Below are 55,925 nucleotides of genomic sequence, written 5' to 3'. Positions count from 1 at the left end.
CGGCCACCACCCGTGCATATTTGCCATATCTGTTATTGGGATCAGACAGGATCGAGCCGATGCGCAGCGCGTCAAACACCGTCGTGATGCCCACGCTCGCCAACTCTGCGTCATGGGCCACAATCGCCGCCTGATGCGGCCAGTCCACCTTGGGCCTCGGGCGCATGTGACGCTCGAGATTGTCAGTGTGCAGTTCAATCAGCCCCGGCGCAACAAAATCGCCCTCGCAATCCTCTGCACAAGCAGGCACCGTCGCGCCCTGGTCCATCTCTACAATCATCCCATCGCGCACCACAACAGAGCCGGTCACGGTCTCCGTCGGCAAAACAAGGGTGGCATTTGCAAGGATCATCTCTTGTGTCATGTGGGTGTCACGCATTTTTGGCATTCGCTGTCAAAAGGTTGAAAGAGGCAACATGCAGTTCAAACGATACGGCATTTATTACACGCCAGAGCCCGGCGCCCTGGCAGATTTTGGCGCCCAATGGCTGGGCTGGGATCCGGTGACGGGCGAACGCCGCGCGCATCCAGAGATCACGAGCCTTCCGCGCCCCGTGGAAGAACTCACCGCCACCCCGCGCAAATACGGGCTGCACGGCACCATCAAACCGCCCTTCTTTTTGGCGGAAGGCCAAAGCCCAGACGCCCTGCAAGAGGCGCTGGCCGCGCTCTGCGCAACACTGGCCCCGGTCACGCTGCCCGGCTTGACCCTGTCCCGCCTCGGCAGCTTCCTGGCGCTGAAAATCGACGGGGATCAAACCCCGCTTGCCGCACTGGCCGCGCGCGCGGTCAAAGAGCTCGACATGTTTCGCCGCCCACCCTCTGAGGCCGAACTGGCGCGCCGCCGTCAGGCCAATCTGTCGTCCGCGCAGGAAGCCCTTCTGGCGCAATGGGGATACCCTTACGTGATGGAGGAGTTTCGCTTCCACATCACGCTCACCGGCCGCCTTGGCAAAGATGCCGAGCAAACCCAGGCCGCGCTTCTGCCCCACATCACACCGCTTTTGCCACAGCCCTTTGTGGTGAGCAGCCTGACCCTGGTGGGCGAAGACGACAGCCAGATGTTTCACGAAATCCAACGCTACGCCCTCACCGGCTGAAGCGCCTCAAGCGCGGCGGCCACCGTGGCTGCCAGCGCGCCATCATTGGCAACTTCCACGACATCTGCCCCCGTCGGGCGCGACACGCCTGCACGTGCCAGACGGCCGGCAATTTCTGCCTCCGTCTCTCGCCCGCGTGCAGCTAGGCGTTGCGCCAGCGTCTGCACATCTGCACTCAACGAGAGCACGGCAAAATCCTCAAACGCCGCCCGCGCCTGATCCAGCACGCCACGCGACAGGTTCACCAGTACAATCCGCGCGCCCGCCTGCTGCAGCGCCTCACGCGGTACGCCATACCGCAGCCCATGTGCGGGCCACCAAAGCGCAAAAGCATCCTGCGCCACCAGCGCATCAAACTCCGCATCTGTGGCACCGATCGAGTTCTCGCCACCCGCACCTGCTGCCCGCGTGATCACCCGACGGGCCAAGACCACATCAGCACGCGCCGCCGCCATCGCCTCCATCACCGTGTCCTTGCCCACGCCAGAGGGGCCAACAACCCCCACTACCCGCACAGGATCCGACACAGGCAACAAGGTTTCAGCCATCACGCCGCCCCCTGCAGGCCAGGGGTAAAGTCGGAGACATCAATCTCGCGGTCACAGACCTGATCACGCGCCGCCTCATCGTGGAAAATCCCGACAATCGCCGCGCCACGTGCCTTGGCCTCTTCAATCAGCCCCAGCACCGTGGCGCGGTTTGTGGCATCCAGTGAGGCTGTCGGCTCATCCAAAAGCATCGCCGGATAGGTATGGGCAAAGCCGCGCGCTATGTTTACCCGCTGCTGCTCCCCACCAGAGAAGGACGTCGGGCTCAGCTGCCACAACCGCTCCGGGATGCGCAGCTGGGTCAGCAAATCCCGCGCGCGGTCCCGCGCCGCCTCGGCCTCAACACCCACAGCCAGTAATGGCTCCGCCACCACATCCAGCGTCGGCACCCGTGGCACCACCCGCAGAAACTGGCTGACATAGCCCAGCACCTCACGCCGCAGCGCCAGGATCTCGCGCGGCTCGGCCTGCACCACATCCACGCCATCCACCAGGATAGACCCACCTGCGGCAAGGTAGTTGCCGTAAATCATACGCATCAGGGTGGATTTACCCGCACCAGATGCCCCGGTCAGCGCCACACATTCCCCGCGCGCCACACTCAGGTTGGCCCCATCCATCACCGGGATCACCGCGCTGCCCTGATTGTGCAGGGTAAACGTCTTGCTCAGATCTCTAATCTCAATCATCTGATTTCTCATTCCCAAATATCCTCGGGGGTTTGGGGGCAGACAGCCCCCAACCTGTCAAACTTGCAAAACCGAACTCACAAGCAGCTGCGTATAGGCATGCTGCGGATCATCCAGCACCTGATCTGTCAGCCCGGTCTCCACCACATGGCCGTCCTTCATCACCATCAGCCGATCCGCGAGCAAACGCACCACCGCCAGATCATGGGTCACGATGATGGCGCTCAGCCCCATTTCACGCACCAACCCGCGCAAAAGATCCAAGAGACGCGCCTGCACAGAGACATCAAGGCCACCCGTTGGTTCATCCATGAACACCAGCCGCGGCCCGGTCACCAGATTGCGCGCAATCTGCAGGCGCTGCTGCATCCCGCCGGAAAACTGCGTCGGGCGGTCATCCACGCGACTCTCGTTGATCTCCACACGACCCAGCCAGTCAATCGCCTCTGCGCGGATGTTGCCATAGTGGCGTGCGCCCACGGCCATCAGCCGCTCACCCACATTGCCGCCTGCGCTCACATTCATGCGCAACCCATCCCGGGCATGCTGATGCACAAAAGCCCAGTCCGTGCGGCTCAGCATACGACGTTCCGGCTCACTCATGGTGACCGTATCCCGCATCGCACCATCGCGCATCTCAAACAGCACCTCGCCCGTCTCCGGGCTCAGATGACCGGCAAGGCAGTTGAGCAACGTGGACTTGCCAGAACCACTCTCCCCAACAATTCCCATGACCTCTCCGGGGTAGAGATCAAAGTTCACATTCTGACAGCCAATGCGGTTGCCATAATATTTGCTGATATTCTCAACTTTCAGAAGCGGCGTCATGCGGCGGTCTCCTCAAGGGCTGCGGCCTGCGCGCCCACGTGCCCGGCGGCACGGCGGCTGGCGCAATAATCGGTGTCAGAACAGACAAACATCCGGTTGCCCGCATCATCCATGATCACCTCATCCAGATAGCTGTCCTCAGCACCACACATGTCACAGGCGTGGTCGGCCTTGCTGGCCTCAAAAGGGAAATCCTCAAAATCAAGGCTCACCACTTGGCAATAGGGCGGCAGCGCATAAATCCGCTGCTCACGGCCCGCGCCAAAGAGCTGGATCGCCGCCATTTCCATCTTCGGATTGTCAAACTTCGGGATCGGGCTCGGATCCATCACATAACGGCCCTCCACCTTCACCGGATAGGCATAAGAAGTGGCAATCGCGCCGTGTTTGGCAATGTCCTCATAGAGTTTCACATGCATGAGGCCATATTCCTCAAGGCTGTGCATCTTACGGGTTTCCACCTCAGACGGCTCCAGAAAGCGCAACGGCTCCGGGATCGGCACCTGATAAACCAGGATCTGATCCTCACGCAGCGCCTCTTCAGGAATGCGGTGGCGGGTCTGAATGACACTCGCCTGCGCGGTTTCCTCTGTGGTGGCCACAGCGGCGGTCTTCTCAAAGAACTTGCGGATCGAGACCGCATTGGTCGTATCATCCGCGCCTTGGTCGATCACCTTCAGCGTATCATCCGGCGTCAGCGTGGCGGCAGAGACCTGCACGCCCCCCGTGCCCCAGCCATAAGGCATCGGCATTTCACGACTGGCAAACGGCACCTGATAGCCCGGAATCGCCAGCCCCTTCAGGATGGCCCGGCGGATCATCCGCTTGGTCTGCTCATCCAGATAGGCAAAGTTGTAGTCGCTCATAGCAAGCCCCTCTGTTCCAGTGCCGTGCGCAGCGCCTCGGCTCCGGTGAAATGGATTGCGTCCCAACCGGCGGCCTTCGCGCCATCTACATTCTTGGGACTGTCATCAATGAAAACGCACTCTTCTGGTGCCACACCGGCACGCGTGCACAGCATTTCGAAAATGCGTGGATCAGGTTTGATCATGCCCTCTTCGCCAGACACCACCAAAGTGCCAAAGACCTCACCAAGGCGGGGATGACTTTTCAGCCCTTCTGGCCAGGTTTCCGCCGACCAGTTGGTGATCGCATGCACCGGCACGCCTTTGGCCTTCAGCGCGTCAAGAACATCCCATGTCCCTGCCACGGCCCCTTCCACCGTCTTGGCGTAATTGGGCACATAGTCCGCCAGCCGCCGCTGATCTTCAGGGTCCTCCAGCTCCTGCGCCATATCGGCAAACCGCTCGCCATTGTCGCCCCGCAGGTTGAGCGCAAAGAAGTCGATCCGCGCCATAAAGGCCTGTGTCTCGGCTTCTGTCGTAAACTCATCCGCCCAGGCCAGATGCGGCTGCCAGTCCACCAGCACGCCGCCAATGTCAAAGACCACAACCGAGGGGCTCATTCCGCCGCCTCCTGAACTGGCGCCACATTTTCCATCGCCTCACGGCGCAGCTTGCGGATCAGCTCCAGCTCAGACTGGAAATCCACGTAATGGGGCAGTTTGATGTGTTCCAAGAACCCCGTCGCCTGAATGTTGTCGGAGTGATAGAGCACAAACTCTTCATCCTGCGCAGGCGCGCCGAGGTTGTCTTCGCCCAGCTCCTGCCAACGCAGCGCACGGTCTACGAGCGCCATGGAAATCGACTTGCGCTCAGACTGGCCAAACACCAGCCCATAGCCACGTGTGAACTGCGGCGGCTCGGTTTTGGAGCCCTGAAACTGGTTCACCGTCTCACATTCGGTCAGCTCAATCTCGCCAATCTCAATGGCAAACCCCAGCTCCGGGATCTCCATCTCCACCGCAACCTTGCCGATGCGCAGCTCCCCCACAAAGGCGTGGTTGCGCGCATAGCCCCGCTGCGTGGAATAGGCCATCGACAGCACAAACCCCTCATCACCCCGCGTCAGCGCCTGCAGGCGCAGCGGACGGTTTGCGGGCAGCTCCAGCGGCTCGCGGGTCAGATCGCCGGGCGTTTCCTCCGAGCTGACCTCTGTCTGGATCAGCCCCTCTTTGTTGAGAAACTCGGTGATATGCGGCGTCGGTTCCGCCCGCGCTTCACCACGCTCAACCACAGGCACCTCGCCCTCTGCCGCCAGCGCAAAATCCAATAGGCGGTGGGTGTAGTCAAACGTCGGCCCCAAGACCTGCCCACCCGGCGCATCCTTGAAGGTTGCGGAAACCCGGCGATCACAGGCCATCTCTTCGGTCTGCACCGGCAGGGATGCGCCAAAACGTGGCAAGGTGGTGCGGTAGGCGCGAATGAGGAAAATCGCCTCAATCATATCTCCGCGCGCCTGCTTGATCGCCAGCGCCGCAAGGTCAGGATCATAGAGCGAGCCCTCCGCCATCACGCGGTTCACCGCAAGGCTCAGCTGCTCGCGGATCTGCGCAACGGACAATTCCGCCACAGTCTGATCACCGCGCCGCTCTTCGGCCAGCCACGCATGCGCATTGTCAATCGCGCGCTCGCCGCCTTTCACTGCAACATACATCAGGCCGCCTCCACTTTCGTTGTTCTTGGCAACGCGGAGACCTGATCCCCGCAGCTGAAGAAGAAATCGAGCCCCAGCGGGAACAGCAGCGCATTCATCTGAAACGCCTCTGTTTCCGGCAGCGCCATCTCAGCCGTCTCTTTGATGCCCGGCCCCCGCAATGTTGCGCCTTCCTGTGCAAGCGCCTCACGCTCCACAATCAGCGTGGCAGAGCGATCCGGATATTCCGGCGTGCCAATCGCAAAGCGCGTGAGCGGCGCAAGGCTCTCCCAATCGCCCACAGCAAACATCGCGCTTTCTGCACCGACAATCGGAGCACCCACATGAAAAGCAATCCAATCCCGCACCGCTTGGCAATCAAAGTCCCCTGCCAGATGCAGCGGGGTGTCCGGATCACACAATGTCAGGATCAGCGTACCTGCCGCCGTCGATAGCGGCGCGGGTGGCGCAGCACCCGCCAGCTTTTCAACGGTGCCGGGCCGCGCCATCACATTCATCGCCGCGCGAAACGCATGCGCCGCATCGACCGGCGCATCGGCAAATCCGCCTTTCAGAACATCTGCGTTCATCAGTCCTCTCCCCGCACCATGGTGAAGAAATCCACCTTTGTCGCCGCCGCCTTTTCCGCACGTGCGGTCTTGGCATCTGCAAGCTCATCGCCCAGCGGCTTCAGGATCGCGGCTTCCACCGCCTCCGCCTCTGGCCCCTGCATCATGGCATCCACCAGTGCGGCAATCTCCGCCTTCTGCTTGTCACGGCCCTGCACATAGCCATGGCCCACCGCGCCGCTCTCCAGCTGCAAAGCGCAGCGGGTCAGCGTCATCTCTCCGAGATTGAAAGGCGCGCCCGTGCCGCCAAGGCGCCCACGCACCATGGTCGCGCCAATTTCTGGCGCACGCAGCCAGTGAAATGCAGGCGCGGCGCCATGCTCTTGCCAAAGCGCCAAAAGCCGGTCTGCAGGCGCTTTGGCGAGCAGCGACATCCAGGCGCGTCTTTGATTTTCTGCGGTCATCTAGACACCTTGTCGATTTGTCTATTTTCCTATACAACTAGACAAATCCTAGCGACACATCGCGAGTCGCGCAATCCATCCCCCCATGAAGTTTTCATGACAGAGACCGCAACATGAGCGCCAAACGCACCCCGATCTGGCAATCCATCGCCAGCACCCTGACCGAAGACATCGCAGAGGGCCGCTATGGTCCGGGCGACAAGCTACCCACCGAGGCCGAGCTCTCTGGCCGCTTTGGCGTCAACCGCCACACCGTGCGCCACGCGTTAAAATCGCTGGCGGACAACGGCTTGGTGCACGCGCGGCGCGGCGCCGGCGTCTTTGTCGCGCAGGTGCCCACCGACTATGCCATCGGCAAACGCGTGCGATTTCACCGCAACCTCGAACAGGCTGGTCGCTTGCCGGGCAAAGAAGTGCTGCACCTTGAAACCCGCAGCGCAGATGCGGCAGAGGCAAGCGCCCTCGCGCTGCCTGAAGGCGCAGACGTCCATGTCTATGACGGCCTGTCCCTCGCAGACGGCAACCCAATTGCACTCTTTAAAAGCGTTTTCCCCGCCGCACGTTTCCCCGATCTAGCAGCACAGCTCGAACGCCTGCGGTCTGTCACCGCCGCGCTCAAGGAAAATGGCGTCACAGATTACACCCGCGCCTCCACCCGCCTGACAGCCCGACGCGCCAGCGCCACCGAAGCCTTGCACATGCGCATCGCAGAGGGAGATCCCGTCCTGCGCACCAAAGCCATCAACATCGATCCCGAAGGCACGCCGGTGGAATATGGCATCACCTGGTTTGCCGGTGACCGCGTCACCCTCACGCTGACCGAATAACCTGCCTGATCTGTTGCCACTGATAGCAGAAAAACGCGCAAACGTGGTTTTTGTGCAGATTTCATCCCCCAACGTCACGCAGCCGACACATAACAGGCCTAGAGAGAGCAAAAACACCTACAAGAGCATTCTTATGTCCAGTTCTCCTCTCTCTTTGCGCCTGACGGGCGCACAAGTCCTTCGTGACGGCGCTTTGCAGGACACCGCTCTGGCGTTTTCCGAAGGTCACATTGTCGATCATGCGCTGCCCGAAGTTGACCTGTCCGGCTATCTGTTGATGCCCGGCATCATCGACCTGCACGGCGATGCGTTTGAACGCCACATCGCGCCACGCCCCAGCGCGCCTTTCCCTGTCGCCATGGGCCTGCGCGGCACCGATCGCGATGCGGCCGCAAACGGCGTGACCACGGCGTGGCTCGCGCAAAGCTGGAGTTGGGAAGGCGGCCACCGTGGCCCAGATGCGGCGGAAAATCTGCTGGCGGCACTGGACGCCTACCGCCCGCACGCCCAGACCGACCTGCGCATTCAGATCCGTTGCGAAACCCATACGGTGCACACCCGTGATCGCCTGATTGCAGCGGTGGAAAAGCACAACGTCGATTATGTGGTGTTCAACAACCACCTCGAAGAAGCGCTCTATCTGTCACGCGTCAATCCAGAAGCGCTGGCCCATTGGGCAAAGGGGGCCGGGCGCACCCCACAAGAGCATCTGGCGCTGGTCCATGCTGCCTTTGACGAAAGTCCGCAGGTGCCGCGTCACCTCTGCGCGCTGGCCGAAGCCTTTGACCGGATCGGTGTACGCTACGGCAGTCACGACGATCCTGATGGCGACACGCGGGAGCGGTATTCCGTGCTTGGCGCGCGGGTGTGTGAGTTCCCAACCGCGCGCAGCGCGGCAGCCGTGGCCAAAGCGGTTGGCGATCACGTGGTGATGGGCGCGCCCAACATCGTGCGCGGCGGCAGTCAGGCTGGCAACATTCAGGCCGCGCGCCTTGTGGCCGATGATCTCTGTGATGCACTGGTGTCTGATTACCACTACCCGGCCCTGTCCAAGGCGGCCTTCCGCATGGTGGACGACGGCTTGCGCGATCTGCCCTCCGCATGGGCGATGATCTCCACCAATGCCGCCAAAATCATGGACATGACCGATCGCGGCACGCTCGCGCCGGGCCAGCGCGCCGATATCGTCATTGTCCACCCGGACACCCACGCGATTGAAGGCACCATCGCGGGCGGGCGCATCAGCCATCTGTCCGGCGACGTGGCCCATCGCTTCTTTGACGCGGCCTCCGAAACAAAACTGGCGGCGGAATAACCCGCCACCACCCGAAAGCCAAAGCGCGCCACTGGCGCGCTTTGTTGCACTGGGGTTCAGCCCCCGTATTTCTCCAGAAACGCTTCTGCTTTCAGCGCCCGGAAATCCGTCAGCGCCGCGCGCAGGCGGCTGTGTTCCCAGTCCCACCACGCCAGCGTCATCAATCGCTCAGACACATTCTCGCTGAACCGTCGCCGCAACGGTGTCGCGGGCATCCCGGCCACAATCATGTAAGGCGGCACATCTTTGGTCACCACCGCACCACTCGCCACCACGCAGCCATGGCCCAGTGTCACCTCCGGCTTGATCATCGCGCCATGGCCAATCCATGTGTCATGGCCGATGGTCGCCACCCGGCTCTGGCGATGGGCAAAAAACGCCGCATCCGGTTCTGCATCGTCAAAATAGTCGTCTGAGCGATAGAGGAAATGGTGCAACGAGGCATTTTCCATCGGGTGATCTGTTGCGCCAATCCGGCTGAAAGCGGCGATATTGGCAAACTTGCCGATCCTGGCGTTCGCGACCTCCGCCATGCGGTCACAATAGGAATAATCGTCAAAATGCGCTGAAATGATCCGGCTGCCCTGCCCAATTTCCACATAACGCCCAAAGGTTGCGTCATGCAGAATGCAGTCAGGATGGATCAGCGGCGTCTCTGCTGAGAGCTTGGCCATATGCGGCTCCTGTGTCTTTTAAAGGTATTATGCCTCCGGCGGGGATATTTTTGGCAAGAGGAAAACCACCACGCTTCCTCTTGCGCCAAATATCCTCGCCGAAGGCACATTCTGTGGCGCGGATCAGTGTCCGCTCTCGTCGCCGTTGATCAGTTTGCGGCGCAGCCAGCCAGAGAACCAGTCCATCACCATGACCATCAACACGATCAGCACGATGTAATAGGTCACCTCTTCCCAGTCTTTCTGGGTGATCATCGCCTGTGTCAGCAAAAGCCCGATGCCGCCCCCAGTGATCGCACCGATGATGGTGGCGCTGCGGGTGTTGGATTCCAGGAAATACAGCACCTGGCTCATCAGGATCGGCGTCACCTGCGGGATCACCCCAAAGCGATAGCGCTGCACCGGCTTGGCCCCGGTGGACTGAATACCCTCGATCTGCTTCTGATCTACGTTTTCCAACGCTTCGGAGAACATTTTACCAAACGACCCTGTGTCGGTGATCAGGATCGCCAGCGCGCCTGTAAGAGGCCCCGGCCCAAAAGCGCGCGCCAGAACAATTGTCCAGATCAGCGCATCCACACCGCGGAAAAAATCAAAGAAACGGCGCGTGATCTGGCGCACAAACACCAGCGGGGTAAAGTTCTTCGCCGCAAGAAACGCCAATGGCAACGCCACAAGGGCCGCCCCCATGGTGCCAAGGAAAGCCATCAGGATGGTTTCAAAGATCGCCCAGGCCACATCTTGGTGACGCCACATCTTGTTGGTCCAGAAATCCTGCCAGATCGCAGAGGCTTCACCGCCCAGCGCGCGCGCCATCACCTCGCCTACAGGCATCCCGTGATAGGGGCTGTCGAGCGTGAAGAAGAACAGCTCCCAGCCGGTGAAATAGCGGAACACCTCAGTGCGGTTGCGCGTCACCGTCAGACGTCCTGCATCCGTGGTGATGGTCATCCGGTTTTTAGAGGCGTTGATCCACTCAGGGGTCTCCCCCTCCGGCAGCACCGCCTGCACGCCTTTCGCGCGGCTCGGCTGCGCCGTGATCAGGCCATAGCCCGGCACTTCATAGCTGACAAAATTGTCCGCGCCATAAGTCACCACATGACCATCACCCAGATCAATCACCGTGTCGGTGTCCCCCAGGGTGACCCACTCAGGAGTGGTGCCCTCAGGATAGGTGCCTTTGCGTTCCCCTTCGATGGCCACAGACACTTCGCCAGAGCGGTTGTCACGCGCCACATGGGTTTTGTAGCTGTAGCTGTCCGCCACCAGCGCGCGGGCATTGTCCGCCTCAAAGCGCTGTGCCAGACCGGGAATGTCAAAGATGAAGAAGATATAGGTCAGATAGGCAATCACCAGCGCAGGCAGCCCAAAGCTCACAAGCTTCTTTCTGGCAAAATGGCGATCCGCCTGAACCTTCAGGAAATCGGTTTCATTGGCTGCAATACTCATGCCGAGGCCTTCTCAAGTTTTTGCTCAGATTTGCCGTGCGTCAGGCGCTCGCGCACCAGCGAGGACAGCTGATCCACCACCACAATGGTAACAAACAGCAGAATGAAGATCGCGGCAGCCTCATCATATTGGCCTTTGCCCCAGCTCATCGCGTTGCGCAGCTCATAGCCAATACCGCCGGCACCCACGAAGCCGAGGATGGCAGAGGCGCGGATGTTCACCTCAAACCGCAGCAGGGCGTAGCTGAAGTAGTTGGGCGCCACCTGCGGGATCACCCCAAGCCACATGCGCTGGGTCCAGCTCGCGCCCACCGACTGCAACCCTTCCACAGGCTTGAGAGACGCGTTTTCATTGACCTCGGAGAACAGCTTGCCCATCGCACCCGCGGTGTGGAAAGCAATCGCCACCATCGCAGGCACCGGCCCGCCGCCCATGACAAAGATCAGAACCAGCGCAATCACGATTTCAGGCATCGCGCGCATGATGTCCATGATCCGGCGAAACAGCGGAATGAGACGCGGCCACTTGGCCATGCCACGTGTCGACAGCAGCGACAGCACCATGCCCAGCATTGTACCAATCAGGGTGGAGGCCGCCGCGATATTGATTGTTTCAATCAGCGAGGGCAGGAATTTCAGCAGATGCGCAGGCAAATCAGCGGCCTTTTCAAAAGCCTCGCCCAGCACCTCTTTGGGGAAATCAAACAGACGGTGCAGACCGTCCCAAAACCCACCGGCATTGCGGTCATCCGCAATCATGAAACCCGTGGTCATCAAGGCGATGAAAACGATGAGGATGATGCCATCCATCATCCGCTTGCGTCGCACCTGCGCCATGTAGTCCGCGCGCACATGGCCCGCGTCACGGCGGTCCGTGCCGCTACCGGTCAAATCTGTCATGGGAGCCCCTTAGTCAGGAAACAGGCCCCGCGCGCATCTGCACAGGGCCTGCTCAATGTGGTGAAGTCGTCTTAGTTGGACTTCAGTTTGCGCGCTTCGATGATCACTTCGTAAGCGTCATGGCCGATTGGCTGCACACCTTTGGCTTCGCCAGACAGCACGCCATAGGCGCAGTCAGGGTCGATGGATGGCAGGGAAGCCATCAGCGCGGTGAACTTCACTTTTACGTCTTCTGGCAGCGCTTTGCGCAGCACGATTGGGCCTTCTGGGATCGGCTTGGACTGCCAGATTTTGACCATCTCGTTCATGTCTACAAGACCTGCGTCAACCGCACGGCGCAGCGCGCCAGAGTTGTAGCCGTCTTCCCACTCACCCAGACCGTCGGCCCAAGTCACACCGCCGTCCACGTCACCGTTGTTCACCGCAACAATGGTCTGCTCATGGCCACCGGTGAATTTCACTTCACCGAAGTAGTCGCCAGAGGTCATGGTAGAACCGGTGGCTTCAGGGATCTCGATGGACGGGATCAGGAAGCCTGAGGTGGAGTTCGGGTCACCAAAGCCGAAGGTCTTGCCCTTCATGTCTTCCAGCGAGGCGATGCCGCTGTCTTTGCGGGCAAACCCGATGGAGTAGTAGCCATAGCCACCGTCCACATTCACTTTCACCAGGATCGGCTCAACCGCTTCTGGGTCAGACAGGTAAGTCTTTGCATAACCAGACGCGCCCAGCCACGCCATGTCGATGGTGCCGCCCAGCAGGCCCTGGATCACGCCGTTGTAGTCCGCAGGGGCGAACAATTTGGTTGGCACACCCAGAACTTCTTCGGTTTTGGCGCGCAGGCATTCGTTGTTGTTCAGACGGTCCTGGGCGTTTTCGCCACCCAGCAGACCAATGCGGAATTCGCTGATTTCTTCAGCAAACGCAGGGGCTGTCAGGGCAGTGGTCGCCAGAACGGCAGCAATCAGTTTTTTCATCGTTTCTCTCCAGTTGATAAAAAACCCCACGCTTATGTGACGTGGGGTGTGATGAAACTCAGGCTAATTCGGGGGTCTTGCGGCCGACTTCTGCGTCGGTGCGGTCCAGCGTCTCGATCTCGGTCGAGGTGGCCGCTTCGCTAAAGGTGGCATCCGCGCCGTAAATGTCGCGCGCCACACCGGTGGTCAGCTGCGCGGGCGTGCCGTCAAACACGATACGCCCGTCACGCATACCGATCACCCGGTCACAATAGCGCCGCGCGGTGTCCAGCGTGTGCAGGTTGGCGATCACCATGCGGCCGTCTTCTTCGTGGATCTGGCGCAGCGATTGCATCACCACCTGCGCGTTCATTGGGTCAAGCGAAGCAATCGGCTCATCGGCCAGAATGATCTTCGGGTCCTGCATCAGAGCACGGGCAATCGCCACGCGCTGCTGCTGACCACCAGACAGCGCTTCGGCGCGCTTGGCCGCGTGTTCTGCAATGCCGAGACGATCCAGAATATCAATCGCGCGATGGATGTCCTCATTGGGGAACAGATTGAACATCGTCGCCAGTGCGCTGCGGCGATTGAGCGTGCCATGCAGCACATTGCTCACCACATCCATACGCGGCACGAGGTTGAACTGCTGAAAGATCATCGCGCATTCGCTCTGCCAGCGGCGCTTGTCTCCGTTTTTCAGCGCGGTCACATCGGTGCCGTCAAAGATGATCTGCCCGCTGGTTTCCTCAGTCAGACGATTCAACATCCGCAGCAGAGTGGACTTACCGGCGCCTGACCGCCCGATGATCCCGATCATCGCAGGCTTTTCGACAACGAAATTGGCCGCGTCGACAGCCACGTTTGGACCAAAGGCTTTGGTCAGTTTGTTCACTTGTAGCACGGCTTATCCCCACCATTTGATGGGCGCTGCCTACAGGCCGAATCCAAAGCTTAATTGTCAGAACGGTGAAGTTTCTGTAACGGCGCTCCGCGCAATTTTACGGTTTTGTAACCCCGCAAAAATTTTTGAGCCGCGTAAACCACCCAAGGATTGCGCCAAACACCTGCGTTTTCAGGGCGATGAACCCGCAAGCCCACCGCCGTTAGGGTCTCCGCATTCCCGCGCTGAAAAAAGTCACATAAGAATGCCGATTTCTCTCTTGACCCCACCTCAGGAACACCCTAAATCGCACCTCACTTACGGCGGTATAGCTCAGTTGGTTAGAGCAGCGGAATCATAATCCGCGTGTCCGGGGTTCAAGTCCCTGTACCGCCACCAAGAATTCCAGAAGCCCGGATGGATCGCCATCCGGGCTTCGCTTTTTTGGGTCCGTGAGTGGAAGTCTGCGTCCCCAATAGGTGCGGCTGGGCCGGCCCTACGCAGCCACCTCTTCCGCAACGATCTCTGCAAACTGGGTAAAGAACTTCGCCGACAGTTTCTTCGCCGTGCCTTGAATGAGTCGGCTGCCCAACTGCGCGATCTTGCCGCCGACTTCTGCTTTGGCTTCATAGGTCAGAACGGTCTCATCACCGTCTTCCGTCAAGGTCACTTCGGCCCCGCCTTTGGCAAATCCCGCCGCGCCGCCTTTGCCTTCCCCTTTCAAGGTAAACCCGTCTGGCGCGCCGCTTGTGTCTAAAAACACTTCGCCCGCAAACTTCGCTTTCACAGGGCCGATCTTCAGCACAACTTTCGCCTCCAGGTGCTCCGGCGTGTGCTGCTCCAGCTCTTCACAACCCGGAATGCACTGTTTCAGCACCTCAGGGTCATTCAGGGCCCGGTACACCACGTCACGTGGGGCCGCGATGCGGATTTCGTCTTTCAGTTCCATCTGGTCTCTGCCTTTCCTCGTCTCATCAGAATTTCAATCTCAACAACATTTGGGAAACACCCGAAGCGCCTCTTCGGCCGCTTCCTCCGGTGTCAGATCTTTGCGCGGTGCCCAAAAGGCCCGCCATTTCTCACGCAAGCTTTTCATCGCTGCCCTCCCCCAGATCCGCTTTATCCGCCCGACGCCACTGAATGATCTCCGCCAAAATCGACAGCGCGATCTCATGGGGGTCCACAGCCCCGATATCGAGCCCCGCCGGGCTTTTCAGTCGCGCAACTTTGGCCTCCTCCAAACCAGCCGCAATCAGCTTGTCACAGAGCACCGCTGCCTTCTTGCGGCTCGCCACCATCGACACCCGCCGCGCTGGCGTCTCCAGCGCCGAGCGCAGCGCATCACTGTCCCGTTGCCCTTGGGAGGCCACCAGCACAAAATCACGCGCCTCAATCTGGCCCACACCTTCATCCCCACGACACACGCGAAACCCTGCCAGCGTGGCATGGGCCGCCACCGCCTGCGCAATTGGTGTGTCGCCAAAAATCACCAGCCGCTGCGCCTGCTGATAGGGCTCAATCAACACATCCACCGTGCCGCCCGACGGGCAACCGCTCTTGAAGGTCTGCACCCCATCCGGATCCAGCAAGGACACCACTTTGTCAGAGGGTTTCACCCGGATCATCCGTGGCGTTGCGGCCACCAGCGCGTCTACTGCGGCTTCTTTCACCGCGCGTTTCACGCAAGCCCCCCCCAGATGGCCAATGATCTCGCCGTGCTCCGTCACCGCGGCCTTCGCCCCTGCTTTGGCAGAGGTCACATCAGCGGTGCGCACCACAGTCGCGACGCAAAACGGCGCTCCTTCTTCACGCAAGCGCGCCACCGTATCAAATATGTCAAACGCCTCCATGCGCTCCTCCCTCAAAGCCACGCCGTTTCATAGGCGGGCAAACTCCCGCTCAAGCGCGCCGAGCGCCTCAAGCGTATTCGCCGGCAGATGTGCATCCAGATAGGGCAGCGCCGCCTGCATGCTTGCCGCCACTGGCGCATAATCCCGCCAGCCTTTCAGCGGGTTCAGCCAAACAATCCGCCGCGCCTTTTTCCTCAGCTTTGCCAAAGCCGCGCCCAGCGCCTCCGGATCAGAGGTGCAATAGCCATCCGACAGAATGATCACGACCGTCCGCCCATTCAGCGCCCGCGCGCCATAACCGTTCAGGAAACGCTCCAGTGATCCGGAAATATCCGTCCCCCCACCAAAGCCTTCCGCCATCAACGACAGCCGAGAGGCCGCCCGCAGCGTGTCATGATCGCGCATCGCATCCGTCACCCGCATCAGCCGGGTGTGAAACAGATAGGCATCGGTGCGCGTCTCACTGCTCACCAGCCCTTTGAGAAAGGCCAGAAACACCCGCGCATACACGGTCATCGACCCGCTCACATCACACAGCGCCACAATCTGCATCGGTCTTGGTGGCCGCGCCCGCCGATGCAGCTCCATCGGCTCGCCACCCCGTGCCAGCGAGGCTCGCTGAATGCGCCGCATGTCGAGCTGCTGGCCGCGCAGCGCCTGCTTGCGCCGCCGTGAGCGCCGATCCCGTATCACGCGCGCAATCCGCACCGCCGCCGCTTCGGCACGTCGCAGGCTGTCCTCATCCATCAACTCCCGCAGATCCCGCCGTGTCAGGTTGTCCGTCTCAGTCGCGATCAGCCGCCCATCGGTGCCTTCTGCCTCACCGTCCCCGCCATCAGGGGCCAAAGCCTCTTCAGCACTCTCTACGCCACCTTCAGCACTCTCGCCAAAATGCGTCTGCCACAACAAGGGCCGCGCCGCCTGCACCTTCACATGATCGCTTTTGGCTGTACCTTGCTTCTGTTTGCCTGCGTTGAACCAATAAGCATCAAACAGGTCGTCAAACTTGCGCCAGCTCTCAGCATCCCCAGACAACAGCACACAAAGCGCTTCACGCGCCTGCGCCACATCCGTCGCCTCCACCGCCGCCAAAGCGGCCAGCGCATCGCCGGTTTCCGCCACCCCCACAGCCACACCATTCATACGCAAATGTGCCATGAACCCCGCCATGCGGTCGGCCAAACCTTCGGCACGGGATGGAAACCGCGTCACCTGCATCAGGCGACCTTCCCGATCAGCCGATCCATCACCTCTCGTGGAGCCGCATCATAATCTGCCGCGGTCTTGAGCAGACACACCAATGTTGCTTGCACCGCCTCCGGACTCTGAGCCAGATCATTCACCCCAAGCCCGGCCAGCGCCGCCGCCCAGTCCAGCATCTCCGCCACACCCGGCGCCTTCTCAAGCTCTTCACGGCGCAGATCCTGCACCACACCCACGATCTGACGCGCCAACAGGCCTTCCATCTCCGGCATACGCGTGCGCAGAATCGCCAGCTCGGTCTCCCGATCCGGATATTCCACATAGGCATAAAGACACCGCCGCCGCAGCGCGTCTGACAGCTCCCGCGTGCCATTGGCGGTCAAAATCACCATCGGGCGTGTGACAGCCTCAACGGTTCCCACCTCCGGAATGGTGATCTGAAAATCAGACAGCACTTCCAAAAGGTAAGCTTCAAATTCCTCATCCGCCCGATCGATCTCATCAATCAGCAGTACCGGCGGCTGCGCCTGTGTGATCGCCTCCAGCAGCGGGCGTTTCAGCAGATAGTCTTCGCCAAACAGCGCCGCCTCCGCCATGCCGCCCTGCGCCTCAGATGCGCGGATCGCCAGCAATTGCCGCTGATAGTTCCACTCGTAAATCGCGTGGCTGGCGTCCAACCCCTCATAACACTGCAACCGGATCAGTTTGGTATCATGCACCGCCGCCATCGCCTTGGCGACCTCGGTCTTGCCAACCCCCGCAGGTCCCTCAAGCAACAAGGGCCGTCCCAATGTCTCCGCCAGATGCAGCGCCATCGCAAGGCGCGCATCCGCCACATAGCCCTCTTCCGCCAAGGCAGATTGCACATCGTTCACGCTCATCGCGCGCCCCTCACCTTCTCATTCTCAAAATATCCCCGCCGGAGGCCCCCGCCCGCAACGCGGGCAGAGGCTTTCGCAAGTCACCCATGCAAGCCCAATTCATTGGCGGTCTTCCAGATCCGCCAGTGATCATGCGGCATATTGGTCTGGGTCAGACCAAACGCGCGGAACGCATCATGCACCGCATTGGAGAAACAGGGCACACCACCCACATGCGGGCTCTCGCCCACACCCTTCGCCCCAATCGGATGATGCGGGCTTGGGGTCACGGTGTAATCCGTCTCATAGTTGGGCACTTCCCATGATGTGGGCAGGAAGAAATCCATCAACGTGCCGGTCTTCACATTGCCCATCTCATCATAGGCAATCTCCTGTCCCAACGCCACGGCCAGCGCTTCAGTCAGGCCGCCATGGATCTGCCCTTCGATGATCATCGGATTGATCCGCGTGCCACAGTCATCCAGCGCATAGAAGCGGCGGATCTCCGGCACACCCGTGTCCACATCAATGTCCATGACACAGACATAGGCGCCAAACGGATAGGTCATATTGGGCGGATCATAATAGCTGACCGCCTCAAGCCCCGGCTCAATCCCCGGAATGGCCTGATTGTAGGCAGCAAAGGCGATCTCTTTCATCGTCTTAAACCGCTCCGGCGCGCCTTTGACCACAAATCGATCCACGTCAAATTCGACGTCATCGTCATGCACCTCCAAGAGGTACGCCGCAATCATCTGTGCCTTGGCACGGATCTTGCGCCCCGCCATCGCCGTGGCCGCCCCCGCCACCGGGGTAGAGCGTGACCCATAGGTGCCAAGCCCATAAGGCGCCGTATCCGTGTCACCTTCCTCTATGGTAATGCTGTCTGCAGGCAGGCCGATCTCGGTTGCAAGGATCTGCGCAAATGTGGTCGCATGCCCCTGCCCCTGACTGATCGTGCCCAGCCGCGCAATCGCAGAGCCTGTCGGGTGAATGCGGATCTCACAGCTGTCAAACATGCCCAGCCCAAGGATGTCACAGTTCTTCACAGGCCCCGCCCCGACAATCTCGGTAAAGAAGGTCAGGCCAATACCCATCAGGCTGCGGGTCTTGCCGGCTTTGAAATCCTCAATCCGCTGCGCCTGTTCCGCACGCAGGCCCTGATAATCCACAGCCTCCATCGCCTTGTCCCAGGCCGTGTGGTAATCCCCGCTGTCATACTCCCAGCCCAGCGCGGACTGATAAGGGAACTGCTCTTTCTTGATAAAGTTGATCCGGCGCAGCTCGGCGGCATCCATATTCAACTTGATCGCCAGCACCTCAATCATCCGCTCGATGAAGTAGACCGCCTCCGTCACACGGAAGGAACAGCGATAGCTCACCCCACCCGGCGCTTTGTTGGTGTAAACCCCATCCACCGCCAGATAGGCTGTCGGAATGTCATAAGAGCCGGTGCAGATGTTCATGAACCCGGCCGGGAATTTGGTCGGATCGGCGCAGGCGTCAAAGCCGCCGTGATCTGCGGTCACATGACAATGCAGCCCGGTGATCTTGCCGTCTTTGGTGGCGGAAATCTTGCCGCTCATCCAATAGTCCCGCGCGAAAGCCGTGGTCATCAGATTTTCCATGCGGTCTTCGACCCATTTCACTGGCCGTCCGGTGACAATCGAGGCCACAACCGAGCAGACATAGCCCGAATACGCGCCCACTTTGTTGCCAAAGCCGCCGCCGATATCGGGGCTGATCACCCGGATGTTGTGCTCCTCAATGCCGGAAATCAGCGACACCACGGTGCGGATCGCATGGGGTGCCTGAAACGTGCCCCAAAGTGTGAGCTTGCCGGTCACCTTATCCATGCTGGCCACAGAGCCGCAGGTTTCCAGCGGGCATGGATGCGTGCGGTGGTAATACATGGTCTCTTCCGCGACCACTTCAGCCTCCGCCATCACCGCGTCGGTTGCTGCCTCATCGCCCTGTTCCCAGGTGAAGATGTGGTTGGGATGATTGCGCGGCCCATGCGCGCCATCAGTGGCCTTCCCGTTTTCATCGACAGTGTCTTCGCGCAACACCACATCGGATTTCAGCGCCTCAAACGGATCCACGATGACTGGAAGCTCTTCATATTCGACTTCCACCAGTTCCACCGCATCGGCCGCCGCGTAGCGATCTTCCGCCACCACAAAGGCCACCTCCTGGCCCTGAAACAGCACTTTACCATCGGCCAGCACCATCTGCTTGTCGCCAGCCAGCGTCGGCATCCAATGCAGGCCCAGCGGCTCCAGATCCGCCGCGGTGATCACAGCCACCACGCCGGGCACTTTCATGGCCTCTTCTGCGTTGATGTTCACCACCCGCGCATGGGCATAGGGCGAGCGCACAAAATCGCCAAACAGCATGCCATCAAGCTTGATATCATCCACATAGTTGCCGCGCCCTTGGGTAAAGCGCACGTCTTCCACGCGCTTGCGGGCACAGCCCATGCCTTTCAGATTGGCGGCGCGTTCTTCGGGGGTCGGTGTCATGTCATTCATTCTGCCGCCTCCTTCTGAGCGTTCAGCGTGTCCGCCGCAGCGGCAATCGACTTCACAATGTTCTGGTACCCGGTGCAGCGGCAGATATTGCCCGCCATGCCAAAGCGGATCTCTTCCTCGGTTGGGTTCGGATTTTCTTGCAACAGGCGGTGCGCACGGGTGATCATCCCCGGCGTGCAGAAACCGCATTGCAGCCCGTGATGCTCACGGAACATCTCCTGCAGCACACCAAGGCTGCCGTCCTCATTCACCAGACCTTCCACCGTGGTCAAATCTTTGCCCTGCGCTTGGGCCACAAACACAGTGCAGCTTTTCACGGACTTGCCGTCCAGGTCCACCGTGCAGGCTCCACAATGAGAGGTCTCACAGCCGATATGCGGCCCGGTGATGTTCAGGTTTTCACGCAGAAAATGGATCAAAAGCGTGCGCGGCTCTGCAAGCCCCTCCACCTCTTTGCCATTCACGGTCATCTTTACATGCATCTTAGACATGACGTCCCCCCTCAGCTTGCACGGCTCTGCGCGCGGTCAATCGCGCGGCGCAGGATCACGCCCGCCACATGTTTCTTGAATTCAATCGGGCCGCGGTTGTCCGCCACCGGATCAATCGCGCCCATCATCGCGCTGACACAGCCGTCAACGTCACCCGCCGCCAGCGCCACGCCAGCCGCCTCAGACCAGATCGGCGTATCCGCAAGGTTGGTCATCGCCACCGACGCTGTACCGCCGCCAATCATCACAGCCGCCGCCGCAGTCGCATAATCGCCAATCTTGCGCTTCTGCTTTTCATAGGCATAACCGGTGCCGCTTGCGGGCACAGGAATGGTGATCCGTGTGAGGATCTCCTCATCGTCGCGCGCGGTGAAATAGGCCGCCTCATAGAATTCGCGCGCCGCAACCGTGCGGACCCCATCTGGCCCGCTTAGCTCAAAATACGCATTCAGGCACTGCATCAGCCCCGGCATGTCATTGCCCGGATCGCCATTGGCCACATTGCCGCCCACCGTGCCCATATAGCGCACCTGCGGATCAGCAATCAAAAGCGCCGCCTCTTTGATCAGGGGCACGGAGTTGGACAGCCCCTCATGGGTGATCAACTCATGCTGCGTCACCATCGCCCCGATCGTCACCGCATCGCTGCCAATCTCAATGCCCTTCAAGGCATCAATATCTTGAAGATCGATCAGATGGCCCATATCGGCCATACGCAGTTTCATCATCGGGATCAGGCTATGCCCGCCCGCGATCACCCGCGCCTCATCTCCATGTTCCTGTAAAATCGACACTGCGCCGGCAATGTCAGACGGCCGGTGGTATTCGAACCCCGCTGGTATCATCTGGCTTGTCCTCCCTCACCCGCACAACGCAGGTTTCAGGCACCAGTCCGCCAGCCATCTCCCACCGAGGCGAGCCTTTAAAAACAGGCCACGTCGTTCGTTGCACGAAATGCGAATAGGCTGCACGAGTTGCGAAATGCGATAAGAGTGTCTGTCTGTTGGGCTCAGAGCCTCAACAAGACACCAACCAGAAAACCCACCTAAAGCGCCCCTGAGACAGGGGTATCAAACGACCGGAAAATGCGCCCGTTTGGCCCGCTGCACGGCCATAGCGGCCTGCGCTTGCCGTTTTGTCAACAAAGGCAGAGCGGGCAGCTGATGAGCTCCATCAGATGCGCCAGCCCCCAGCGCCAAAGCAAGTTCAGCGTGGGCTTCCGCATCAAGGTTCGCCCAGATCTGTGATCCCAGCAGCAGGCTCTCTGTTGCAATGCCATTGGCAAAAGCAACATGATGCGCGTCACACAGAAAGTGATGCCAGCGCACCGATTTCTTCCCCGCCATGTGACGCACACCGGGCAATCCAACAAGTGACTTGGCAGGCACAAAGGCCGGCGTCGCAAAACGGCTCTCCAACTGCCCACAGATACCAACAGCAACACGATGCTGCCCAGACACAATGAGATCCCGGTCAGGTACACCCGTCGCAAGAGCCCCCTTTGAGATCAGGACCGGCTTCTGGTGCAGCTCCACATCATCCAGTGGCTGCTCCCCAGACCAAACCCAGCGCACCGGCTGCGAGCCTTTGTTCAATGTCATGATGAGATCACCAGCTCTCAAATCTTCCACAAGAGTGACCCCTCCAGGCGTCCTAATGCGTGACCCAGGCGCATAGCAGGCCGGAATGCTGCCTTTGTTGGTATCATACTGCGTATAATAGGTCTTTCCGCCATCATCGGATTGCAAAGAGCTGCCATAACTCGATGCCGTGCCCACATCGGTGCTGGTCATACCCGCCGCAGGCCCTTCTGTGGCGGTGACCGTATTGCCCCAATAGGATACAAACTGCATCACCGTACCGGAGTCATCAACCAACGCTAAAGCGTCATCGATGTACATTTCTCCCGTACCATACATGGTACTGAAACCAGAGGTATTGCTGTCAATGACATAGACATCTTTGCCACCAAATGTCCCCTGAGAGGCACCCAGCCCATAGCTTTTCACAACCGTTCCGTTGTTTTGATAGAGAACAACAGAATACGCAGATACGTCCGTCCCGGTTGGCACCGCAACTTCAATGAACTCTTTGTTGGCAAGCCCGTAGTATTGGAACTCCGAGATATAACCGGCCATGTCTCAGCTCCTGTAGCAAGGAACCTTTCATGCACGACATGTCGCATCTATTCTATTAAACCAGCACAAAAACTGTGCTGCATTTGATTCAAACCTGATGCAATCGGCTTTCACGTGCCTGTTGCACGCGCATCAAGCAGCTTGGCATCATTTTGCCTCTAAAGCCCCAGTGTCTCGCGCAACGCCGCCATACGCGAGCGGCTCACAGGCACCTTGGGCAGGCTCTCCACCGCATCAAAATAGAGCGTTCCATTGTCTTTGTTACGCTCAAAACTGCTCACATGGGTCGGGTTGATCAGATAGCTGCGGTGCGCCCGTAAAAACCCGCTTGCCTCCAGCCGGTTGTCTGCCTCCGTGATCGACCAGGGGCAAAACAGCTTCTCCGCCCCCAGATAGAGCACCGTATAGTGCCCCTCCGCGCGTATGGCCGCAATCTGCATAGGTTCGGCAAAAAACGTCTGACCTTCGCGCTCAAACGGCACCCCAGCAGAGGCCGCCACCGGCCGCACAGCCATCTCTGGCTCGTTGCTGACAGGCGCGAGGTCAAGTTCCTTCACCTCCTGAGGCAGCACAAAGGTGATGCTGGTCAGCATAAAGGCCCCGCAAATCAGGAACACAGCAAAGGTCACCCCCATGGCCATCACATAGTTGTCCAGCGCCGCCCCCTGCACGCCACCGGCCCCTGTGACCTCAAAACTGGTCATCGCAACCGCCCCGTAGTGCAAAGAGAAAAGCGCAATGCCAAATCCCAACGTGCCTAGCACCGTGCTGCGCTGTGTCCGCTCCGAATATGCAACCCAGACCACCACAATCCACAACAGCACAGACGCCCCCGTCGGGATCACAATATCCAGCACATCATAAATCGGCCGACAGACCTGCATCCCCGCCATACCGATGTAATGCATCGCCATCACACCAATCCCGAGTATGCTCCCCGCACTGATCAGAATCTGTGGCGTGCGTTCACGAAAATGCAGCAACAGCAACGCAATCCCAGTCACCAGAATCGCCACCAGCACCGAAATCATCGTGATCAGCGCGTCATAGAAAAACATCACCGGCAGCTGCAAACCGAGCATGCCAATAAAATGCACCGACCAGACACCGCCCCCCAAAACGACCGACGACAGAGCCACAACAATTTTGCGACGCGTGCTCGGCAGTGCGCTCGCACCACGCGTCAAGGAAAAGCCTGTGAACCCCGCCATCAGCGCTACCGCAAGAGACAAAGCCACTAGCACAGGGTTGTGCGAAACCTCCAACACGCCTGTGATCCTCCCCTGATCGCTGCCGTTTGGTTGCTGGGGGAACGCTAACAAATGCCTCATGCAAAGGCAATTTTCTCTCACACTTTTATGGCCTTAGCTGCGGTGCGCCACAGGAAGCCCACAACAAGGCCACCGAAGTGGCCCTCCGAGTGTCACTGCATGCACCGTTAGGCGCACCCCAGCCACAGATTTCTGATGCGTTTTTGCCCCCTATTGCCCCAGTCGCGCATTTGCGGCTAGGTCAGAGCCAGCACAAAAGGCAGAGCGCACATGAGCAGCACAATTTACATCCTCAACGGTCCCAACCTGAACCTTCTGGGCAAACGTGAACCGGAAATTTACGGCCACGACACGCTGGCAGATGTTGAAACTGCCTGCGCATCCGTTGGCGAAAAAATCGGTCTCACCGTCAAGCTGCTGCAATCCAATCACGAAGGCGAGCTGGTGGATTGGATTCATGAGGCCCGCGACCACGCCGCCGGGATCATCATCAACCCAGCCGCCTACAGCCACACATCCGTGGCCATTCTGGACGCGCTCAACACCTTCGACGGCCCGGTGCTGGAAGTGCATATCTCCAACATCCACAAACGCGAGACCTTCCGGCATCACTCTTACGTCTCTGCGCGCGCAGAGGGCGTGATCGCGGGCTTTGGCGTGGAAGGCTACGCGCTGGCCATGCGCCGCATGAGCACGCTGCTGGGCTAAAAACCTTCTCTGCCACGGGACGCGCGCCCTAGGGAGAGTCACGAGGGCCAGCGCGGGATCGGGGGTCGGCGCTCCCTCTATTGCAGAATAGCAGTTTATCCCTGCCACATATTCTAACCCTAAGGGTCTGGCACAGCTTGCCAAAGCGCCGGCCCATGGGGCCGGTCCGGCGCTGGCCCGGCGGTGCTGCGCACCTTGTTCCGGGCCTTAACGACTCACTTCTTGCGCATCGCGTCCATCAACGCCGCCCCCAGCGCACCATTGCCGCTGTAGGGCTGCTTGGGCTTGGCACTGTGACTGCCACCACCGCGCGGCCCCTTGCCACGCGGCCCGCCGCCGGATCCCCCCGGACCACCTCGCCCTTTGCCGCCAAAGCCAGCCCGCGCATTGCGGTCTTCCTTGGCTGAGGCCCCGCCATCCTTGCGCATGGACAGGCCGATGCGTTTGCGCGGAACATCCACTTCCGTCACGGTGACCTTCACCACATCCCCGGCTTTCACCACCTCATGTGGGTCTTTCACAAAACGATCCGCCAGCTGGCTCACATGCACCAGACCATCCTGATGCACGCCCACATCCACAAACGCCCCAAAAGCCGCCACATTGGTCACCGTACCTTCCAGCACCATGCCGGGCTTGAGGTCTGAAATCTCCTCAACCCCATCGGCAAAGGTCGCGGTCTTGAACGTCGGGCGCGGGTCACGCCCCGGCTTTTCCAGCTCGCTCAGAATGTCGCGCACAGTTGGCAGACCAAACTTCTCAGAGACAAACTCCTCCGCCCGCAAGCGTTTCAGCGCCGCGCCATCGCCCATCAGGCTGCGCACGTCCCGCCCGCAGGCAGAGATAATTTTGCGCGCCACATCATAGGCTTCAGGGTGTACCGCACTGGCATCGAGCGGCTCTGTGCCTTCAGTGATCCGCAAGAACCCGGCACATTGCTCAAAGGCCACCGGCCCCAAGCGCGCCACCTTCAAAAGCTCTTTGCGCGAGCCAAAGGCCCCGTTTTCGTCGCGATGCGCCACAATCGCTTCCGCCAGACCGGGCCCAAGACCGGACACATGCGCCAAGAGCGGTGCCGACGCCATATTCAGATCCACGCCCACCGCGTTCACAGCGTCTTCTACAACGGCTTCCAGCGACTTGCCCAAGCGGTGCTGATCCACATCATGCTGATACTGGCCAACCCCGATGGACTTCGGCTCAATCTTCACGAGCTCCGCCAACGGATCCTGCAAACGCCGCGCAATCGACACAGCCCCGCGCAAAGACACATCCAGCCCCGGGAATTCCCGCGCCGCCAGCTCGCTTGCGGAATAGACCGAGGCCCCCGCCTCGCTCACCACCACTTTGGTCGGTGCTTTCACACCTTTGGGCAAATGCTTCAGCACCTCGCCCACCAGCTTCTCGCTCTCCCGGCTTGCGGTGCCATTGCCAATCGCGACCAGCTCCACGCCATGTTTGGCAATCAGCGCCATCAAGGTCGCCTCAGCGCCGCGCACATCGTTTTTGGGCTGGAAGGGATAAATCGTGGCCGTATCGAGCAGCTTGCCGGTGGCATCCACCACCGCCACTTTACAGCCGGTGCGAATGCCTGGGTCCAGCCCCAGCGTCGCCTTTGCCCCCGCAGGGGCTGCCAGCAAAAGGTCTTTCAGGTTGCGCGCAAATACCTGAATGGCCTCTTCCTGCGCCCGCGCGCGCAGCTCGCCCATCAGATCCACGGTCATGGTCAGGCTCAGCTTCACCCGCCATGTCCAGCCCGCCACTTTGCGCAGCCACAGATCACCGGGCGCCTCACTGCGGGTGTCGAGATAGCTCGCCACCATCGCCTCGGCCCGCTCTTTGCCGCCCTCGGGATCGGGGCCAATATCCAGCGAGATCACGCCCTCCTTGGAGGCGCGCATCATTGCCAGCGCGCGGTGGCTTGGCACTTTGGACCACGGCTCGGAATGCTCAAAATAATCCGAAAACTTCGCGCCCGCCTGTTCCTGACCGGAAATCACTTTAGCCGCCACAATCGCCTCTTTCTGCAAGAAGCTGCGCAGCGCGCCCAAAAGGGATGCATTCTCCGTCAGCCCTTCGGCGACAATATCACGCGCGCCATCCAGCGCCGCTTTCACATCGGCCACGTTTTCGGCGATGTAACCCGCCGCCAGCGCCTCAGGCTCCGCACGTCGATCCGCCAGAATCGCCTCCGCCAATGGGGCCAGCCCGTTTTCACGCGCAATCATCGCCTTGGTCCGGCGCTTGGGTTTGTAAGGCAGGTAAATGTCTTCGAGCGCCGCTTTGGTCTCAGCACCCACAATGGCCTTGGCCAGCGCATCGGTCATCTTGCCCTGCTCGGTGATCGAGGCCGCCACGGTGTCTCGCCGCGCTTCCAATTCGCGCAAATACGCCAGCCGATCCGCCAAGGTCCGCAACTGGCTGTCATCCAGCCCGCCGGTCACCTCTTTGCGGTAACGCGCCACAAACGGCACCGTCGCGCCCTCATCCAAAAGCTTCACAGCCGCCCCAACCTGATCGGGTTTGGCGGCAATCTCGCCAGCAATGGTGCGGAAAATGCGCGTGCTCGTGTCCAAGGGGGCTCTCCTGAAAATCATTGGAGCACCCTTCTTAGCATTGCCTGCCGCAGGGCCAAGAGCGGATCGCCCCGCTCAGAGAAATACCGCCGAAAGGGCAAACAAGGATGCCGCCGACAAGGCGACACCCCAAAGTCATGCGGTATTAGCCGTCAAGCTCCAGCCTCTGCAACAGCGCCGCCATAGTTGCGCGCTCCGCATCCGTCATCGCCGCTTTGCGGCTTTTAAACAGCGTCGCCTGCGACTTCAGCACAAGCGCGTCTGACAGGATTTTCAGGTGGTTGGCCCGCAGCGTATCCCCGGTAGAGGTGATATCCGCCACGCCTTCCGCCGTCATATTCTTGATCGTGCCCTCGGTCGCGCCCTGGCTGTCCACCAGCTGATAATCCGCCACACCATTGTCGCGCATGAACTCCCGCACCAGACGGTGATATTTGGTGGCAATCCGCATGCGGAACCCATGGGTTTCGCGAAACGCCGCTGCCGCCGCATCCAGATCTTCCAGCGTGTCCACATCGGCCCAACAGCCCGGCACCGCGATGATCAGATCCGCATGGCCAAAGCCCAACAGCGCAAGCTCCGCAACCTGCTGCTCCCACTGGCCGAGCTTCTCGCGCACCAGATCCGTGCCTGTGACCCCCAGATGTATGCGCCCCGCCGCCAGCTCGCGCGGGATTTCCCCGGCAGAGAGCAGCACCAGCTCCACGCCCTCAACACCCTCAACGGCACCGGCATATTCCCGATCCGATCCCGTCCGGCTCAACTGCACACCGCGCGCGCCAAACCAGTCGAAGGTCTTCTCCATCAGCCGCCCTTTGGAGGGCACACCCAGCTTAATGCTCATGCTGCATCCTCCAGATCGACCAATACACCAGGGCGGACCACACCACCCACGGCAGGAATCTCACGCCCCTGCCCCAGCACTTGGGTCAACGCATCATAACGCCCGCCCGTGGCCACCGCAGGCAGATCCGCCCGTCCTGGCACGTAAAAGCCAAAGACGAACCCGTCGTAATATTCCATCGACGTGCGGCCATAGCTGGCCTCAAACTCAAGGCGCGCCACATCCACGCCACGCGCATCCAGCGCTTCCATACGTTCCCGCAACCGGCGTGCGGCTCCGCTGATCGCGGGCATATCCACCGCCAGATCGCGAATGTGCTCCAGCGCATTGGGCAGGGTTTCGCGCACCGCCAACAGCGCCTCGATCAGCTCCACCTGCAGGGCCGAAATTGGCGCCGCCGCCGCATCCTCGCGCAGCGCATCAATCCGTGCGGCCACCTCTGTCTGCGACCGCAGGCCAATGTCGCTATAGCCATGTGCCATCGGATCGTCTGCCGCCAAAAGCGCCGCCCGGCTCGCTGGCACCTCAGACCGCCCGGCAAAGCGCTCCAGCAACGCTTTGAACTTGCGCGGCCGCCAGATGTGGCGTGCCAGCGCGCGCTTGCGGTGCTCTGTGGTCTCAAGCCCAGCCACCGCTGCGGCCAGAATGCCAATGTCCCCGGTGGCAGCGCGCAACTCCACACCTTTCAGCGCATCCTGAATGACCGCAAATACCTCGGCATCGCTCGCCGCTGGGTTCTCGCGGTCAAACACCTCATAGCCAACCTGCATATATTCATTGGCCCGCGAAGGATCGTCTTCCTGGCGCCGAAACACCTCACCCGCGTAAGTATAACGCGCCGGTTCCGCCCCATGCGCCATATGCATCTGCACCACAGGCACGGTGAAGTCAGGGCGCAGCATCTGCTCGCCCCGCAGTGCATCCGAGGTCACATAGGCGCGCCCACGGATGTCCTCGCCATAAAGGTCGAGCAGAGCCTCGGCTGGCAACAACACCGGTGTCTCCACCGGCACCGCCCCCGCCGCTTCAAAGCCTGCGGTCAGCGCCGCCGCCCGCGCGCGGATCTTGGATTTCTGTGCCATCAGCCTGCCTGCTCTTCGCTATGGGATGCCAGAATCTCGCGCACCTTCGCCACCAGATCACCGCGTGGCACTTCAAACTGGCTCGGGCGCTCTTTCCACTCTTCCAATGTGGCGCTTTCAGCAATTTTTGCACCCAAAATCAGGTCTTTGAGCTGCACCACACCGTTGGCTTTCTCGTCACCACCTTCGATCACAGCCACAGGGCTGTTGCGCTTATCCGCGTATTTCAGCTGGTTGCCGAAGTTCTTCGGATTGCCAAGGTAGACTTCGGCGCGAATGCCCGCATTGCGCAGCTCAGTGACCATCGCCTGATAATCCGCCATCCGGTCGCGATCCATCACGGTCACCACAACCGGCCCCGTGGCCACGCCACCCATCCGGCCCTTTTCGCGCAGCGCCGCCAGCAGGCGATCCACCCCGATGGAGACCCCAACCGCTGGCACTTCTTGGCCCGTGAACCGCTTCACAAGGCCATCATAGCGCCCGCCACCAGAGACAGAGCCAAACTGCCGCTTGCGGCCCTTCTCGTCGAGAATTTCAAAGGTCAGCTCGGCCTCAAACACCGGCCCGGTGTAATAGCCCAGACCGCGCACAATGGAAGGGTCAATCTCGATGCGATCACTGCCATAGCCACCAGCGGCCAGCAGCTCGCCAATCTGTTCCAGCTCGGCAATGCCCTCAGCGCCCACTTTGGAGGCGCCAACCGCCCCGCGCAGATTGTCAAAGGTCTTGGCAACATCACCCGCTTTGGAAGTCAGGAAGGCAATCACCGGCTCGATTTGATCCTCAGACAAGCCCACACCGTCGATATAGGCGCCAGAGGCGTCCAGACGGCCTTTGCCGAGCAACTCGCGCACGCCGCTTTCGCCCACCTTGTCGAACTTGTCGATGGTGCGCAGCACGTTGTCGCGTGCAACCGGGTCTTCGCCAAGCCCCATCACTTCCAACACGCCGTTCATGACCTTGCGGTTGTTCACCCGCACAAGGAAATCTCCGCGCGGAATGCCCACGGTCTCCAGCGTGTCAGACAGCATCGCGCAAATCTCGGCATCTGCGGCCATGCTCCCCGTGCCGACAGTATCCGCATCACATTGATAAAACTGACGATAGCGCCCCGGTCCCGGCTTTTCATTGCGCCACACAGGCCCCATCGCATAACGCCGATAGGGGTTGGGCAAATCATTGCGGTGCTGTGCATAGACCCGTGCCAGCGGCGCGGTCAGATCATAGCGCAGCGCCATCCAGTCGCCGCGAGATTTCTCAGTGTCCTTTTCGTCAAATTCCTGCCAGGCAAACACGCCTTCGTTCGGACGGTCTACATCCGGCAGAAACTTGCCCAGCGCCTCAACGGTTTCCACCGCGCTGCTTTCCAAGGCCTCAAACCCATAGCGATGATAGACCCCAGCGATCTGATGCAGCATCTCGGTGCGCTCGGTCACCTCCACACCAAAATAGTCGCGGAACCCCTTTGGCGTAACTGCCTTGGGGCGGGGGGCTTTCTTCTGCTTGGCCATTGCTATGGTCCCTGTGAAATAATTACGCCTGTGCCTTTACAGAATGCCCCGCACAGGAGCAAGGAAAGGCTTTATGACAGTCTCAAGAACCGTGGCATTTCCGGTGCTTCCGTAGGGTGCGCATTCATTGCGCACCGCTGCCGTCACAATGACGACAGGCCTTCCGCGATATCCTCCGCAATCTCCGCAGCACCTTCTGGATTGTGCTCTGCCAGAACCCGCACCCCCAAGAGGTCAGACTGATAGCGCCGCGCAAGTTTATTGGGATCATGACTCGCGCGGATCTGCCCCGCAGCCTGGGCCTGCGCAAAAACATCTGCAAAAACCTGTTCAAAGGCATTCAGATGCGCTGCGGCCTGATCCGCCAGAGGGTGGGCATGAGTGCGCAGCTCCAGCAGCGTTTTGGACAGCATACAGGCCATCGCGGGCGCCTGCGCATCCTGAACAGACAGCATCGGCCAAGACTTGAGCGCGTTGAGCGGGCCAATCTCATTGACCAGCACCGCAATCGCCTTTGCGCCATCGCGCGCAAATCGATCAAGCGCCAATTCAAACAAAGCATCCTTGGATCCAAACGCCGCATAAAAGCTGCCCGGCTTGAGTTTGAGCTCACTCTCAAGATCTTTCAACGACGTGCCTGCCCAGCCACGCCGCCAGAACAAATCCGTGGCACGGTCAATCAATTCATCTTTGTCAAAACTCGGGCGGCGGGGCATGGCTCACACTTTCTTGAACGATCACTCAAAATATATACTTGAGTGGTCACTCAAGAAACCCTAATTCCACATCACCAACCCAGAAAAGGAACCCTCCGATGTCTTTCCCCTCCCACGACCTCACCTCCGCCCCAGAAGAGTCCAAACCACAGTTGGAGGCGGCGCAGAAAGCCTACGGCACCATCCCCGGCCTGTACAAAGTGCTGTCTGAAAGCCCGCAGGCGTATCAGGCCTACAACGCCCTGCACCAACTGTTCACCGCCACCGCATTTGACGCCGAAGAGCTGACCGTTGTGTGGCAATCCATCAATGTTGAACATGGCTGCCACTACTGCGTGCCCGCCCACAGCGGCATCGCCAAAAGCATGAAAGTCGCCGATGAGATCACCGAGGCCCTGCGCAACGAAACCCCGCTGCCCTCTCCAAAGCTTGAAGCACTGCGCACCTTCACGGTGCAGATGGTCCGCGAGCGCGGCAATGTGACTGATGCGCAGATGCAGGCGTTTTTTGACGCAGGTTACGGCCACCGCGCTGTGCTCGATGTGATCTTGGGCCTGTCTCAGAAAACCATCTCCAACTACGTCAACCATGTGGCCAAAACGCCTGTGGATGCGATGTTTGAACCCCTGAAATGGGAGCGCAGCACCACGCCACTGGCGGTGTAATCCTCCCAAATATGTTCCTTGCTCACACAGGGGCTGCGCTTGACGGCGCGGCCCTTTCGCGCCTATGGCAGCGCTATGGAACAGCTTGAAGAACAGATCGCCCACCTGACCCGCACCATTGAAGAGCTCAGCGATGTTGTGGCCCGTCAGGACAGCGAAATTGCCCTGCTCACCCGCCGCGTACACATGCTGATGGAAAGCGAAGCCAGCCGCGAGGCCGAAGGCGGCGGCGGTGTGGTCATCGGCGACGAACGCCCGCCGCACTACTGATAGCCCTGAGGCTGCGGCGTCACCCGGGATATTTTTGGACATAGCAAGCGGCGAGGTGTTCCCTCCCTCGCAGCGCTGAGATAGCCTGTGGCAATGACCACAGCTCCCCGATTCATTCACCTGCGCACCCATACGGAATACTCTCTGCTGGAGGGCGCCGTGCGCGTGAAAAAACTGCCCGCGCTTTGTGAAAGCATGGGCATGCCCGCGGTGGCCATCACCGACACCAACAGCCTGTTTGCCGCGCTTGAGTTTTCGGTGGGCGCGCAGAAAGCCGGCATTCAGCCCATCGTGGGCTGTCAGGTCGATCTGTACATGCCGCACAACGACCCGACCGGGCGCACCGCTCCGCCACCCCCGGCCCCCATCGTACTGCTCAGCCAGCGCGAAGAGGGCTATGAAAACCTCATGAAGCTGTCCTCCTGCCTTTATGTGGACAAGGGCGGGCAGTTGCCGCAGGTCACGATGGAAGAGCTGGCGGCGCATTCGGCCGGGCTGATCTGTCTCACTGGCGGGCCGGACGGGCCGATGGGGCGGATGATGCGCACAGGCCAGCACGCCGCCGCGCAGGCCATGATGACCCGTTTTAAGGAGATTTTCGCCGACCGGCTCTATGTAGAGCTGCAGCGCCACCCCGGTGAACACGGCAAGCCTGAGGCCGAACAGCGGACCGAGCGCGGCTTTATCGAGATGGCCTACGCCATGGACATCCCTCTGGTCGCCACCAATGATGTCTACTTCCCTACAACCGATATGTATGAGGCGCATGATGCGCTGATCTGTATCTCGGAAGGGGCCTATGTGGATCAGCAGGAGGGCCGCCGCCGCCTGACCCCGCAGCACTATTTCAAGTCTCAGGAAGAGATGATCACGCTGTTTGCTGATCTCCCTGAGGCGATTGAAAACACAGTGGAAATCGCCAAACGATGCGCTTTTGCCACCTATCTGCGCGACCCGATCCTGCCAAAGTTTGCCGATGATGAGGTCGCTGAGCTGCGCCGCATCGCCAACGAAGGCCTGCAGGCCCGACTGGCGGTGATCCCCCACGCCGTCAGCATCGAGGAATATCAGGAACGGCTCGATTTTGAGCTTGGCATCATCGAAGGCATGGGCTTTCCCGGCTACTTCCTGATCGTTGCGGACTTTATCCAATGGGGCAAGGATCAGGGCATTCCCGTGGGGCCGGGCCGGGGCTCCGGTGCGGGCAGCCTTGTGGCCTATGCGCTCACCATCACCGACCTTGACCCGCTGCGGTATTCCCTGCTGTTTGAACGCTTCCTCAACCCGGAACGGGTGTCGATGCCCGACTTTGACATCGACTTCTGCATGGACCGCCGCGAGGAGGTCATCAAATACGTCCAGCAGAAATACGGCCGCGACAAAGTGGGGCAAATCATCACCTTCGGTGCGCTTCTGTCCAAAGCCGCCGTGCGTGATATCGGCCGTGTGCTGCAAATGCCTTATGGTCAGGTGGATCGCCTCTCCAAGCTGATCCCGGTGGAGGGCGTGAAGCCCATGTCCATCGCGGACAGCCTCAAGGAAGAGCCGCGCCTGCGCGAAGAGGCCGAGAATGAGGAGGTGGTAAACCGCCTTCTGACCTACGGCCAACAGGTTGAAGGGCTTTTGCGCAACGCCTCCACCCACGCCGCTGGTGTGGTGATCGGCGACCGCCCGCTGGATGCGCTGGTGCCGCTTTATCAGGATCCCCGCTCTGACATGCCCGCCACCCAGTTCAACATGAAATGGGTCGAACAGGCGGGGCTGGTGAAGTTCGACTTCTTGGGTCTGAAAACCCTGACGGTGATCCAGAACGCCATTGAGCAGATCCACAGCTCGGGCCGCCCGCTGCATGTGGCCGCCGATGGCACCCAGCTCTATGAACCAGCAGACGGCGCGGAAAACCAGATCAACGCCATCCCGCTGGATGACAAACCCACCTACGATCTCTATTCCGCCGCCAAAACCGTGGCGGTGTTTCAGGTGGAATCCACCGGCATGATGGATGCGCTCAAGCGCATGAAACCCACCTGTATCGAGGACATCGTGGCCCTTGTGGCGCTCTATCGTCCCGGCCCTATGGAAAACATCCCGACCTATTGTGAGGTCAAAAACGGGCTTAAAGAAATTGAATCCGTCCACCCGCTGATCGACCACATCCTTGAGGAAACACAAGGCATCATCGTTTATCAGGAACAGGTGATGCAGATCGCGCAGGTCATGGCGGGCTACTCCCTTGGCGGCGCCGACCTGTTGCGCCGCGCCATGGGTAAGAAGATCAAAGAGGCGATGGACGCCGAGCGCCCGAAATTTGAAAAAGGCGCGGCGGAAAATGGGGTTCCAGCCAAGAAAGCCTCCGAGGTTTTCGACCTTCTGGAAAAATTCGCCAACTACGGCTTTAACAAATCCCACGCAGCCGCCTACGCGGTGGTGAGCTATCAAACCGCCTGGCTGAAAGCCAACCATCCGGTCGAATTCATGGCCGGGGTGATGAACTGCGATATCCACCTCACCGATAAGCTCGCGGTCTATTTTGAAGAGGTCAAAAAGGCGCTGAAGCTGCCCTATGTGCCCCCCTGCGTGAACCGCTCTGATGCCACCTTCAAAGTGGTTGATGGCGCGCTGGTCTACGCCCTTGGGGCGCTGAAAAACGTCGGTGTGGAGGCGATGAAACTTGTGACCGAAGGCCGCAAGGTCGATGGGCAGGACAAGCCTTTTGCCACGCTGTTTGATTTCGCCCGCCGGGTGGATCTGAAAAAAGTGGGCAAACGCCCGCTCGAAATGCTCGCTCGCTCCGGTGCCTTTGATCAGCTTGATGGCAACCGCCGTCGCGTGCTGGAAAGTCTTGATGGGCTGGTGAACTACTCCGCCGCCATTCAGGAGCAGAAAACCTCCAATCAGGTCTCGCTCTTTGGCGAAGCTGGCGATGACCTGCCAGAGCCGCGCCTCTCCCCCGCCGGGGACTGGTTGCAGGCTGAGCGTCTGGATGAGGAGGCCAAGGCGATTGGCTTTTTCCTGTCGGGTCACCCGCTGGAAGATTACATGGCCGCGCTGAAACGCAAACAGGTGATGACGCTGGATGAGCTCACCGACAAGGCGCGCGGCGGGGCCTGTATCGCCAAACTTGCCGGTCGTGTTTCTGGCCGCCAAGAACGCAAATCCGCGCGCGGCAACCGCTTTGCCTTTGCCCAGCTTTCTGACCCGACCGGAGCCTATGAGGTCACGATCTTCTCGGACACGCTGGAAAAATGCCGCGACTATCTCGAGACCGGCTCCAAAGTGGTTGTGACCGTGAAGGCGGAAATGGAAAGTGACCAGCTCAAACTGCTCGCCCAATCCATGACGCCGGTGGACACCATTGTCGCGGATGCCGGAAACGCAGGGCTCAAGATTTTCCTCGATGATGCCAGCGCGGTGGGGCCTGTGGCAAACATCCTGCAGGGCGCAAAAGAGAGCATGCCCAAGGCCCCCAAAGGCCCGATCATGTTCTGCCTCACCAATATGGAGTTGCCCGGCGAAGTCGAGATCGACGCGGGCGCAGGCTTCCCGGTCAATCCGCAGATCAAAAGCGCGCTAAAATCCGTCGAAGGCGTGATGGCAGTGCAGGAGGTCTAAACTCCCGCGCTGCGCTTGGGCCTGGCTCAGCTGCGCTGAGCCTGTAGAGGGCTCTGCCCTCGCCCCATCACAGATGGGGCTTCACCCGGGATATTTTCCGCAAGAGGAAGGCGCAACGCGCGCCGCCTTAAGGTTTTGCGGCCGCATGAATTTCGCACCTACGCAATACAGCCGCGATACAGACGCAATACCGACGTCGCGATTTATGGTTAATATAGCCAAATCGCCGCGCAACACTTTGGCCATGACGCTGCGGCGATGACGCCGCGTTCAGGGGTGACAGCGCCTCTGCTTTACGTTTTGGTCAACTCAAATAACGAGGCACCGATGGAGGCACCCGTGACTCACTATCCCCATATGCTGGCCCCGCTTGATCTGGGCTTCACCACTCTGAAAAACCGCGTCCTGATGGGCTCGATGCACACCGGTCTGGAAGAAACCAAAGACTGGAACCGAGTGGCCGAGTTTTATGCCGAACGCGCCCGCGGCGGCGTTGGCCTGATCGTCACAGGCGGCATGGCCCCTTCCAAAGAGGGCGGTGTTTTCCCCGGCGCGGCAGGGCTGTTTTCCGATCAGGACATCGCCAACCACAAGGTGGTGACAGACCGCGTCCATGAGGCCGGAGGCAAGATCGCCATGCAGATCCTGCACGCCGGGCGCTATGCTTATGGGCCGGAGTGCGTGTCGGCCTCCCCGATCAAATCCCCGATCTCTCCCTTCCCACCCAAGGAATTGGATGAGGAGGGAATTGAGAAGCAAATTCAAGACTTTATCACCGCAACCGTCCGCGCACGTGAGGCCGGATATGACGGTGTAGAGATCATGGGCAGCGAGGGCTATTTCCTCAATCAGTTCATCTGTACCCATGTGAACAAGCGCACCGATCGCTGGGGCGGCGCTTATGAAAACCGCATCCGCCTGCCAATCGAAGTGGTGCGCCGCTGCCGCGAGGCGGTGGGCGAAGACTTCATCATCATCTACCGTCTGTCGATGATTGACCTGGTGCCCAATGGCTCCACCCACGAAGAAGTGGTGCAGCTTGCGCAAGAAATTGAAAAAGCAGGCGCATCCATCATCAACACCGGCATCGGCTGGCACGAAGCGCGCATTCCAACCATCGCCACCTCCGTGCCCCGCCGCGCCTTTGTATGGGTCACCAAAAAGCTGATGGGCAAAGTCGGCATTCCCGTGATCACCTCCAACCGCATCAACACGCCAGAAGTGGCCGAAGAGGTGTTGGCCGAGGGCTGCGCCGACATGATTTCCATGGCCCGGCCCTTCTTGGCGGACAGCGATTTTGTCAACAAAGCCGCCGAAGGCAAAGCCGCCCACATCGCCCCCTGCATCGGCTGCAATCAGGCCTGTCTGGATCACACATTTGGCGGGAAGCTCACATCTTGTCTCGTGAATCCAAGGGCTTGCCATGAAACCGACTTGCCAATCCTTGCTGCGGATGCGGTGAAGTCCATCGCTGTTATTGGCGCTGGACCAGCCGGTCTGTCCGCCGCAATGACCGCCGCACAGCGCGGCCACAAGGTCACCCTGATCGACCGCGCCGACAAACTGGGCGGTCAACTCAACGTCGCCAAACAGATCCCCGGCAAAGAAGAATTCTGGGGGCTCGTGGACTGGTATGAAGCCATGATCGCAGATCTCGACATCGAGGTTCGGCTGAACACCGAGGCCACCGCCAACACACTGGCAGGCTTTGACGAAGTCATCATCGCCACCGGCATCGTGCCACGCGATCCGGGCATTCCGGGCCAAGACCGCCCCGAGGTGATGAGCTATCTTGATGTGCTGCGCGACAAGAAACCCGTCGGCAAGAAAGTCGCCGTGATTGGCGCAGGCGGCATCGGCTTTGATGTTTCCGAATTCCTTGTGCACGAAGGGGAAAGCCTCACCGAAAACCTGCCGGAATGGTTGGTGGAATGGGGGGTCGCAGACCCTGCAGAACACCGTGGCGGCCTCGCCCCCGAAGGTGCGCAGCCTCACGCCCCTGCCCGCCAGGTCACGCTGATGCAGCGCAAGGCCAAAGCGCTGGGCAAAGGTCTTGGAAAAACAACCGGTTGGATCCATCGTGCCGCGCTGAAGATGAAAAACGTCGAGATGCTTGGCGGCGTGAACTACGAGCGGATCGACGATGAGGGCCTGCACATTTCCTTCGGCGAAGCGCGTGAAAATCCTCGGGTGATCGCCGTCGACAATGTGGTGATCTGCGCAGGTCAGCTTTCTGATCGTAGCCTCGCTGATGCCTTGGAAGCCGAAGGTGTCCCCTGTCATGTAATTGGCGGGGCGGATGTGGCTGCCGAGCTTGACGCAAAACGCGCAATCAATCAGGGCACACGCCTGGCTGCAAGCCTGTAAGGCTCTGATAAGAAAACCAAAAGGGGAGCGCTGGCCGCTCCCCTTTTTTGTGGTCCGCACAAAAGAAAAAGCCCGAGTTCGCGAAGAACCCGAGCCAAGGTTGCTTTCATAGAAAGCCAGGGAAAGTTACCAGTTGGTCGGACCTTTGTCGCCAAAAGCGTGGACCATAAAGTCAATAAACGCGCGCACTTTGGGCTGGGTGAAACGCCCGGGAGGATAGACCGCATAGATGCCTTGTGTCTCTACCGGCAGATCTGGGATTGCCTCCTCAACCAGCCCCTGTTCCAGCGCTTCGCCGTAAAGAAAGCTCGGCAGATAGGCGATGCCAAGGCCAGACTGCGCAGCGTTGAGCAATGACTGACCATCATTCACCGAAAGCCATCCAGCCGTGCGCACCTGCCGCTTTTCGCCAGACGGCGCGGTCAGCTTCCAAACTGCGCCATTGGCCTGGCTGGAATAGTGCAACAGTTTATGGTGATTCAGATCGTCGATTTTTTCCGGGCGTCCGTATTTTTCAAAATAGGCCGGACTCGCAATCATACGTTTCGTCGTCTCGGTCAGCTTACGCGCCCGCAGGGTGCTATCTTCAAGCTCCCCAATTCTGATAGCCACGTCAAACCCTTCAGAGATCAGCTCCACATAGCGATTATTGAGCACCATATTCACAGTGATATCAGGGAATTCCGCCAAGAAGTCTCCCAGCACCGGGGAGAGGTGATTGACGCCAAAATCCGTCGCCACCGATATCCGCAACAGGCCCGAGGGCGCTGACTGCATGGAGGTCACCAACGCGTCCGCTTCGCCAGCATCATTCAGGACGCGGCGGGCACGATCATAATAGGCCAACCCAATCTCTGTAGGTGAAACACGGCGGGTGGTGCGGTTCAACAGACGCGCGCCCAAACGGGCTTCGAGGGAAGAGACGTGCTTTGACACCGCAGATTTGGAAATGCCCATCTTCTTGGCGGCATCCGTGAATCCGCCCTGATCCACAACAGTGGCAAAAGCTTCCATCTCGGTCAGGCGATCCATGCTGGTGTCCTTTAGTTACTCGCTTGAACACCTTCTATGACGCCGGAATCGGGCAGGATATGGGCAGAGGCCGGACAATATCGGGGTTTTCATGGGATCGTTTGCGGCATGGAAACAGGGAAACACTCGGTTTCCACGTCTCATAAGCCCCCAGCGACACATCAAAAATCGCGCTCGACTTAGGTGTAAATCTACCTAAACAGCTCAGGCCACAAACCATCTGTGTTGCGCCCAGCTTCGCCAAACAGACTCATCTGTCTGCCGATCAGTCGCCCAGTTTAGCGTGGACCTCATCCAAATCAATTTCTCCAATCGGCATTTTGTTGGCCGGATTCTCAAAATCATATTTGAACAGGTGAAAGTCGCGCTTGTAGATTTCATAGACCAGATGCATCGAAAGATCGTCGAAATAGTCTTCGACCGGATGCGCGCGCTTGGGGCCGTGGCCCTCAGATTCGTTGAAGCGCGGGATGCTTGTTAGATCCACCGCATGCGGCGTCTCAATCTGATCCAACACGCTCTGCATGCCGTCGTTGAACTGTTCGGTCCAGAAAATCTTGTCGTAAGCCCCACCGTTCACGATGAAGGTGGAGATATGGCCGGACATGGCGGACCAGTGAATGTCAGGATCCATCGGGCGACGCCAGCGAATGGTGTCGCGCGCAAACAAGAGAAAACGGCGGAAGCTCTGGATCTGGTCAAACTCCTGTTTGCCGTCATCGCCGCCCACTTCGATTCCATACTTCTGCACCAACATCGGCACCAGATTGCCCCGATAGCGCTTACCGTTGCGCTGGATACCGCAAATCTTGTCAAAGAAAGACGAAAGAATGCGCGTGTAAGGATTGCGCACGCAGGTGAACGCATACGAGCGGTGGTCACGCACATTGTCGGTGATGTGTTGGTGACTGCCTTCGAGCGCCCATTTGTGCATCCCACCTTTGGCATCATGGATATCGCCATCAAAAAACTCGCCATGATCGGAATAATACATGATCTGTCCGATCGTGGAGCACGCACACTTCGGCACAACGCGGTATACCACGCTCTCGCTTTCCGTCATCCAAGTGCCGGGAAATCCCATTGCCATGCCTCCGCTATCGCCGTGTTTCACGCAAATACCACGGTCTTGCTTTAGTATTTTAAAATTCCAAACAATGCCTGTTTATTCAACGTGCGTTCATCTTTAAATGGATAATTACAGAACGTCAAAGCGGGGATCGAATAGGCTACATGGCGAGAATTGCTTACATTCTTTTGTGCCACAAGGATCCAGAGGCGATCATCAAACAGGCGCAGCGTCTTACGGCCACTGGCGATCACATTTGCATACATTTTGACGGTCGTGCCAAACCAGAGCATTTTCGACTGCTGCAAGAGGCGTTGGGCAACAACGAGAATGTGGCCTTTTCTGAGAAGCGTGTTAAGTGCGGTTGGGGAGAGTGGTCACTGGTTGAGGCCACACTGAACGCTGTTGAAACGGCTGTCAAAAAATTCGCGCGCGCCTCCCATTTTTATATGGTTTCGGGTGACTGCATGGTCATCAAATCGTCTGAGTACATCCATAACTTTCTCGATGAAAACGATGTCGACTTCATCGAAAGCTTTGATTTCTTTGAGAGCAACTGGATCAAAACTGGCATGAAGGCCGAGCGCCTGATCTATCGCCATTGGTTCAACGAACGCACCCAGAAGCGCCGTTTTTATGCGACCTTTAATCTGCAGAAAAAGCTGGGCCTGAAACGCGAGATCCCCGCCGACATCCAAGTGATGATTGGCAGCCAATGGTGGTGTTTGCGCCGCCAGACCATCGAAGCGGTGCTGAATTTCACGCGAAAACGCCGCGATGTGATGCGCTTTTTCCGCACCACATGGATCCCGGATGAGACGTTTTTCCAGACACTGGTGCGCCATCTCGTGCCAACCGAAGAAATCCGCTCCCGCACGCTGACCTTTCTTATGTTCACCGACTACGGGATGCCGTTGACATTTTACAACGATCATTACGACCTGCTGATCAGTCAGGATTACCTATTCGCGCGCAAGATCAGCCCTGATGCTCTGGAGCTCAAGGAGCGCCTCGGGGAACTATACGCGGAGAAGGGCGTACAATTCCAAATCTCCGCTGAAGGCCCGAGCCTGTTCCGCTTCCTCACCGGGCGCGGAAGACAAGGCAAGCGTTTTGCCAGCCGCTTCTGGGAAACAGAAAGCACTTTGGGCCGAGATCGTGAATTGATGTTATTGGTGTGCAAGAAGTGGCACGTGGCCAAACGCTTGCTGGACAAAATCAGCCAGACAACAAACATCCCAACAATTGCTTATCTGTTCAACGAGGAAGGGACAGAGTTGCCTGACCTGGGTGGCATTCAATCCACCCTTGGCAAACGCACGCGCCATCGTCGGGCGCTTATGCGTATGTTGTTTGACTACTACGACACTGACCGCCTGTTGATTTGCCTTGATCCCAGCGCGCTTGAATTGATGCAGGACTTCTTCAGTGATCGTTCCACCACGCGGATGCTGGAAATTCAGTGTGATTTTTCCGATCAGTATCTAACCGGCCATGCCATCCGGATCGGCCTCGCAGGCGAGCAGACCCCAGCGGAAACACTGGAACGTCTCCTGCCCACCATCAAACGCGACATTTTCAATGAGAGTGACCGCATTCGGGATGCAGGTTTTGAAAACCTATCACGCATGATTGAGGGCAGCTCAGAGGACAGTCACACCAACGCCATAAAGAACTTTTTGCACGTCACAGATGAGACCGCCCAAGAAATTGTGCGAACGGACTATCTGTTCAGCGACTAAAGCACAGCAGAGTCAGCGACTGCTGGTCAGCTTCAGGAAGACATCTTCCAAGTCAGCTTGCTCGGTTTTCACATCTTGGATTGAGATCCCAGCGACACGTACCGCATTGAGCACATCTTCGGCTGAGGTGGTATTGGCCTGATAGCTGATCGCCAAAGCGCCATCCGGGCGACGCTCCACTGAAATACCTTCAGCTTCGGGCAAGATATCAACGGCGCCAGCAGGCTGGATCAACATACATTTCTGATCGATATGCCCCAAGAGATTGCGGGTGCTGTCCTGCGCAACCAGCTCGCCTTGGTTGATGATTGCAATCTCATCACACATTTCTTCGGCTTCTTCGAGGTAGTGCGTGGTCAAGATGATCGTTGTGCCCTGCTCTTCATTCAGACGCCGCACATTGCGCCAAAGCATCTGTCGCAGTTCGATATCCACACCGGCGGTTGGCTCATCCAAGACCAGGACTTGTGGCGCATGTACCAATGCCTTACCAAGCAACAGGCGTCGCCGCATCCCACCTGACAAAGTGCGCGCATATGCGTCGGCCTTATCAGACAGCCCAATCATTTCCAAAATGGCATCACTCTGTCGCTGCGCCTTGGGCACACCATAGAGACCCGCTTGAACCTCCAGCGCCCCACGCGGCGTAAAGAAAGGGTCCAGGTTCAGTTCCTGTGGCATCACCCCAATCGCTGCGCGCGACTGGCGCGGATTTTCATCCTGATCAAATCCCCAGATGCGCACGCTGCCTGCGGTTTTGGTCACGAGGCCCGCCATAATATTGATCATGGTGGATTTGCCGGCTCCGTTTGGCCCCAGCAGGCCAAAAATACATCCCGCTGGCACAGCCAAATCTACGCCCTTAAGCGCCTGTTTCTCTGGCTCACCACGGCCACCCTTGTAGGTCTTCTGCAGCCCGCGGATTTCAATCGCATTCTGAACCATGACCGCTCTTGCCCCTCGCTGTGCAATCCATAATATTTGCCCTATCGAAACGGGGCCGGTACCACAACCAAATCCCGGAAAATTGCCAAGTGACGGGCCAACGCCTAACCCAGCCAAAGGATGTTTGCGATGACGATTGCCGCCCCTGAAACCAAGATCGTTGACAGCTATCGCATTGCCTGTGACGGCGGCGAGGGTGCCTTGGGCCATCCCCGTGTCTGGTTGCAAATCCCAAATGAACACGGCTGGGTAGAGTGCCCCTATTGCGACTGCAAATACATCCACAAAGACTTCGAAGACAAAGTCGCCTAAGCGATCCATCCGCGCCGTAGTGCCTCTCCGAGGCACCCATCGGTTTTACAAATGGGTTTGCGCAAACTGCCGATCTGGGGCTTCAAGATGCGCCACAGAATTGAACTGTGCCAGCAAAGGCTTGCCCAGGACCATCTGCCAGCGGTGCACTGAGGTGTTCTGGATCGCCAGACACATCTGCGCCCAGCCATCCACATCAAGCGATAGCGTCTGGCGCAGCACCGCGCCAATCAAGCCACCAGATGTGACCACGAGCGCACGGCCCTCACCGGAGGCGATATCGGCCATCGCCGCCTTCACCCGCGCATCAAATTCGGCATAGCTTTCCGGTACACCTTTCATCTCGCCCTCCTGCCAGGCGCGTAAAACACGCGGCATGTGGCGTACAAACCCTTCACGATCTGACGGCACCTCCAGCCCGAACTGCTCTTCCATAAGACGGGACAGATCGAAATAGGCAAATTCATTCAAACGGGGATCTTCCACGATTTCGGCAAACTCTGCCGCGCCAAGGCTCTCCGCTGTCTCCCGATGCCGCCGCATACTGCCCACATAGACACGCTGAAATCGTTCGCCATTGCTCCGCAGATGCGCACCGAGCCATGCGGCCTGTTGATGACCCAAAGGCGACAGCTTGTCATAGCTGTGCTCATCGCGGGCTTCGGTGTTGGCCTGTCCGTGGCGCACAAGGGTGATGTGAGGCATCTGCGACCTTTCTCAACTGCAGCGGTGGCCCATGCGTAGCGAAGACATGCCTCTTCGGAAAGCAAATTCGCCACCACCGGCTTGCGCTTCGCGTTCTGAGGTTTAGGGTTTGACCAGTCACCAATGAGGCCCCTCCATGCTCAACCCCGACCGTTTTCTTCAAGACCTTCATGCGCTGCGCGCCATTGGAGCGGCGAGCATTGGCAAAGGTGTGCAACGACGGGCCTTTAGTGCGGAGGACATCGCCGCCCGCCAATGGCTTGCCACCCGATTTGAAGAGGCAGGGCTGACGCCACATTTTGATCCGGCTGGTTCGGTCTGGGGACTGGCAAAGGCACCCTCGTTGCTGCTCGGGTCACACACCGACACCCAGCCCGAAGGTGGCTGGCTCGATGGGGCGCTTGGCGTTATCGCCGGGCTTGAAATCGCTCGAGCCCATAAAGAGGGCGGCGGCCCACCCGTGTCCGTTGTGTCCTTTCAGGACGAGGAAGGCCGCTTTGGTGGCACCACCGCCAGCGCGCTCTGGAGTGGCGTGACCCAGCTTGAAGAGATAGACCAAGTGACAGATGACGCGGGCATCACCTTCGCAGACGCACGTCAGAGCATGGCCCATCTGGATGAGGGCTGGGTGGATCCCGCACAGTTCACGGGCTTTCTGGAAATGCACATCGAACAGGGCCCCTGGCTCGATCTGTCAGGTGAGCAAATCGGTGTTGTGACCGAGATTGTCGGCATCCGCGATCTCAAGATCACCTTTGACGGCGCACAGAACCATGCTGGCACCACACCCATGTCCACCCGCAACGACGCGTTTCAGATGCTGTCCGCGTTCAATCAATCGCTGAATGCCGCCCTGCCGGATATCGTCACAGACACCACAGTCTGGACCATCGGCCATGTCTCCCTGCACCCCAACGCCAGCTCCGTCGTTCCCGGCAGCGTGACTTTCTCCATGCAATGGCGCGACGGATCAGAGGCCCGCCTGCAAGACATGGACAAGTTGATCAGGAGCCTCGCCAAAGACTGTGCCTCCCGCTTTGGAGGAAGCGTTTCCTTTGGTGGCGCGTGGTCCCTGCCCCCGACACAAATGGATCCCCGCTTTAAGGCCGCTCTTTCCGATGCCGCTGCCGAGCTGGCCCCGGATGCGCATCGACTGATGCCCTCAGGCGCTCTGCATGACGCAGCCAATGTGGCCAAAATCCTACCTGTCGGAATGCTGTTTGTGCCCTCAATCAACGGCGTCAGCCATGTATTTGAGGAAGACACCAAAGAAGCCGATTTGGTAAAAGGACTGCAGGTCCTGTCGCGTGCTGTGTCACGACTTGCGAACTAGACTATTAGAGCTTTGACAGACGCCAAATGCATAGGGCTGCGCATACGCCACTGGAAAACCCCGGTGCCCGCCGTGTCATGCAACAGGGAATGCGTGCGTGTCGCGCGCATACCCACGTCTAAGCGCTTTGCGTCGAAAAGAATCCGCCGCCAGCGATGCGTCACGCAAGTTGCCAAACATATTGACCACGGTGCGCCCTTTGCCGCCCTGCACGCCCCACTCTCGCAAAACCGAGACTTCATCAAATAAGTTCATCGCGATTTCAACCCGATAGTACCTTGGGCGCGCCCAGCGCGTGGGTTTATACATCATGCAGATCGACATAACGCATTGTCTATGTCAGGCGCACTCACAGCGCAACGCAGCTTCGCCCTACCCAAGAAAACCTGCCCTTTGCAAACCGCTCGGCTTTCTATTTGTCAAAGCTGAGCAAAACCGCCTCGACGCGCCGATTGGCGTTGCGCCCTATATCGGTCAAATTGCTTCCCACAGGTGCGAGATAGCCTGCGCCACGCGCTTCGATTTGTTTACTGGGCACGCCATGGAGCTCAACAAGCCTATTCTTCACCGCCTGCGCCCGCTGCTGCGAGATCCGGGTATTGACCTCTAACGTGCCCTGACTGTCCGTGTGACCGACCAGCGCAATGCGCATGTCCTCACGTGCTTTCAGATACTCCGCCAAGGCCGTCAGAGACTTGAATTCTTGATCAGCCAATTTCGATGCCCCGGTTTCAAAAGAAAGATCGGAAAGAACCACATGGCCGTTTTGCTCCAATTCCGAGCCAAGATTTCTGATAGCGGCTATTGGAAGGACGGTATGACTTTCTGACACTTGCACCTGAGTTTCATTTTGCGACGCATCCTGCGCTGCTTTCCCATTGGACTCGTCAGCTCTTTGAACTGCAACGCTATCAATTTGGATCATGCCTGCCTGTACTGTCTGACTGACCATAACCCACGTGGCTTGCAACGAGTCGCTGGTTTCATTCACGCCGGCCAGATAGAAATAGTTGGAGAGATCCACAAACATCTTAGGTGGCGGGAACACATTGATGCCAAATCGAAAATCAAACCCACCACATGCATTTGTTTCACACTTAAATACAACGTCATAACCTTGGTCGCGCATCTGCGATTCAAGCTCAACCGCAAGCGCGGCCACACCGGGGTAATTGCGTGACAGCCGCCAACTACGTCGGGTGACATTTCCTGGCAGGCTGCGGGAGGGAACAAAACCCTCCTCAAAGGGGCCAGTTGACAACAACAATAGACCTTGCGGCTCCACCGTATCAGCCATCAGCTGACCTGCACCGTCAAACTGGGGTTCAAACGCCCAGCACGCAAACGGCATAACAATCGCCGCGCCTATTGCCAGGACAGTTTTCATCTTGCTAGCGCGTGATACTCTTCGTTGGGTTTCATGTTGGTTGCGGAGGCCACACGATTGGACATGTTATAGAACCCCGCGACATTGGCGATATCCCAGATATCCTGATCGGAAAAGCCAACATCGCGCAGCTTTTGACGGTCATATTCTTCAATTGTACTCGAAGCCACCGTCATCTTTTCAGCAAAGGCCAGCATCGCATATTGCCGCGCATCCAGATCCGCCACACGCCAGTTCATCATCATCTTTTCGCCCAGGCTCGGATCACCCGAAAGCTGCCGCACCGCGGCCCCATGCGCCACCAGACAGTAAAAACACTTGTTGATAGAGCTTACGGCCACGGCAATCATCTCGCGCTCAAGCTTGCTCAGCCCGCTCTCGCCCAGCATCAGATCATTGTAGAGCGCGGTGAAAGCGTTGAGTTTCTCTACAGTGATGGCATAGGCCTTCAGAACGTTGGGCACCATGCCCAGCTTTTCCTGACAAATCTCAAAATAGCGCTGCGTCTCCAGCGGCAACGGGTCCATCATCGGAATGTCGAGTGCGGTTGGCATCTCTGCTGTGCTCATGGTCTTTCCCCTCCCTCAAGCGTTTGTTTTCTGGCGGTAATGATACTGTCCCACAACGTGCATCCCGAGGGAAGCATAGAGCGCGTTTGCCCCTTCGTTCGCTGTGGTGCAGATTACCGAAAGATGTGTGCCGCCGTGCTGCTGCACCCAAATCGCGGCACGGCGCATCAAAAACTGCGCAACGCCCTGACGGCGTTGGTGCGGTAGAATTTCAAGCGAGTGCACCATGCCGACGCCATCATGCATGGCGAGGAAAGACGCCCCTGCAGGCTTGTCGTTCCAACGGGAAATCATCCCGGTTTTCAGGCCTTCTGCGCGACGCATTACAGCAATGCGTTCGGGGCCAACCCCACCTGTGGCCCAAATCTCTTCCATAATCTTGAGCGGCTCCCAAGCAGGGATTGCCGCAGTACGCGGCGGCTCTTCTTTCGAAAGCGCCTCCACCTCGACCACATACATGGTGACAGGATCAATGACCTCATAGCCGCGCGCAGCCAGCGTCGCATCCAGGGCCTCCTCGTCCTCACGCAGCTGAAACAAATGGCCCTGCCCGAGCGCGGTCATAGCCTGTTCTGCACGCGCAATATCACTGTCGTCATAAGGGCCCAGCGCGGTGGCCGCAGACACCCGCTTGCCCCCGCCCTGACCTTCGCGAATGAGAAACGGCCCAACGGCGAAACTCCGCGCTGCGGGCCATGTGGCATCTACGACATCGTAAAGCTGCCGCGCGTCCGGCGTCGCACTCATGAGAACAGCCCAGACAGCCGTGCCATCGCTGCATCAATCCGCGCACCATCTGTGCCGCGCACCACCACATTCGCCCCGTAAACGCCGTTGCGCTGATAAGGGTAGGAGCCAATCGACAGATCAGAAAATTCCTCAGCCAGCGCCGCCAGCGGCCCGGCAATCTCGCCTTCGCCGCGCTCAATGCGCAAGGTTTGGCTGAGCAACGGCGAACCACCTGTGAGGGTTGGCAAAACGCTCGCCACCATCGCCTGAAATACCGAAGGCACCCCGGCCATTACATGCACATTTTCCACCACAAACCCGGGCGCAACCGACACCGGATTATCGATCAGGGTGGCACCATCGGGAATACGCGCCATGCGCTGGCGCGCCGCATTAAATTCCTGACCAGCATTGTCATAGTGGGCCTGCAACAGCGCACGCGCATCATCACGAATATCGATGTGCACCCCAAAAGCCTCAGCCACACAATCCGCCGTGATGTCATCATGGGTTGGCCCGATCCCGCCTGAGCTGAAGACCGTGTCATATTCCACTGACAGCGCGCGCACCGCGTCAACGATCTTTTCCGGCACATCGGGCACCACCCGCACTTCGGCGAGCGTGATGCCGTGTTTTGTCAGCTCACCGGCCAGATAGTGCATATTCGCGTCGCGCGTTCTGCCAGACAGAATTTCGTCACCAATAACCAACATGGCGGCAGTAGGGTTTGTCATGATCTCATTCCTTGTCAGCAGCTTAGTACAGGTATAGGCCTGTCACATGCGCTTTCAAACCCCTCTTATCCCCGCCACGCTGATCCGCCGCTACAAACGCTTTCTCGCCGATGCGGTGCTGGAAAATGGAACAGAGGTGACCGCCCATTGTGCCAATCCCGGCTCAATGATGGGGCTGGCCGAACCGGGGATGAAAATCTGGCTTGAGCCCAATGATGACCCGAAGAAAAAGCTCAAGTACGGCTGGCGCTTGGTGGAGCATGAAAGCGGTGATTTCACCGGTGTGGACACTTCGGTGCCCAACCGCGCTTTAAAAACCGCGCTGATGGCAGGCGAAATCCCCGAATACGCCAGCTACGACATGATCCGCCCGGAGGTGAAATACGGCCAAAACAGCCGGATTGATTTTCTTCTTTCCGGTGCCGGGCGCCCGGACCTATATCTGGAGGTCAAATCCGTCACCCTTTCTCGCAAGCCCGGTGTGGCTGAATTTCCAGACAGCGTGACGGCCCGCGGGGCCAAACACCTGCAAGAGCTGATCGAGATGCGCGCCGAGGGTCATGACGCCGCCATGTTCTATCTGGTGCAACGCACCGATGCGGAGCAGGTGACACTGGCCCATGACATCGACCCGACCTATGCCACGACCTTCATCAAGGCGCAGGCCGCCGGGGTCGAGGTGATCGCCTATCGCTGCAACATCACCCCGGCGCAGATCACCATCGGCAAACGCCTGCCTTTTCACCTCGCCGAAACCCTTTCTGGCGCATAGCATAAGCCCCCTCTGGCGCTTTGAGGCATTTGCCCTTACATAGCGTCGAAACCTAGGTGATGGAGCAGTTCAGATGATCGGCAAAGGCCGCCAAACTCGCGATGGCATTCGCATTTACGCCCCAGGCGACCATGCCGGCATGCACAAAGCAGGCGCGCTTGCCTCTCAGATCCTTGATGAAATCGCAGAGCATGTGTTCCCCGGCCAGACCACGGCAGAGCTCGACCGCCTGATTGAGTCCAAAGTCGTCGCGGCAGGCGCTGAGTCCGCAACCATCGGCTATCGCGGCTACCAGCACGCCAGCTGCATCAGCGTAAATCACGTTGTGTGCCACGGCATCCCCGGCAGCCCGATCCCCAAATGGAACAAAGAGACCAGTGCGCGCAAAGAAGATCCAATGCGCACCGATGACAAACTGCAAGATGGCGATATTCTCAATATTGATGTCACCGTGATCGTGGATGGCTGGTTTGGCGACACAAGCCGCATGTATGTGGCGGGTAAGCCAAAACCATTTGCGAAAAAGCTCATTCAGGTTACCCATGATGCGCTGATGGTCGGTATTGACGCCGTTAAACCCGGCAATACCTTCGGAGATATCGGCAACGCCATTCAAACTTATGTCGAGCGTCAACGGATGTCTGTCGTGCGCGACTTTTGTGGTCATGGCCTGGGCTTGGTGTTTCATGCGCCGCCGAACGTTCTGCACTACGGCCGTGCAGGTAGCGGGCCAGTGCTGGAAGAAGGCATGTTCTTCACCATTGAGCCAATGGTGAACTTGGGCCGCGCTGAAACCAAAGTTCTGGATGACGATTGGACGGCTGTAACTCGCGACAAGTCTCTTTCCGCCCAGTTTGAGCATTCCGTCGGGGTGACATCGGACGGGGTAGATATCTTCACTTTGTCAAACGCCGGACGGTTTCATCCAACTTGGTCTTGATTACGACATATCCAAAGCGTTACTTGTTCGCGACCTGTGACGCTTTGGAGAAATGTCTTACCTACCCCTGACAATCACTGAATTCCGTCACGGAACCCCGATCAAACTCATGGTTCTTGGGCTTGCAACCGTAAAGCTGCACATCAAAACTACCGCGTAGAAAAGACCGACGCGGGAGCACACTATGGAATTTGACTATGTGATTGTTGGTGGCGGCTCTGCTGGCTGTGTTCTCGCCAATCGGTTGTCAGAGGATCCAAATACATCGGTTTGCCTGTTGGAAGCCGGCGGAGGTGGCAACAGCATTCTTGTGCGCATGCCGGCAGCTGTCGTCGCAATGTTGCCCGGGAAACCTGCCAAGATAAACAACTGGGCCTTTTCCACACTCCCCCAACCCGGGCTCAATGGTCGCATTGGCTACCAACCCCGTGGGAAAACGCTCGGTGGCTCCAGTGCGATCAATGCAATGCTCTATGTTCGTGGACAGCGACAGGATTATGACGATTGGGCAGCGCAGGGCTGTGAAGGATGGGACTGGGAAAACGTCCTGCCGTATTTCCTAAAGTCTGAAAACAACGAGCGCGGGCCAGACCCCCTGCATGGGACTTCTGGTCCACTGCAGGTGTCAGAGCAAAAAGCACCTCGCCCGATTTCAAAAGCCTTTGTGGATGCCGCCACTCAGATGCAACACCGTCGTAGTGCTGACTTCAATCGCGGCGACAACGAAGGTGTTGGGCTCTACCAGGTTACCCAGTTTCACGAAAAAGACAAAAACGGCGAACGTTGTTCCGTCGCTGCGGCTTACCTTTTTCCCGTAATGTCACGCCCCAACCTTAGTGTGGTCACCCAAGCACACGCCAGTCGCGTCACCTTTGAAGGCAAACGAGCAACTGGTGTTGTATACAAAAAAGGCGCCAAAGGCGCTGACGTCACGGTCACCGCCAAAAGTGAAGTTTTACTATGTGGCGGTGCATTGAAATCGCCGCAAATCCTACAACTCTCTGGCGTAGGTGACCCTAACGATCTTAGAAAGCATGGCATTGCCGTGCGCCATGCCCTACCTGGTGTTGGCAAGAACCTTCAAGATCATTTGGATTTCGTTCTGGCCTACAAATCCAAAGACACAGACAATTTTGGGATCGGTTTCTCAGGAGCGGTAAATATGCTGCGCCATCTTTGGAACTGGCGCAAACATGGCATCTCAATGGCCGCTACGCCGTTTGCAGAAGGCGGCGCCTTTCTAAAGACCGACCCCAAGATGGATCGTCCAGACATCCAATTGCACTTTGTCATCTCGATCGTGGACGACCACGCGCGTAAGTTACATCCGGGATACGGCTTCAGCTGCCATATTTGCAAATTGCGCCCAGAAAGTCGGGGAACCGTAACCCTAAAAAGCGCAGATCCTTTTGCGGCTCCAGCAATTGATCCCGCGTTCCTGGCAGACCGCAGAGACCTGGACACCATGATCAAAGGCGCGCGCATGACCAGAGAAATCATGCAAGCGCCCGCGATGAACAGCTATCGATACAAAGAGCTTTTTGGAACAGAACACGCGAAGTCAGATGCTGATTGGGAAGGCCACATCAGAGCGCGCGCAGACACGATTTATCACCCTGCAGGGACCTGTAAAATGGGTACAGACGCCTTAGCTGTTGTGGATAACCAGCTGCGTGTGCACGGGATGGAGGGATTGCGCGTTGTAGATGCTTCCATCATGCCCAATCTCATTTCGGGCAACACCAATGCGCCAACTGTTATGATCGCAGAAAAAGCGGCCCAAATGATAAAAGACGGACACTAGCACCCAATTCTCGTGAGCAGATCTTGTTTGGAGACTGGCTTTCCCAGCACCTCATCAATGCCTTCTGCCAAATATTCTTCGATTTGGTGCTTCATGACGTTCGCCGTCACTGCGATGATTTGAGCCGCTTGCGCCCCTGTTGTAGCTTCGGTTTTTCTGATTTCGTTTGCTGCAGTGATCCCATCCATGACAGGCATTTGAATGTCCATCAGTATAACGTCATACGCCGTCGTTGAGGCCGCATTGACGGCTTCGAGACCGTCCACCGCCTCGTCTACATGTACCGGTGCATCTTTCAAAAATCGCTTTAGCACAAACCGGTTTGTTGCGTTGTCGTCGACAATCAGAAGCTTCTTTTGATCACCACGGCAGGCTTCGCTTCCGATCCCTGAGCCACCTTCAGTGGCATATCCATTCGAGGACTGAGGCGGCGTATGCTCTGTGTAGGGCAGCTCAAACCAGAAAACGGATCCATTCCCCACATTGCTCGCCACACCGATGCGCCCTCCCATAGCTTCGCAAAAGCTACGTGAAATGGCCAAGCCGAGACCTGTTCCGCCTTTTGAACGTGTCACACTCCCATCTGCCTGCGAAAACGGCTCAAAGATCTTATCATACACCCCAGGATCAATCCCAAGGCCTGTATCACGCACCTCAAAGCGACAGACTTTACGATCCGGAAGGTACATGGCTTGCAAAGTGATAGAACCCGTTTCGGTAAATTTTATAGCATTCCCGATGAGATTATGAAGGACCTGGCTCATACGCTGTTTGTCGCCTTTCACAAACTGCGGTAGGCCCTCTTTCGCATCTAACGCCAAGGAAAGCTGCTTTTCGCGCGCTGAAGCTGTGTAGAGTTCAATCGCCGCTTGGAGTGTACGCGGGAGATCAAAAACGCTGTCTTCAAGATCAAATTCGCCGGACTCCACCTTAGACAGATCTAAAACGTCGTTGAGTGTCTTTAGAAGCAGATCGCCTGCGTGTGAGACAATCGTCAGACAAGACCTTTGGTCTTTACTCAAAGGTGTCTCAAGCAGCTCACTGGACATACCTATGATACCATTTAAGGGCGTTCTGATTTCATGACTGACATTGGCGAGGAAGCGAGATTTGGTCTCGTTTGCGATGGACGCTGCGCGCGCTTCTGCACGCAGGTCTTCTTCCTTGCGCATCGCACGGGCCACCAAACGCGCCTCAGCAATCAGATAAACAACCAGTATGGCAATCAGAACCAGAACCAACCGTTCACTTACGATGCCACGCGACTTTGCGAGTTGCTCTAGTTCTCGCTTGGAAAAAACTTGATTGGTGTAGGAATCCTGCCATGTCTTCTGCAGCACAAACCCCAAGTCCTGCACCTCACGCGCGTCTCGAAGTAGGATCTCGTGGTCAACCCTATCTGCGCTGAACAACACCGGATCGATTTCGACCAGCTTTGCTTTAAGCGCGGTAAGCGGATCAAAAAAGCTCTCAAAATAACGCAGATCGGAGGTCAAAGCGATGTCGACCTTGCTCCATAGCAACTCAAAACGCAGCATGACATCATCAAGATCGATGCCATGGCGCGAACTGCCATTCACCTCTGCTTCAAGTGCGAAACTTGTCGAGTAGCCGAAATGCAATGTGTCCACGATCACGTCATTGAGGCGCCAAATCGTCTCGTTGCTCCCAATTAGGGAGCGTTTTCTCAGCGCCTCCAGATCTCTTTGGTTAGAAATGAACACAAACATCAAAGACACCAACAACCCGAGAGCGACCAAGGTCCTCAGGTTACGGAAAGTCAAATAGCCTTTGATGCGCCTTAACATTTATAACGTCCAAACGGTCAGCGAGACACATCAAGTCGTTTGAGCTGCCAAACCATTCGACGTTCAGCATCAACCGAAAGCGGTTCTGAGCCAGTCATCGGGTAAATGATCCAGATAGGCCCGCGATCACGCACACGCATGTGCTCACCGTTGTGATCTAGCGCAAGCAAAACGGAATATTCCTTAGCATCACTTACAGGGATATCGACACTATAGTCATTCAAAGCAAAGGCTTTAAGCGTGCCAGAGTGGATGTCGAGGTAGGTCAACAAATCTGCCAGTGGAGTGCCAGAAAAAGTATGCTCGCCTTCGAGGAACGGTGTTTTTGTCGTTATGGTTTCCCAGCCAATTTCTTTTAGTTTCTGACGATTGAACGCAAGCTCTTGTGCATCCTCCGTTTCGCCCGTCACAGTCAAAATGGTTCGACCTTGCTGTTCAGCAGTCAAACTCGCTGCAGCACATAAGATAGCAACGATACTGCATAGCGCGAAACGAACTAGCTTAACCATTGAACATCTCCATATTTGGTTTTGTATGATCCGACGTTTGCCCCGTTCGTGTCAGGTAACGCAACAAACTTCTTACTACTTTTATTGACAAAAGTCGCATATCTCATGGGCTTTTAACAGAAGGATAACAACGCACGGCATGAACCGATCTCTGGTATGAACGGCCGAGCAAAAATCCTCAAAACTTGAATCTTCCCCAACTGAACTGGCAAGTCAGCCTTGACTTTCCGCCAGGGAGATCAGGTCAGCAAAAGCGGCTGGCGGGGACAAATTAGGATGATGTGAGCTATTCCCCAATCCTTGGACAGTTTTTGCGTATGTTAAGCTACTCTTTGCTCCTGCTGATCGGGTTGCATGTCGTCTTTCCCTAACCAGTAAACCACGGAGGGCGGTTTGCCGCCATGGGCACTGTGAGGGCGTTTGTGGTTGTAGAACGCGACCCACTTGGCGATCCCGGCTAGGGCATCCGATCCGGTTTCCAAAGCATACAGGTAGACACATTCGTATTTCAGGGACCGCTACAGCCGTTCCACAAAGATGTTGTCTAGGAACCGTCCTTTGCCATCCATGGAGATGCGTATGCCGGATCGGCGTAAGCGATCTGTCCAAGCGAACGACGTATATTGCGATCCTTGATCCGTGTTCATGATCTCGGGTTCGCATTATTTGGCCATCGCCTCGTTCAACGCATCGACACAGAAATCAGCTTCCAGCGTGTTTGATATCCGCCATGCCAATACCTTACGCGTGTACCAGTCGACGATCGCAGCCAGATAAAGGAACCCGCGGCGCATGGGGATGTAGGTGATGTCCGAAGCCAAAACCTGATTGGGCCGCGTTACGCGCAAACCGTTTAGCAGATACGGGTAAGTACTGTGTCCTTTTGCAGGTTTACGCGTGTTGGGCTTTTGATAATTTGGCATGAGACCCATCAACCGCATTAGCCGACGAATGCGCTTCTCGTTCACCAGTGGCCTTCATTGCGCAAGCGCCAAGTCATCTGTCGCACACCAAAGAACGGCGTCTCCAGAAATTGCTCGTCGATCTGACGCATCAACATCAGGTTCAACGCCGTCTCGCCCTTGGGCTGGTATTAGAACGAGA

Annotated in this window: 55 protein-coding genes and 1 tRNA gene (1 of these 56 running past the window's edge); 15 read left to right on the top strand and 41 right to left on the bottom strand. The window is 58.3% G+C overall.

Features of this window, described 5'->3' with window-relative positions; translation table 11 throughout:
* Nucleotides 1–364 carry the 5' portion of an alpha-D-ribose 1-methylphosphonate 5-triphosphate diphosphatase gene (locus tag PJL69_RS19295; protein ID WP_271311143.1) on the bottom strand. The gene continues 782 nt to the left of window position 1, outside the view, so the window shows 364 of its 1,146 coding nt (coding positions 1–364); it begins with the start codon at nt 362–364; the stop codon falls past the left edge of the window.
* Between the two features lie 52 nt (nt 365–416).
* On the opposite strand from PJL69_RS19295, the gene PJL69_RS19290 reads away from it, so the two are divergent.
* Complete coding sequence (locus PJL69_RS19290) at nt 417–1,100, top strand: DUF1045 domain-containing protein (RefSeq protein ID WP_271311142.1); 684 nt, start codon at nt 417–419, stop codon at nt 1,098–1,100.
* Here PJL69_RS19290 and phnN read toward each other — a convergent pair.
* Genes phnN through phnG form a run of 8 tightly spaced genes read right to left on the bottom strand, consistent with a single transcriptional unit; the run spans nt 1,082 to nt 6,733 of the window.
* Nucleotides 1,082–1,648, bottom strand: coding sequence for a phosphonate metabolism protein/1,5-bisphosphokinase (PRPP-forming) PhnN (gene phnN, locus PJL69_RS19285; protein WP_271311141.1), 567 nt, complete (start codon nt 1,646–1,648; stop codon nt 1,082–1,084). The genes PJL69_RS19290 and phnN overlap by 19 nt on opposite strands.
* Complete coding sequence (gene phnL / locus PJL69_RS19280) at nt 1,648–2,337, bottom strand: phosphonate C-P lyase system protein PhnL (protein ID WP_271311140.1); 690 nt, start codon at nt 2,335–2,337, stop codon at nt 1,648–1,650. Before phnL ends, phnN begins: the two co-directional genes overlap by 1 nt.
* A 57-nt stretch (nt 2,338–2,394) precedes the next feature.
* Entirely contained in the window at nt 2,395–3,165 is a 771-nt protein-coding gene (phnK, locus tag PJL69_RS19275; RefSeq protein WP_271311139.1) for a phosphonate C-P lyase system protein PhnK, read from the bottom strand.
* Nucleotides 3,162–4,031, bottom strand: a complete 870-nt coding sequence (locus PJL69_RS19270) for an alpha-D-ribose 1-methylphosphonate 5-phosphate C-P-lyase PhnJ (protein ID WP_271311138.1) — start codon at nt 4,029–4,031, stop codon at nt 3,162–3,164. The genes phnK and PJL69_RS19270 overlap by 4 nt, the downstream gene beginning before the upstream one ends.
* Complete coding sequence (locus PJL69_RS19265) at nt 4,028–4,630, bottom strand: HAD family hydrolase (protein ID WP_271311137.1); 603 nt, start codon at nt 4,628–4,630, stop codon at nt 4,028–4,030. Before PJL69_RS19265 ends, PJL69_RS19270 begins: the two co-directional genes overlap by 4 nt.
* Entirely contained in the window at nt 4,627–5,721 is a 1,095-nt protein-coding gene (locus tag PJL69_RS19260; protein ID WP_271311136.1) for a carbon-phosphorus lyase complex subunit PhnI, read from the bottom strand. Before PJL69_RS19260 ends, PJL69_RS19265 begins: the two co-directional genes overlap by 4 nt.
* Entirely contained in the window at nt 5,721–6,290 is a 570-nt protein-coding gene (gene phnH, locus PJL69_RS19255; protein WP_271311135.1) for a phosphonate C-P lyase system protein PhnH, read from the bottom strand. The genes PJL69_RS19260 and phnH overlap by 1 nt, the downstream gene beginning before the upstream one ends.
* Entirely contained in the window at nt 6,290–6,733 is a 444-nt protein-coding gene (phnG, locus tag PJL69_RS19250) for a phosphonate C-P lyase system protein PhnG (protein WP_271311134.1), read from the bottom strand. The genes phnH and phnG overlap by 1 nt, the downstream gene beginning before the upstream one ends.
* Before the next feature lie 113 nt (nt 6,734–6,846).
* Between phnG and phnF the strand changes: the two genes are divergently transcribed.
* The gene (gene phnF, locus PJL69_RS19245; RefSeq protein WP_271311133.1) at nt 6,847–7,560 is read left to right on the top strand and encodes a phosphonate metabolism transcriptional regulator PhnF; all 714 of its coding nucleotides are present in this window, start codon (nt 6,847–6,849) and stop codon (nt 7,558–7,560) included.
* A 133-nt stretch (nt 7,561–7,693) separates the two neighbouring features.
* Nucleotides 7,694–8,875, top strand: a complete 1,182-nt coding sequence (locus PJL69_RS19240) for an alpha-D-ribose 1-methylphosphonate 5-triphosphate diphosphatase (RefSeq protein ID WP_271311132.1) — start codon at nt 7,694–7,696, stop codon at nt 8,873–8,875.
* A 56-nt stretch (nt 8,876–8,931) separates the two neighbouring features.
* On the opposite strand, the gene PJL69_RS19235 is transcribed toward PJL69_RS19240, so the two are convergent.
* The 5 genes from PJL69_RS19235 to phnC all read right to left on the bottom strand — a co-directional run bounded on the left by PJL69_RS19235 (nt 8,932) and on the right by phnC (nt 13,754).
* A complete protein-coding gene (locus PJL69_RS19235; RefSeq protein ID WP_271311131.1) occupies nt 8,932–9,549 on the bottom strand; it encodes a chloramphenicol acetyltransferase in 618 nt (205 codons plus the stop codon).
* 123 nt (nt 9,550–9,672) lie between these two features.
* Nucleotides 9,673–10,998 carry a phosphonate ABC transporter, permease protein PhnE gene (gene phnE / locus PJL69_RS19230; RefSeq protein ID WP_271311130.1) on the bottom strand — a complete coding sequence of 442 codons (1,326 nt, stop codon included), beginning with the start codon at nt 10,996–10,998 and terminating at the stop codon, nt 9,673–9,675.
* Nucleotides 10,995–11,897 carry a phosphonate ABC transporter, permease protein PhnE gene (gene phnE / locus PJL69_RS19225; protein WP_441347515.1) on the bottom strand — a complete coding sequence of 301 codons (903 nt, stop codon included), beginning with the start codon at nt 11,895–11,897 and terminating at the stop codon, nt 10,995–10,997. The genes phnE (PJL69_RS19230) and phnE (PJL69_RS19225) overlap by 4 nt, the downstream gene beginning before the upstream one ends.
* A gap of 71 nt (nt 11,898–11,968) precedes the next feature.
* Complete coding sequence (gene phnD, locus PJL69_RS19220; protein WP_271311129.1) at nt 11,969–12,871, bottom strand: phosphonate ABC transporter substrate-binding protein; 903 nt, start codon at nt 12,869–12,871, stop codon at nt 11,969–11,971.
* Between the two features lie 58 nt (nt 12,872–12,929).
* Complete coding sequence (gene phnC, locus PJL69_RS19215) at nt 12,930–13,754, bottom strand: phosphonate ABC transporter ATP-binding protein (RefSeq protein ID WP_271311128.1); 825 nt, start codon at nt 13,752–13,754, stop codon at nt 12,930–12,932.
* 301 nt (nt 13,755–14,055) lie between these two features.
* On the opposite strand from phnC, the gene PJL69_RS19210 reads away from it, so the two are divergent.
* Nucleotides 14,056–14,132, top strand: a tRNA-Met gene (locus PJL69_RS19210).
* 97 nt (nt 14,133–14,229) lie between these two features.
* Here the strand turns inward: PJL69_RS19210 and PJL69_RS19205 are convergent.
* The 9 genes from PJL69_RS19205 to PJL69_RS19165 all read right to left on the bottom strand — a co-directional run bounded on the left by PJL69_RS19205 (nt 14,230) and on the right by PJL69_RS19165 (nt 24,074).
* Complete coding sequence (locus tag PJL69_RS19205) at nt 14,230–14,682, bottom strand: CoxG family protein (RefSeq protein WP_271311127.1); 453 nt, start codon at nt 14,680–14,682, stop codon at nt 14,230–14,232.
* 130 nt (nt 14,683–14,812) lie between these two features.
* Nucleotides 14,813–15,583: an XdhC family protein gene (locus tag PJL69_RS19200; RefSeq protein ID WP_271311126.1), complete on the bottom strand. Its 771-nt coding sequence runs from the start codon at nt 15,581–15,583 to the stop codon at nt 14,813–14,815.
* Between the two features lie 27 nt (nt 15,584–15,610).
* Nucleotides 15,611–16,801, bottom strand: a complete 1,191-nt coding sequence (locus tag PJL69_RS19195; protein ID WP_271311125.1) for a vWA domain-containing protein — start codon at nt 16,799–16,801, stop codon at nt 15,611–15,613.
* A complete protein-coding gene (locus PJL69_RS19190) occupies nt 16,801–17,667 on the bottom strand; it encodes an AAA family ATPase (RefSeq protein WP_271311124.1) in 867 nt (288 codons plus the stop codon). Before PJL69_RS19190 ends, PJL69_RS19195 begins: the two co-directional genes overlap by 1 nt.
* Nucleotides 17,668–17,747: 80 nt before the next feature.
* Nucleotides 17,748–20,177 carry an aerobic carbon-monoxide dehydrogenase large subunit gene (locus PJL69_RS19185; protein WP_271311123.1) on the bottom strand — a complete coding sequence of 810 codons (2,430 nt, stop codon included), beginning with the start codon at nt 20,175–20,177 and terminating at the stop codon, nt 17,748–17,750.
* Nucleotides 20,174–20,668, bottom strand: coding sequence for a (2Fe-2S)-binding protein (locus tag PJL69_RS19180; protein WP_271311122.1), 495 nt, complete (start codon nt 20,666–20,668; stop codon nt 20,174–20,176). The genes PJL69_RS19185 and PJL69_RS19180 overlap by 4 nt, the downstream gene beginning before the upstream one ends.
* 11 nt (nt 20,669–20,679) lie before the next feature.
* Nucleotides 20,680–21,513: an FAD binding domain-containing protein gene (locus tag PJL69_RS19175; protein WP_271311121.1), complete on the bottom strand. Its 834-nt coding sequence runs from the start codon at nt 21,511–21,513 to the stop codon at nt 20,680–20,682.
* A 225-nt stretch (nt 21,514–21,738) separates the two neighbouring features.
* Entirely contained in the window at nt 21,739–22,806 is a 1,068-nt protein-coding gene (locus PJL69_RS19170) for a Hint domain-containing protein (protein WP_271311120.1), read from the bottom strand.
* Nucleotides 22,807–22,964: 158 nt separating this feature from the next.
* Complete coding sequence (locus PJL69_RS19165) at nt 22,965–24,074, bottom strand: MHYT domain-containing protein (RefSeq protein WP_271311119.1); 1,110 nt, start codon at nt 24,072–24,074, stop codon at nt 22,965–22,967.
* Nucleotides 24,075–24,347: 273 nt separating this feature from the next.
* Between PJL69_RS19165 and aroQ the strand changes: the two genes are divergently transcribed.
* Entirely contained in the window at nt 24,348–24,785 is a 438-nt protein-coding gene (gene aroQ, locus PJL69_RS19160) for a type II 3-dehydroquinate dehydratase (protein WP_271311118.1), read from the top strand.
* Nucleotides 24,786–25,000: 215 nt separating this feature from the next.
* Here aroQ and PJL69_RS19155 read toward each other — a convergent pair whose 3' ends face one another.
* The 5 genes from PJL69_RS19155 to PJL69_RS19135 all read right to left on the bottom strand — a co-directional run bounded on the left by PJL69_RS19155 (nt 25,001) and on the right by PJL69_RS19135 (nt 31,517).
* Nucleotides 25,001–27,361: a Tex family protein gene (locus tag PJL69_RS19155; protein WP_271311117.1), complete on the bottom strand. Its 2,361-nt coding sequence runs from the start codon at nt 27,359–27,361 to the stop codon at nt 25,001–25,003.
* Nucleotides 27,362–27,506: 145 nt separating this feature from the next.
* A complete protein-coding gene (hisG, locus tag PJL69_RS19150) occupies nt 27,507–28,205 on the bottom strand; it encodes an ATP phosphoribosyltransferase (RefSeq protein WP_271311116.1) in 699 nt (232 codons plus the stop codon).
* Nucleotides 28,202–29,287, bottom strand: coding sequence for an ATP phosphoribosyltransferase regulatory subunit (locus tag PJL69_RS19145; RefSeq protein WP_271311115.1), 1,086 nt, complete (start codon nt 29,285–29,287; stop codon nt 28,202–28,204). Before PJL69_RS19145 ends, hisG begins: the two co-directional genes overlap by 4 nt.
* Nucleotides 29,287–30,801, bottom strand: a complete 1,515-nt coding sequence (gene hisS / locus PJL69_RS19140) for a histidine--tRNA ligase (RefSeq protein ID WP_271311114.1) — start codon at nt 30,799–30,801, stop codon at nt 29,287–29,289. The genes PJL69_RS19145 and hisS overlap by 1 nt, the downstream gene beginning before the upstream one ends.
* 143 nt (nt 30,802–30,944) lie before the next feature.
* The gene (locus tag PJL69_RS19135) at nt 30,945–31,517 is read right to left on the bottom strand and encodes a TetR/AcrR family transcriptional regulator (protein WP_271311113.1); all 573 of its coding nucleotides are present in this window, start codon (nt 31,515–31,517) and stop codon (nt 30,945–30,947) included.
* Nucleotides 31,518–31,615: 98 nt separating this feature from the next.
* Here PJL69_RS19135 and PJL69_RS19130 point away from each other — a divergent pair, with 98 nt between their 5' ends.
* From PJL69_RS19130 to PJL69_RS19115, 4 genes are all read left to right on the top strand, one after another.
* Nucleotides 31,616–32,182 carry a carboxymuconolactone decarboxylase family protein gene (locus PJL69_RS19130; RefSeq protein ID WP_271311112.1) on the top strand — a complete coding sequence of 189 codons (567 nt, stop codon included), beginning with the start codon at nt 31,616–31,618 and terminating at the stop codon, nt 32,180–32,182.
* A gap of 75 nt (nt 32,183–32,257) precedes the next feature.
* Entirely contained in the window at nt 32,258–32,452 is a 195-nt protein-coding gene (locus PJL69_RS19125; protein ID WP_271311155.1) for a SlyX family protein, read from the top strand.
* Between the two features lie 93 nt (nt 32,453–32,545).
* Entirely contained in the window at nt 32,546–36,064 is a 3,519-nt protein-coding gene (gene dnaE / locus PJL69_RS19120; RefSeq protein ID WP_271311111.1) for a DNA polymerase III subunit alpha, read from the top strand.
* Nucleotides 36,065–36,403: 339 nt separating this feature from the next.
* Nucleotides 36,404–38,431 (top strand): NADPH-dependent 2,4-dienoyl-CoA reductase, encoded by a 2,028-nt coding sequence (locus PJL69_RS19115; RefSeq protein WP_271311110.1) that lies wholly within the window; start codon nt 36,404–36,406, stop codon nt 38,429–38,431.
* Between the two features lie 126 nt (nt 38,432–38,557).
* Here PJL69_RS19115 and PJL69_RS19110 read toward each other — a convergent pair whose 3' ends face one another.
* Nucleotides 38,558–39,463, bottom strand: coding sequence for a LysR family transcriptional regulator (locus PJL69_RS19110; RefSeq protein ID WP_209101010.1), 906 nt, complete (start codon nt 39,461–39,463; stop codon nt 38,558–38,560).
* Nucleotides 39,464–39,728: 265 nt separating this feature from the next.
* Nucleotides 39,729–40,547 carry a sulfotransferase family protein gene (locus PJL69_RS19105; RefSeq protein ID WP_271311154.1) on the bottom strand — a complete coding sequence of 273 codons (819 nt, stop codon included), beginning with the start codon at nt 40,545–40,547 and terminating at the stop codon, nt 39,729–39,731.
* A 149-nt stretch (nt 40,548–40,696) separates the two neighbouring features.
* On the opposite strand from PJL69_RS19105, the gene PJL69_RS19100 reads away from it, so the two are divergent.
* Nucleotides 40,697–42,274 (top strand): DUF5928 domain-containing protein, encoded by a 1,578-nt coding sequence (locus PJL69_RS19100; RefSeq protein ID WP_271311109.1) that lies wholly within the window; start codon nt 40,697–40,699, stop codon nt 42,272–42,274.
* Nucleotides 42,275–42,286: 12 nt separating this feature from the next.
* Here the strand turns inward: PJL69_RS19100 and PJL69_RS19095 are convergent, their stop codons facing one another.
* A complete protein-coding gene (locus tag PJL69_RS19095; RefSeq protein WP_209101014.1) occupies nt 42,287–43,219 on the bottom strand; it encodes an ABC transporter ATP-binding protein in 933 nt (310 codons plus the stop codon).
* Nucleotides 43,220–43,348: 129 nt separating this feature from the next.
* On the opposite strand from PJL69_RS19095, the gene PJL69_RS19090 reads away from it, so the two are divergent.
* Entirely contained in the window at nt 43,349–43,531 is a 183-nt protein-coding gene (locus PJL69_RS19090) for a zinc-finger domain-containing protein (protein WP_209059921.1), read from the top strand.
* A gap of 45 nt (nt 43,532–43,576) precedes the next feature.
* Here PJL69_RS19090 and PJL69_RS19085 read toward each other — a convergent pair whose 3' ends face one another.
* The gene (locus PJL69_RS19085) at nt 43,577–44,236 is read right to left on the bottom strand and encodes a histidine phosphatase family protein (protein WP_271311108.1); all 660 of its coding nucleotides are present in this window, start codon (nt 44,234–44,236) and stop codon (nt 43,577–43,579) included.
* Between the two features lie 136 nt (nt 44,237–44,372).
* Between PJL69_RS19085 and PJL69_RS19080 the strand changes: the two genes are divergently transcribed.
* Nucleotides 44,373–45,569 carry a hydantoinase/carbamoylase family amidase gene (locus PJL69_RS19080; protein WP_271311107.1) on the top strand — a complete coding sequence of 399 codons (1,197 nt, stop codon included), beginning with the start codon at nt 44,373–44,375 and terminating at the stop codon, nt 45,567–45,569.
* A 75-nt stretch (nt 45,570–45,644) separates the two neighbouring features.
* Here the strand turns inward: PJL69_RS19080 and PJL69_RS19075 are convergent, their stop codons facing one another.
* The 5 genes from PJL69_RS19075 to PJL69_RS19055 form a co-directional block, all read right to left on the bottom strand.
* Nucleotides 45,645–45,893 carry a WGR domain-containing protein gene (locus PJL69_RS19075; RefSeq protein WP_271311106.1) on the bottom strand — a complete coding sequence of 83 codons (249 nt, stop codon included), beginning with the start codon at nt 45,891–45,893 and terminating at the stop codon, nt 45,645–45,647.
* 88 nt (nt 45,894–45,981) lie between these two features.
* Nucleotides 45,982–46,698, bottom strand: a complete 717-nt coding sequence (locus tag PJL69_RS19070; RefSeq protein WP_271311105.1) for an OmpA family protein — start codon at nt 46,696–46,698, stop codon at nt 45,982–45,984.
* A 254-nt stretch (nt 46,699–46,952) separates the two neighbouring features.
* Nucleotides 46,953–47,525, bottom strand: a complete 573-nt coding sequence (locus tag PJL69_RS19065) for a peroxidase-related enzyme (RefSeq protein ID WP_271311104.1) — start codon at nt 47,523–47,525, stop codon at nt 46,953–46,955.
* A 15-nt stretch (nt 47,526–47,540) separates the two neighbouring features.
* Nucleotides 47,541–48,272 carry a GNAT family N-acetyltransferase gene (locus PJL69_RS19060; protein WP_271311103.1) on the bottom strand — a complete coding sequence of 244 codons (732 nt, stop codon included), beginning with the start codon at nt 48,270–48,272 and terminating at the stop codon, nt 47,541–47,543.
* The gene (locus tag PJL69_RS19055; protein ID WP_271311102.1) at nt 48,269–48,988 is read right to left on the bottom strand and encodes a competence/damage-inducible protein A; all 720 of its coding nucleotides are present in this window, start codon (nt 48,986–48,988) and stop codon (nt 48,269–48,271) included. Before PJL69_RS19055 ends, PJL69_RS19060 begins: the two co-directional genes overlap by 4 nt.
* A gap of 46 nt (nt 48,989–49,034) precedes the next feature.
* Here PJL69_RS19055 and sfsA point away from each other — a divergent pair, with 46 nt between their 5' ends.
* The 3 genes from sfsA (at nt 49,035) to PJL69_RS19040 (ending at nt 52,504) form a co-directional block, all read left to right on the top strand.
* Nucleotides 49,035–49,760, top strand: a complete 726-nt coding sequence (gene sfsA, locus PJL69_RS19050) for a DNA/RNA nuclease SfsA (RefSeq protein ID WP_271311101.1) — start codon at nt 49,035–49,037, stop codon at nt 49,758–49,760.
* A 73-nt stretch (nt 49,761–49,833) separates the two neighbouring features.
* The gene (gene map, locus PJL69_RS19045; RefSeq protein ID WP_271311100.1) at nt 49,834–50,700 is read left to right on the top strand and encodes a type I methionyl aminopeptidase; all 867 of its coding nucleotides are present in this window, start codon (nt 49,834–49,836) and stop codon (nt 50,698–50,700) included.
* 184 nt (nt 50,701–50,884) lie between these two features.
* Nucleotides 50,885–52,504, top strand: a complete 1,620-nt coding sequence (locus PJL69_RS19040; protein ID WP_271311099.1) for a GMC family oxidoreductase — start codon at nt 50,885–50,887, stop codon at nt 52,502–52,504.
* On the opposite strand, the gene PJL69_RS19035 is transcribed toward PJL69_RS19040, so the two are convergent.
* The 4 genes from PJL69_RS19035 to PJL69_RS20425 form a co-directional block, all read right to left on the bottom strand.
* Nucleotides 52,501–54,234 carry an ATP-binding protein gene (locus tag PJL69_RS19035; protein ID WP_271311098.1) on the bottom strand — a complete coding sequence of 578 codons (1,734 nt, stop codon included), beginning with the start codon at nt 54,232–54,234 and terminating at the stop codon, nt 52,501–52,503. The two genes, PJL69_RS19040 and PJL69_RS19035, sit on opposite strands and share 4 nt — an antisense overlap.
* A 95-nt stretch (nt 54,235–54,329) precedes the next feature.
* Nucleotides 54,330–54,821, bottom strand: a complete 492-nt coding sequence (locus tag PJL69_RS19030) for a molybdopterin-dependent oxidoreductase (RefSeq protein WP_271311097.1) — start codon at nt 54,819–54,821, stop codon at nt 54,330–54,332.
* Nucleotides 54,822–55,141: 320 nt separating this feature from the next.
* Nucleotides 55,142–55,333, bottom strand: coding sequence for an integrase core domain-containing protein (locus PJL69_RS20430; RefSeq protein WP_441347516.1), 192 nt, complete (start codon nt 55,331–55,333; stop codon nt 55,142–55,144).
* Nucleotides 55,334–55,483: 150 nt separating this feature from the next.
* Nucleotides 55,484–55,744: a DDE-type integrase/transposase/recombinase gene (locus tag PJL69_RS20425; RefSeq protein WP_441347514.1), complete on the bottom strand. Its 261-nt coding sequence runs from the start codon at nt 55,742–55,744 to the stop codon at nt 55,484–55,486.
* Between the last annotated feature and the right edge of the window lie 181 nt (nt 55,745–55,925).

Origin of the sequence: Shimia sp. MMG029 (genome assembly GCF_027947445.1) — a bacterium.
Lineage (GTDB): Bacteria > Pseudomonadota > Alphaproteobacteria > Rhodobacterales > Rhodobacteraceae > Shimia.
This window is presented reverse-complemented; position numbering and strand designations above follow the sequence as displayed.

What these genes read in the sequence shown, in the direction of transcription:
- PJL69_RS19290 (WP_271311142.1), top strand. Translation starts at nt 417, where the DNA reads ATGCAGTTCAAACGATACGGCATTTATTACACGCCAGAGCCCGGCGCC.
- phnN (WP_271311141.1), bottom strand. Translation starts at nt 1,648, where the DNA reads ATGGCTGAAACCTTGTTGCCTGTGTCGGATCCTGTGCGGGTAGTGGGG.
- phnL (WP_271311140.1), bottom strand. Translation starts at nt 2,337, where the DNA reads ATGATTGAGATTAGAGATCTGAGCAAGACGTTTACCCTGCACAATCAG.
- phnK (WP_271311139.1), bottom strand. Translation starts at nt 3,165, where the DNA reads ATGACGCCGCTTCTGAAAGTTGAGAATATCAGCAAATATTATGGCAAC.
- PJL69_RS19270 (WP_271311138.1), bottom strand. Translation starts at nt 4,031, where the DNA reads ATGAGCGACTACAACTTTGCCTATCTGGATGAGCAGACCAAGCGGATG.
- PJL69_RS19265 (WP_271311137.1), bottom strand. Translation starts at nt 4,630, where the DNA reads ATGAGCCCCTCGGTTGTGGTCTTTGACATTGGCGGCGTGCTGGTGGAC.
- PJL69_RS19260 (WP_271311136.1), bottom strand. Translation starts at nt 5,721, where the DNA reads ATGTATGTTGCAGTGAAAGGCGGCGAGCGCGCGATTGACAATGCGCAT.
- phnH (WP_271311135.1), bottom strand. Translation starts at nt 6,290, where the DNA reads ATGAACGCAGATGTTCTGAAAGGCGGATTTGCCGATGCGCCGGTCGAT.
- phnG (WP_271311134.1), bottom strand. Translation starts at nt 6,733, where the DNA reads ATGACCGCAGAAAATCAAAGACGCGCCTGGATGTCGCTGCTCGCCAAA.
- phnF (WP_271311133.1), top strand. Translation starts at nt 6,847, where the DNA reads ATGAGCGCCAAACGCACCCCGATCTGGCAATCCATCGCCAGCACCCTG.
- PJL69_RS19240 (WP_271311132.1), top strand. Translation starts at nt 7,694, where the DNA reads ATGTCCAGTTCTCCTCTCTCTTTGCGCCTGACGGGCGCACAAGTCCTT.
- PJL69_RS19235 (WP_271311131.1), bottom strand. Translation starts at nt 9,549, where the DNA reads ATGGCCAAGCTCTCAGCAGAGACGCCGCTGATCCATCCTGACTGCATT.
- phnE (WP_271311130.1), bottom strand. Translation starts at nt 10,998, where the DNA reads ATGAGTATTGCAGCCAATGAAACCGATTTCCTGAAGGTTCAGGCGGAT.
- phnE (WP_441347515.1), bottom strand. Translation starts at nt 11,897, where the DNA reads ATGACAGATTTGACCGGTAGCGGCACGGACCGCCGTGACGCGGGCCAT.
- phnD (WP_271311129.1), bottom strand. Translation starts at nt 12,871, where the DNA reads ATGAAAAAACTGATTGCTGCCGTTCTGGCGACCACTGCCCTGACAGCC.
- PJL69_RS19205 (WP_271311127.1), bottom strand. Translation starts at nt 14,682, where the DNA reads ATGGAACTGAAAGACGAAATCCGCATCGCGGCCCCACGTGACGTGGTG.
- PJL69_RS19200 (WP_271311126.1), bottom strand. Translation starts at nt 15,583, where the DNA reads ATGGAGGCGTTTGACATATTTGATACGGTGGCGCGCTTGCGTGAAGAA.
- PJL69_RS19195 (WP_271311125.1), bottom strand. Translation starts at nt 16,801, where the DNA reads ATGCAGGTGACGCGGTTTCCATCCCGTGCCGAAGGTTTGGCCGACCGC.
- PJL69_RS19190 (WP_271311124.1), bottom strand. Translation starts at nt 17,667, where the DNA reads ATGAGCGTGAACGATGTGCAATCTGCCTTGGCGGAAGAGGGCTATGTG.
- PJL69_RS19185 (WP_271311123.1), bottom strand. Translation starts at nt 20,177, where the DNA reads ATGAATGACATGACACCGACCCCCGAAGAACGCGCCGCCAATCTGAAA.
- PJL69_RS19180 (WP_271311122.1), bottom strand. Translation starts at nt 20,668, where the DNA reads ATGTCTAAGATGCATGTAAAGATGACCGTGAATGGCAAAGAGGTGGAG.
- PJL69_RS19175 (WP_271311121.1), bottom strand. Translation starts at nt 21,513, where the DNA reads ATGATACCAGCGGGGTTCGAATACCACCGGCCGTCTGACATTGCCGGC.
- PJL69_RS19170 (WP_271311120.1), bottom strand. Translation starts at nt 22,806, where the DNA reads ATGGCCGGTTATATCTCGGAGTTCCAATACTACGGGCTTGCCAACAAA.
- aroQ (WP_271311118.1), top strand. Translation starts at nt 24,348, where the DNA reads ATGAGCAGCACAATTTACATCCTCAACGGTCCCAACCTGAACCTTCTG.
- hisG (WP_271311116.1), bottom strand. Translation starts at nt 28,205, where the DNA reads ATGAGCATTAAGCTGGGTGTGCCCTCCAAAGGGCGGCTGATGGAGAAG.
- PJL69_RS19145 (WP_271311115.1), bottom strand. Translation starts at nt 29,287, where the DNA reads ATGGCACAGAAATCCAAGATCCGCGCGCGGGCGGCGGCGCTGACCGCA.
- hisS (WP_271311114.1), bottom strand. Translation starts at nt 30,801, where the DNA reads ATGGCCAAGCAGAAGAAAGCCCCCCGCCCCAAGGCAGTTACGCCAAAG.
- PJL69_RS19135 (WP_271311113.1), bottom strand. Translation starts at nt 31,517, where the DNA reads ATGCCCCGCCGCCCGAGTTTTGACAAAGATGAATTGATTGACCGTGCC.
- PJL69_RS19130 (WP_271311112.1), top strand. Translation starts at nt 31,616, where the DNA reads ATGTCTTTCCCCTCCCACGACCTCACCTCCGCCCCAGAAGAGTCCAAA.
- PJL69_RS19125 (WP_271311155.1), top strand. Translation starts at nt 32,258, where the DNA reads ATGGAACAGCTTGAAGAACAGATCGCCCACCTGACCCGCACCATTGAA.
- dnaE (WP_271311111.1), top strand. Translation starts at nt 32,546, where the DNA reads ATGACCACAGCTCCCCGATTCATTCACCTGCGCACCCATACGGAATAC.
- PJL69_RS19110 (WP_209101010.1), bottom strand. Translation starts at nt 39,463, where the DNA reads ATGGATCGCCTGACCGAGATGGAAGCTTTTGCCACTGTTGTGGATCAG.
- PJL69_RS19105 (WP_271311154.1), bottom strand. Translation starts at nt 40,547, where the DNA reads ATGGGATTTCCCGGCACTTGGATGACGGAAAGCGAGAGCGTGGTATAC.
- PJL69_RS19100 (WP_271311109.1), top strand. Translation starts at nt 40,697, where the DNA reads ATGGCGAGAATTGCTTACATTCTTTTGTGCCACAAGGATCCAGAGGCG.
- PJL69_RS19095 (WP_209101014.1), bottom strand. Translation starts at nt 43,219, where the DNA reads ATGGTTCAGAATGCGATTGAAATCCGCGGGCTGCAGAAGACCTACAAG.
- PJL69_RS19090 (WP_209059921.1), top strand. Translation starts at nt 43,349, where the DNA reads ATGACGATTGCCGCCCCTGAAACCAAGATCGTTGACAGCTATCGCATT.
- PJL69_RS19085 (WP_271311108.1), bottom strand. Translation starts at nt 44,236, where the DNA reads ATGCCTCACATCACCCTTGTGCGCCACGGACAGGCCAACACCGAAGCC.
- PJL69_RS19080 (WP_271311107.1), top strand. Translation starts at nt 44,373, where the DNA reads ATGCTCAACCCCGACCGTTTTCTTCAAGACCTTCATGCGCTGCGCGCC.
- PJL69_RS19075 (WP_271311106.1), bottom strand. Translation starts at nt 45,893, where the DNA reads ATGTCGATCTGCATGATGTATAAACCCACGCGCTGGGCGCGCCCAAGG.
- PJL69_RS19070 (WP_271311105.1), bottom strand. Translation starts at nt 46,698, where the DNA reads ATGCGCGACCAAGGTTATGACGTTGTATTTAAGTGTGAAACAAATGCA.
- PJL69_RS19065 (WP_271311104.1), bottom strand. Translation starts at nt 47,525, where the DNA reads ATGAGCACAGCAGAGATGCCAACCGCACTCGACATTCCGATGATGGAC.
- PJL69_RS19060 (WP_271311103.1), bottom strand. Translation starts at nt 48,272, where the DNA reads ATGAGTGCGACGCCGGACGCGCGGCAGCTTTACGATGTCGTAGATGCC.
- PJL69_RS19055 (WP_271311102.1), bottom strand. Translation starts at nt 48,988, where the DNA reads ATGACAAACCCTACTGCCGCCATGTTGGTTATTGGTGACGAAATTCTG.
- sfsA (WP_271311101.1), top strand. Translation starts at nt 49,035, where the DNA reads ATGCGCTTTCAAACCCCTCTTATCCCCGCCACGCTGATCCGCCGCTAC.
- map (WP_271311100.1), top strand. Translation starts at nt 49,834, where the DNA reads ATGATCGGCAAAGGCCGCCAAACTCGCGATGGCATTCGCATTTACGCC.
- PJL69_RS19040 (WP_271311099.1), top strand. Translation starts at nt 50,885, where the DNA reads ATGGAATTTGACTATGTGATTGTTGGTGGCGGCTCTGCTGGCTGTGTT.
- PJL69_RS19035 (WP_271311098.1), bottom strand. Translation starts at nt 54,234, where the DNA reads ATGTTTGTGTTCATTTCTAACCAAAGAGATCTGGAGGCGCTGAGAAAA.
- PJL69_RS19030 (WP_271311097.1), bottom strand. Translation starts at nt 54,821, where the DNA reads ATGGTTAAGCTAGTTCGTTTCGCGCTATGCAGTATCGTTGCTATCTTA.
- PJL69_RS20425 (WP_441347514.1), bottom strand. Translation starts at nt 55,744, where the DNA reads ATGCCAAATTATCAAAAGCCCAACACGCGTAAACCTGCAAAAGGACAC.